A 57,671-nucleotide genomic window follows, 5' to 3' on the forward strand; every position below is an offset into this window, starting at 1 on the left:
CTATTTTCTTTTTGCTAATTAAAGCTTTAGGCGATTGGCAGGTACACTCCAAGTAATGGTCCAACATCCCATAGCCTTAATCGGTGCAATAATTGCTCTACTTTTAACTGGGGAGTGTTTTCTATTCCAGCACTTGTATAGTTTATTTCCTTGGCGTCGGTATTTACTTCCCGCAATGGGAATTATGATGATTTCTCATTATCAACATTTAGTTAAAGAAAGAAGGAGAAAGTTTTAGCGAAAAAATGATTATTCGTGGCTCATAGAAGGCTTGTTCCTGTTTTAATGACTGCCTTAACCGCCACTTTGTCTCTAATTCCACTGGCCTTAGCCGCAAATCAGCCAGGCAAAGAAATCACTCCAACCTTAGCTGCTAGTTGTTTTAGACGGGATTTTAACCTCTACATTGCTTGATCAAATAGTTACTCAGCCTGTGTTTTATAAGTTTGGTAAGCCTATTGTGAAAAAGCCTTACGAAAAATAATTCTCTCTTTTAGTAGGCTAGTTTTTAGGCTAGCCTATTTTCATGTTACTATGTAGCATTATTAGTTAAACCAAAATATTTTTAGTTGTCCAAGCATTTTACTAGATTAAATTTTCTAGCTATGTATTATTACTACTTCATCTTTCTTTCCCAAATAATTAAGACTTAGGAAGTTAAAAATAATGAAATCAACAGAGTGGTCGTGTTCCAAATAAGTTGTTTATAAAAAAAAGGAGTGATAAAATACAAAAAAGAAAAAACAAAAATCAGGAAAAAGAAAATGGCAACAATACAAGTAAAATGTCCAAGCTGTAATGAAACTCAAGTAATCAAATATGGAGTAAATAAGCAAGGCAAACAAAGATATTGCTGTACAAATGAAGAATGTAAAAAAGTAACATTTATATTAGATTATAGTAATCTAGGAATTTTGGAAACAACAAAAAAACAAGTAATAGAAATGGCAATAAATGGTAGTGGAATAAGAGATACAGCAAGAGTCTTAAAATAAGCCCAACGACTGTATTAAATGAGTTAAAAAAAAACATTCAGAAATTAAGCAAGTAAACACTGCGTTATAGAATCTTTTAATGGACAAGCTATTAGTGTTGAAATACATAAAATTCAAGATAAACAAAATTATACAGTAGAAATAGATGAAATGTGGAGCTTTATAGGCAAAAAAGAAGAACAAAGATGGTTATGGTATGCTATAGAAAAAGACAGTAAAAAAATATTAGCATATGTTTTAGGTAAAAGGGATGATGACGCATTTCTTGAGTTAAAAAATTATTAGAACCATTCTCTATAAGTACATTTTTATACTGATAATTGGGGAGCTATGACCGAAATTTACCTGCTGAACATCACACTATTGGTAAAGAAAATACTCAACAAATTGAAAGAAAAAATCTTGATTTTCGCACTCGTATTAAACGTTTAGTTAGAAAACTATTTGCTTTTCTAAAACTATTTTTTTTCATGATTTAGTTATTGGCTTATTTATCAATCGTCTTGAATTTTCTTTTTGATTTTTTGCTCTTCCAACTCTTTTGGAACACGACCGAAAGATTGGTCAGGTGTTAGGGAGATGTCAAATAAATTAATTGAAGGATTAAAAGCTGACCCTGCAAAAGTTTCTCGTGGTTTTATTTATAACTTAATGGCACTTCATCGACAGTACATTGAGCCAGATTTTGAAAATGAACAAAAAGCTAAAGTTAATCTTTTGCTAATCCCTAAATTTCTTTACTCGCTTGTACGCAATGTTTCAGATAAAAAATTGTGTTGTGATTTACAAACAATGATTAAAGACCAACAAGCCTATTTATCAGTAATCGCTGGTTATACAGCACTTAGAACCCGTGAAAGAAATCAAGAAAATTTGGAAGGAGTAAACTAAATGAGCTATCAACAAAATAGACCTCCACAAGGTCAAAGATATGGCGACAATCAACCCCCTCGTGTCAACGAAGCATTAAAAAATTCCGGGACACTATTTCAACAAAGCATTTTACACATGACATTCTTGGCCTAAATGAAGAGTTAGGAAAGTCTTTTGCTGGACGTGATGACACCATAACGCAAGTCAACAAGTTTTATAACTTGGTTAGAGTTGCAGAAAGCCAATCAGCACAAAATGAAGAATTGGCAAAAATACAAGTAAAACTTCATGTCTTGAAGGCACAAATTGCTTATGCAACTGCACGGGAAACACTAAGCAAAGATTTTAAGGAATTTTTTGATATCTCAATTACTAAGATATTGAAAAGTAACAATTTAACAGAAATGAAAGAATCCTTAAAAGCCTTCACTACTTTTTTTGAATCTGTTTACGCTTATTTCTACTATCACACAAAAGCTAACAAGGAGGATATTAATCAATGAATCAACTAATTGCTACAGTTACCTTAAATGGAAAAATTAAATGTGTTTCAGGCTTGCATATTGGCTCAACCGGCGGTGGTTATGAAATAGGCGGAATGGATAACCCAGTAATTAGAGATCCTTATGATGGATTTCCTTACATCCCAGGTTCGTCATTAAAAGGAAAAATGCGTTCTTTGCTTGAATGGGCTGAAGGCAAAGTAACAGACGGCAAGCCTTATTTTAGTAAAGATATTAATGATGCAATTTCACGAATTTTTGGCGCACCTGCTGAAGCTGACCGTGCAACGGGCCAACACGCTACTTTGTAAGAGATGCTTTTCCTGATGAAAAAACTAAGAAAAGAATGAAGGATTTGGAAGAAAGACAAGGTTTACCAAAGGTTGAAATTAAAACCGAAGTTAACATCAACCGCATTACTTCTAAACCATTGTCAGGCCCGCGAAAAATGGAACGTGTGCCGGTTGGCTCATACTTTGATTTTGAAATGACTTATTTTCTTTTTAATGTGGAAAGTTTGGCTACAAAAGATGTTGATTTGCTAGACAAAGTTTTTCTAGCTCTACGCTTGCTTGAAGATTCTGCGCTTGGTGGGAGTGGTTCGCGGGGTTCTGGTCAAATTCGTTTTTACTAGATGACCCAATTATTTACAAATTAGCTGATTATCAAAGTGGTGTAAGACAGGCTCGCAATATAAAAGCTGTTAGTGAGCTAAAAGATTTGAGTAGCTATCAAGAAACAATCAATAAATTAAAACAGGAGCTAGGCAAATGATTATTTATTTGCAACCTAAAACACCGTTTTCTAAAGCGGTGCCGCGTTCAGATACGCTTTTTGGTGCGATTTGCTGGTCAATTCGCCTGCTTTATGGTGAGCAAGAATTAATCGATTTGCTAAATGGTTTTCAAGAAAATGCTGCCCCTTTTGTTTTAAGCTCTGTTTTTCCTTTTGTTCAAAATATAAAAGGGCAAAAATTCTTGTTTTTTCCACGTCCTATGTTGCCACCAAAAATAAGTGAGTTAACAAGCGAAGAAAAATATCAGGAAGAAAAGAAAGCTAAAAAAGCAAAATTTGTTTCCCAAACAGCTTTTGCTGCAATGTTGGATGGTAGCTTTAAACAAGATAATTTTATTGCTCATGCAGGTGTGTTGATGACTCAAGCAGAAAAAGACCAGTTAAAACTGCTAACTAAGCTTTTGGTAGAAACTGAAGTAGCACGTAACACCATTAATCGGTTGACTAATGCAACTGTCAACCTTTTCCATGAACCCTGTTGTAGCTATTCGTCAAACATAAAAAGTTGCCAAACTAACAGGGGGAAATATCAGAAAAATTAACGAGCGGTTTTTATTTTCTGGTTAAGATTGATAGCCAATTTGATCAAAAACTTCGCCCAATGTTAAAGGCTGCAATTAGCTTTCTACAAGAAAAAGGTTTTGGTGGAAATACAAGTGTAGGCTTTGGTCAATGTGCTGTTGAAATTAGCGACTCGTTAACTGTTGCAAACAAAGCAATTTTTCCAGAAATTGCAGATGCAAAACAACTTGTTACATTATCACTAATGTTTCCAAATAATGCAGACACACAGAATTTAACCACAAATCAAGAACATTGTTACGGGCAACTAGAACGCCGCAAAGGTTTTCTGGAAAGTGCTTATGTTAGAGGTGAAATTAAACAAATCTGGAAGCCTACTTTGTTTATGTTTTCTGAAGGTGCTGTATTTCCTAAAGATAACAACCGCCAATTTATGGAAAATTGTTTGAAGAAGAACAACGTGTAGGGCTTTCATTTAGGGTAAAAATCAATGGTCTAGCCTACACTGTAGCAATGAAAGGAGATTTAGCCGATGAGTAAGCAACCAACTGAGCAACGTCGCTATGAAAATTACAATTACAAGTTAACAGCAATGGCACCTGTTCACATTGGAACTGGCGAAGAAATGTTGCCAATGGAATATCACATAGATGTTCAAGGTCAGCCTGACAAACAAACAAAAAGAATTATTGTTCCTGATTTAGAAGGTCTATTTTTTGCTGACCCAACGTTAGCACCAGATTTTGTTAAAAATCTTTCTACAAACCCTGATGATTTAGGAAGAACTTTTGGCAAATTAACTGGGAATCATAAAATAATGCTTGGCTCAAATACTTGGAATTATGCTACTTGTCCAACTAATAAAAAGGATATATCTTCAATCTTTTCAACATTTGGAGCAAGAGCTAAAAAATAAAAATGGTAAAATTCGCCTTGCTACCAAAACTAGTGATTATGAAGTTTATATTCCTGGTTCATCAATTAAAGGTGCTTTGCGGACAGCCTGGCTTTATCAGCAATGCTTAAATGATGAAAACCTACTTCAAAAAATTGCACGTGAAGAAAAAGACAAGTTTGCTGATAGAGTGCTAAATGAAAATACATTGCAAGCTAGCACCAACCCTAAAGAACGCCAAGATAAAGCCTTTGATTTATTTAGAGTTTTACAAGTTGGTGATAGCCAGTCTCAAGTTGCAGAAAAGGTTTTAGGGCTAGTTGCAGAAAAAATTCTAAATGCTCGTGTTTTGCTAAAAGATAAAGGAAAAACCGTTACTGCTGAATTTAAGCCTAGTTGGACTTTTTATGAAGCTATAAGAAATGACTCTGAATTTAGTGGTAAATTAACCCTGGATGTTGGACTTTTAACTAACAGTCGAGCCGTTGACAAAATGGGTTGGAACAAGCAGCAAAGAAACTTTTCTTTAGCTTCACTTTGTCAGGCTGTTAATCAATTTGCTAAAGATATTGTTGAATGGGAGATTGATTATTTTAGTCACATAGAACAAAAAGCAGAACATTGTGAAGTAGATAAATTGATAGCTTTTTATCAGGAATTGCAGAAGAAATAAGCCAATCTCCTGCCAACACTATTTATTTATCTATAGGTCATAGTTCTGGCTGGCATAAATTAACAGTTGGAACATTGCTAGCAAAAAATTATCTACACAAGAATTTACTAATCTGCGTAGGAATTTTAAGTTAGACAAAGATCACCTAGATTTTCAATATCCAAAAACTCGTAAACTACCAATGGTTGAAAAATATCGTGCTACGCGCCCCTTTGGTTGGGTGAAAATCGAGTTTGAGAAAGTTTAATAATGATTAAAGCGGGCACCTTGCCCGCTTTTTATTAACAACATTGAAGATGCGAACTAGAAGTTCGCGCTCCCAGGAGACAAAATGTTTACACCTAATAAATTATTAAAAAAATCACTTGCCTTGGTTTTTATTTTTGTAATTTTTAGCTCTGCTTTTGCTGCAAATTTCTTACAAGAAAAATCCCGCATTATTACCGCTTCTGCTGTAAGAGTGAGAAGCGACCCACAAACTACTGCTAAAGAAATCACAAAACTTGCTGTAGGAACGGTTGTAAAAGAAATTGGAAAAACTGAAAAAAAAGAAAAAATCGGCCAAGATCAAGACTTTTGGTATCAAGTCCTTTTGTCTGATGGCAAGCAAGGTTGGGTCTTTGGTGGTTTTACAGAAAGCTTTGATGAAAGTAAAAAAGAGCAAATTTATATCAATTTAGTTAATGCTCGCTTGAAGGAAAAAACTTCATTTAATGATCAAATGGATTTAGTTAATTTTTAGAAAAACTATCAAGGGAAGTAAAAACGCCTGCTACTTTGGCTGAGCTAGAATTAGGTCAACTCCTAGCCATTCGTCAATCTGTTGACTCTATTCCTGTTGAAAAAGCGATAGCCGGACAATATAAATCTTGGCTAAAAAAACAAGATGCTAAAATTTATTATGATGAAATCCAAGGTTCTTGGAAAATTAGATATGATGTATTTTGGGATTTGCAGGAAAAATATAAAGCTTTGCCTGTAGGCGATAAAATTGCTTGGGAAGCGGCTAATAACCCTCTTGGTGGTGAATGTGAAGGCTTTGTTTCCTGCTATATTGGAGCAATTAATTCGACTAATGCAAGATATCTATCACTTTATCCTAATGGTAAAAATGCAGAAGAAGCCTTAAAAAAGTAGTTTTTTAGAGGAACTTAACACTTATGTAGAAGCAATAGACAAGAATGAATCAGGTTATAGATTCCCTGAAGATGCAGAAACCCGCAAAGACTTAGCCGAACAACTCAGCGAACTACGTAAGCGACTATCCAAAGTGGAAACAGCAAAAACAGCCGCAATATTTAAGCAAATTGAAAAGTTAGAAACAAAATTCCGCTAAAAATAAAATTTTTATCTAGGAACAACCACAATGTACACAAATTTAATTATTTCTGTTGGTGGCACAGAAGCCCCAATTGTTAAATCCATTGGTCAGCATAAACCGCAATATATTTGCTTTTTATGCTCTCAAAAAACTGTTGAACTAATTCCTAACATTAGAAAAATGCTTGTTGAACAGTTTGGAGACGACTTACTAAGCTTTAGGATCATAAAGTAATTCTTGATGATGAAAATGACTTGATACATTGCTATCAAAAAGCTCGTGAATGTATTGCACAACTAGAAGTTTGGGGTGTAGCCGCAGCAGACACCGTTGTTGATTATACAGGTGGCACAAAACAAATGTCTGTTGCTTTAGGGCTTGCTACAGTACAAGAAGGTTATGAATTTTCTTATATTGGCGGAGAGCGTCGATCTAAAGCAGGTGTGGGAATTGTTCTTGATGGCTCAGAAGTTGTTAAGCCAGGCATAAATCCTTGGTCACTTTATGCGGTGGATGATAAAAAATTAATCGCCAAATACTTTAACCGTTATCAATTTCTAGCTGCAAAAGAAATTTGTGACACGCTAGCCGCTAAACAGGTCTTAGACGATACGCTAAAAGGCTTTTTTAAGATTATTAGCCAGCTTTGTACAATCTATGACCTTTAGGATAAATTCCAACACCTAGAAGCACTTAGACAACATAAAACAGCACTTGAGCAAATAAAAAATTACTTTGCTTTAATCGGCAAGTTAAATATCAACAATTTGTTTCTGATGTAGAAGCTAATTTTGAACGCTTAAAACAACTTAGTGCTGATACAAATCAATTTAAGAAAGCTAGCCGAAGGGGAGCAATACCCGTTTATGACTAATTGATAAGCCAAAGTTTAGCGGAAGTAAAGATTGAAAAATAAAGGGATAACTGTTTACCTAAGAAAAAACTAGCAAAGAGGGTATAAGAAAAATGGTAACAGTGATAAACTTAAGAGAAATTCAGCAAGCAAAGATAGAAGAAAAATGGAAACAAGCAGGATACAAGGCGGTAGATGAAATGGTAAAAAATTTGAAAGAAAAAATAGGAGAGAAACAAGATTTTCAAGCAATAAGTGAAATAGTAAAAAAAGAAGGACAAAAAGTAAACAGAGCAATAATGCAAGAAGTAATAAATGAGCAAGGAGCTAAAGAACAAGCAAAAGAGAAATATGTGTGTCAAGAATGTGGAAAAATGCTTACAAAACAACCACAAATGAGAAGTAGAATAGTAGAAAGCTTAAATGGAGAAATAGAAATAGAAAGGCCATATTTTTATTGTAAAAAGTGCCAAAAAGGATATCAACCATATGACGAAGAAATGAAAATAGCACCACAGAAAAAACAATATGATTTGCAAAGGGCAGCAGCCGAACTATTTAGCGAAGTACCATACAATAGAGCAAGCCAAATATTTGAGCGACTAACAGGGATAAAAATCTCTGACCACTGTATGCAAGAAATAGCTAGTGAAATGGGACAAGCAGCAGACAACATAAGAGTATTGCCAAGCCAACATAAAGTAGAAGAAATAATAGAGCAAGCAGCAAAAGGCAGAGTATGGAAGCCAGTGCTAGTAGTAGCAGCAGATGGAGCGCATATGCCAACTAGACCTCAAGCTAGTTCACGTTCAGAAAAGCGAGGAAAAGGAGAGTGGAAAGAAGCAAAGGGATTTAGAATATATTTAGTGTGCCAGGACAGAATAGAACAAATAATGAGTTGGCATAAAATTGCAAATGAAGAGGAATTTGGGCAAGCACTAAACTTTGCATCAACACTCATACCAACGGAAAAAGTTAGAGTAGCATTACTAGGAGATGGAGCAAAATGGCTCTGGACACACTTAAAAACATCATTTCCAACTGGCACAGAAATATTAGATTACTACCATTGTTCTGAGCATATTCATAAAATGGCTAAACTACTTTATACAGAGCAAAATGAGCAGGCTTTGTTTATTGAATCTACTATGGCTAAACTCAATTTTGGTGAAGTAGAAAGTGTTGTTGCTAGCTTGCAAAGAATCAAAGCCTCTAGTTCTGAAGTTGAAGATGAAATTCGCAAACTGATTTCTTACCTCAAATCCAATAGTCACCGCATTGATTATCAAGCTTTCAAACATAGTCAATTTCCTAGAGGCTCAGGGGCTATTGAATCTGCTAACAAGTTTATTTGCCATGTTCGCATGAAGCGTTCTGGGGCTTGGTGGTATCAAATCAATGGTAACAAAATGTTACTTTTGCGTTGTGCTTTTTACAATGATACTTTTGATCAGCTTTTTGCCCGTTATAAACTTATCAATAAATAGTCATAAACGGGTATTGCTCCCAGCCGAAGTCTTATAACAGACCTAATTGCTAATGCAGCACGTCGTGCAACAGAAGGTAAGTATGATGATGCAGTAGCCCGGCTTTATCGCTCGCTAGAAATGGTTGCCCAAGTTGCTATTACTGAACCACCTCTAAATGTTACTAGTGCAAGTGATTTTCCTAAAGATAAACTTCCTGATAGCTTAAAAGAAGAATATATCCAACATTATGAGCGAGATGGCAAAATCAAAATAGGCTCAGAAGCCCTTTTTAGAGTGCTAAAAGCAATTGAGCCACCTCATCCACACGCGCAAACTTTTTTTGCTTATTTTAATGAACTTCGTAATGTGCAAAATGCTCGTAATCAATCAATATTGGCACATGGGTTAACACCAATAAAGGTTGAAGATTATGAAAGACTCCACACAATTCTTTGCAAGCGTATGAATCTAGGCAATTTAGTAGACTTTGCCAAACTTCCAGAAGAATAAACAACAGCGTAAATTGAGTTTTCTGATATTTTAATCTTAAGCCCCAACGGGGCGACAGATACGTAGCGTAGGATTTCAACCCTACGTATGACTAATTGAAAATAGAGTAGTTAAATTCTTAAGCCCTGAAAGGGCGAAAGATATGTAGCCCAGAGCGTAAGCTCTGGGTTTAAGTAATATGTCGTATAAAGCCCCAACGGGGCGTAAGAGTTTTTTAACAACAAGAAAAGACTCTTTCGCCCTTTCAGGGCTTGAAAGGACTTAATTATTATTTCCTAGGGCATAAGTCCTAGGCTACATATCTTACGCTCCTTCGGAGCTAAGAGTTTAGTAACTTATTCATTGTGCATAACTTATTGCTTAGGTACGCACTTATGAGGCTCGCGCCCTAGGCTACAGTTATGTCGCCCCGTTGAGGCTTAAGATTAAAAATATAATTTTACTTTGTTTACATTGTAATAAACCATTTAGGAGCAAAATATTTATGACCACAATGATTGCACTTGTTGGTGAACAACCAATGCCCATTTTATTGCCAGCACTTTATCTAAAACCTGCTGAGACTATTTTGGTTGCTACAACGAAAACTGAAACCGTAGCCCAACGGCTAACTAAACTAATTAAAGCTAGTCGTTGCATTAATGTCCATCCTTATGAAATTACTAGCACGGTGCAAACTTTAGATAAAGAATTAGCAGGTAAAAAAGACATTATTGTCAACTTAACAGGCGGCACTAAAACAATGGCTATTGCTGCTTTTGCTTTGGTTGCAAGAACCAAAACAGAATTTGTTTACTTTCAAACTGAAAAAGAAACTGTGTTAAAACGCTATCAATTTACCGAACAAGGCTTGAGTTCAAAGGCTAGAGAAAGAAACCTGCCAGATTTAATTTCAGCCGCAGACTACCTAAATGCTCACCTTCCAGGCTTTCGCCAAGAAGGTTTTAGCAAGGATGAAACCGGCCAACTTAGTTTTGGTGGAAAATTTGAAAAGTGTGTTTATGACGCTCTTAAAAAAGCGGCTTTGAAGTTTTGGCAGGCGTTAGACCGGAGGGAGTTGGCGATCAAATAGAAATTGACATGGTAATTAGATTAGGTAATCGTGTAGGTATTGCAGAAGTAAAAATGGGTGACAAAGAGGGAAAACGTCCTAAAAGTGGCATTGACCAACTTTCTACCGCAGGAAGTAATCTTGGCACTTACACCAATAAATTTTTAATTTTAGCTAATCGCTTACCTAAGAGCTTACATAAATTAGCTGAAGAAAAAAAAGTTACAGTTATTGACACTCTAAATTATTTAGATGGTCAACCGCTTTCAACCTTAGACGCAGGACGACTAGCAAATATAATTAAGGGAAAATTAACTCAGTAACTAGACGTAAATAAAGGAGTTATTGCTATGCCAACACTTTATTTAACCGAACAAGGCGCGACTCTTAGCAAAGATCATAACCGCCTAGTGGTTGAAATGGGAAGCACTGTTATTACTGAAATTCATGAATTTAAGGTTGAAAGAGTAGTTATTTTTGGACATATCCAGCTAACTACACAAGTTATAGCTTATTTGCTTAATCGAGGTATTGACACAGCGTTTTTAACTATGCAAGGAAAATTAAAGGGACGGCTTGCACCTATTGCTACAAAAAACGTGCCTTTAAGAGTACGCCAATATGATTTTGCTCGTGACTCAAGTTTTCCTCTTACAATTGCTAAGGCAATGGTGATTGGAAAACTTGCTAACTCGGCTTCTGTGCTAGCTAGATTCCAGCGTAACCATCCAGAATATAATTTTCTGATCCTATTTCTAACCTAGTTGCTCTACGATCAGATGCTTATAGAAAGCAAACTATGGATAGTCTGCGGGGTGTAGAAGGTCATGGAGCAGCCCTTTATTTTCAATGCTTTAGCAAAATGTTACTTGGAGAATTGCAATTTAATAAACGTACTCGTCAGCCGCCTACAGATCCAGTTAATGCAATGCTAAGTTTTGGCTATACATTGCTTTATAATGAAGCAATTAGCGCGTTAGTCTCCATAGGCTTTGATCCATACATAGGCTTTTATCATGGGATAAATTACGGTCGTTGTTCACTTGCACTAGATCTTATAGAGGAATTTCGTCATTTAGTAATTGACCGTCTGATAATTAATTTAGTGAATAACAAAGTATTAGTTGCCAATGATTTTACGGCTATGCCTGATGGAGCAGTTTACCTAGAAGGGGAAGCCCGAAAGAAATTCTTAAAAGAATATGAAAAGTATGTTACTACAGAGTTTACTCATCTTCGTACAGCAGAAAAAACATCTTTTCGTCGAGCCTTACACGATCAAGCCCTAGAACTACAACGGACTTTGATGCGAAGTCAACCTTATACGCCTTTTGAAGGGTGGCATTAAATTATGTTAGTGCTAATAAGTTATGATATTGCTGATGAAAAACGTCTACGTAAAGTAGCCATTTTGATGGAAGATTATGGAACTAGGGTACAGCGTAGCGTTTTTGAATGCCTAATTGAAGAACGTCAAGTTCTTCAACTCATTGATAAACTTATGAAGGTTATTGAACCTAGCGAAGATAGCACTAGGATTTATCGCTTCTGTGGAGCTTGTCAAGAACGAGTACAAATACTAGGCAAAGGTGCAGTTACAAACGATCCTGATGTTTATATTTTCTAGGGCTTTTTTAAAAAGAATGGTGTGTCTACAGATGTTGTAGATAAAGGGGTTAAGCCATATTTTATGGAGGTGCAACATCTTGTTAGGAAAATCGAGGTTAGCCAAAATTGATAAGTCGTTTATTTTCGTTGACAAGCAGGAAATCATATGTTTTAATCTTAGCGTTTTCACGTCGTACAATTCCTAATTCAGCATAAAGTTAGCCAAAACTGGGGTTTTAAGCCTGTATTCATCGGCAGTTGAACCCCCAGGAGTAGGAATAATTGACGTGGCATGCTGCGGGTTAAGACGTTTTACAGTTTCGGGGAGTTAAGGAGAGTTTATGTTTGTAGGAATAATTGACGTGGCATGCTGCGGGTTAAGACTTATTTCTACATTATCATTAAAAAACTTTTTCAACCTTTTAATGTAGGAATAATTGACGTGGCATGCTGCGGGTTAAGACCTAAATATCTAGCAAAGATGAATTGAAAACAAGGAGAACCTATAGGAAAAGTAGGAATAATTGACGTGGCATGCTGCGGGTTAAGACTTATAAGTGTCTGTTCAAAGTTAAATAAAGACTACACCCAGTAGGAATAATTGACGGAGCATTTGCGGTTAAGACCTTAAAAACTCCTAAATTAAATTATTGATGCCTAACTTGTAGGAATAATTGACGTGGCATGCTGCGGGTTAAGACAGATTAGATAAGATGGCACTTACACAACGCAAGCAAAAGTAGGAATAATTGACGTGGCATGCTGCGGGTTAAGACAGCGCGCCCGGCGTAGCTAAGCTTGAACCTACAAGGAAAAGCGTAGGAATAATTGACGTGGCATGCTGCGGGTTAAGACTAAACCATTTCCTTTATGCCGTTTATCTGGATGACATTTTGGTAGGAATAATTGACGTGGCATGCTGCGGGTTAAGACATTATTTAGTAAACAGAATTTTACCAGATGCAATCCGCGTAGGAATAATTGACGTGGCATGCTGCGGGTTAAGACTGATTCATTTTCCGTTTACCTCGAAATAGGGCCAACTCGTAGTATGTAGGAATAATTGACGTGGCATGCTGCGGGTTAAGACAAATTACCCCTACATATCAGAGAGCAAATTGTAATCGAATTGTAGGAATAATTGACGTGGCATGCTGCGGGTTAAGACTTTAATAATTCACTTTCTACATAAAAACTACTCAAGTAGGAATAATTGACGTGGCATGCTGCGGGTTAAGACATCTATTGTATGTGCAATTAGAATTAATCAGAAGTGAGTTTGTAGGAATAATTGACGTGGCAGAGGGTATTCAGCAAAAAAAGCTGAATAGTTGAGAATAAAGAAGATAGGTATGTACGGAAAGATTTATCCTAAAAAATGCGTAAGATTAATAGGATAAATTGATAAAATCAGAGAGAAAAGCCAACCAAAAAATCAAAAATGCAAAGACAAAAAGCTAGCAAGTAAAAAGACAAGAAAAAAAGGCAAAGCTACGCAACCAAGCCAAAAAAGCTAGAAAAAGTAAAATTAAAAACTAAAAAACTTAAGCAGCTAAAAAAGAAGCAATAAGTTTTAAGGTATCAGAACCAACAGTTTTTTTACGATCGGCCAACCAAGCCTTGGAATGTTCAAGAATAGCAACAAGATAGAGACGAACAAAAAATGAGAAGCAGAACGACAAGGGCGGTTAGCAAGTTTATGAACAACTTTTTTGGTAGAGTTGGAACGCTCACAACCAGTGCGAAGATTCATAAGGAGTTTATACTCAGGAGAATGACGGGAAATATCAGGATAAAGACGTAAGTCATCAGAGGAACGAATATAAACAACCGGCCCCATTTGGGAGTCAGGCTGACAAAGAGAACCTTGAGGACACTCTTGAGAGTGAGTCTTAAAAACAGCTTTTCTATCAATATAAACAGGACGCTTAATGGGACAATGGTAATAAATTCTACCATCACCACGCTTACCATTATAACGCATTTCTAAGCCAGCAGGACAAAGAGGAATGCCTTTTTCATTAACAAGTTTAGCAGTGCCAGTAGGCTTAGGGAACGTACCAGAACGGGGATTAAGGGCAATAACAGGTTTAATATGGTTAGCTTTAAGATACTGATAAATGCCTAAGCCATCGTGACCAGAATCATAGCTCATAGAGTAAATGTTCACGGGTAAAGTATGTGAAGAAAACATCTTAGGCATAGAATCCAGACTTTTCATAGACAGAGTAAAATCACTCTCGGAAGCAGGCCCCATAGTTATATGTAAGGGTAAATCATGACCAGAAACAGAAACTGTATGTTGATAAAAAGTGTGACCAAAGTAGTATGTTTGACGATAAGAATCATATCCCCAATCTGCTGTTTGGTCTAAATAAATACGGTCGCATTTACATTTATAGATTCCTTTTGAACGACAGTCGCAAGTTGGCTTTCCATCGCAGTTTGCACCTGTTTCTAGTGCTGAACCATCTCCTAGTTCTAACAGGGATTGAAATTCTTGTTTATACAAAAATAAGTGCCAACTTAAGCTAAATTTTGCAAGCTTAAGTTGGCACTTATTATATTTAAACCTAACGAAAATAAGTAATTTATAGTTATTTCTAAGGTTTGTTAGGAAAATTTTTTAATTTTAATCGTGCTGCCATCTTATCGCTCATATCAATCATTGAAGCAGCGTTGATTGCAGCAGCAATACAAATGGTTTCGCTGATTTCCTCTTTTGTTGCCCCTAATGCCATAGCCTTTTTCATATGTCCATCTAAACAACCATCACATTTTGCTACAAGTGAAGCAGCAATAGAAATTAACTCTTGAACCTTTGGGTCTAATATTCGGCGTTCTGGCGTATAGTAAAGCTCCTTATAATAAGCTCCGTAAACGCGCTTCATTCTTGGCTCTAACATTGAGTAAGAGTCCGCCGACTCATCTTCCATAGGAATTAATTGATCTGTTTCACCATTAGCATTTGATTTAGGTTTTGGGTCATCCATTTAGATTTCTCCTAGGTTGTTTAACTTTATTAATTAACAGTAAGTTTATCTGTGAAAGTACGATCTCCATAATGTAGACCAATATTTACATCTGATCCGCTAGCTGTAAGGTCTATTTTTAGAGATTTTAACATTGGCGCACCTTTATCAAAACGAATTGCTCGACTAGTAACAACTTGAATGTCTTCAGGTGTTTCTGTGAAAACGTCACCATTAACTAAGAAAGTTTTCTTATCTGCCGGAAGTTTAACAGAAGCTAAAGAAATGGACATTTGAGGATTTTTTTCATTCTTAGGAGTAATATATAAAATATAGTCTCCTGGTGTAATGGATTTACCTTGGTAATTAGCCGCAGTATTTACTTTTATATGTGCAAAAGGCCAAGTGCGGTTGCTATAGTAATCATTTCCACCATCTTCTATAAAGCTAAAGGTTTGCTGACCCCAAGGCATATTTAAGTAAAATAGTTCAACAGCTTTTTTCTTTGCGCCAACATTTACGGCAAGAGTTTGGATTCTGGTTAATGATCGAGGATCAGCAGGTTTAGATGACATAGTGTTACCTGATTTTTTACGTCGTCTTTTTTGTTGACCAAAGGCATCATCAACAAGTGTAAAACTGCTTAAGAATAAACATACTGTGACACTAAGAGTTACTACTAGAGAATAAAATTTTTTGTTTTGCATAAAGCTCCTAATATTTGATTTGATTTTAAGTAAAAATTTTTTGAATTTTATCTTTTCTAATTGCTCAAATAAAACCTAGCTTGCTAGTTTTTGTCTAATGTAGCTAGGAAATCTGTCAAAGTTTTTATATAAACCGCTCGTTCGGTTTCATATGCTCTACCATGACTTGCACCGCTAACTAAATATTTGCTCTTTTTTGTGTTAATTGCAGCATTGTAAAGTGGTTCTAGTACGGTTTCCGTTGGCATACGTCTATCTTCTGTGCCACCAATAAAAAGAATTGGATAAGGAATTTTTCTTAAAGCAGCTAACAGATCAAAATGGCTTGGATTAAAATTCATTCGCCAAGCAGTCAAATATGTTAAAACAGGGGCAAAGGGCAAGACAGGTATTTTGGCTAATTTACAGTGATGATAAACCGTATGCTCAAAAGATAGAAAGCTACTTTCGGCAATAACAGCAATAATTTTTTCTGCTTGTGGACTATCTGCTAATTCTGCACTTGCCATCAATGTTGCTGCTGCACCCATTGAAACACCCATCAAGACAATTTTGTTTTCCGGTGCTTGCGCTACAGCGTAATTTAGCGCGGCTATGACATCATGACGTTCATAAAAACCTAGGCTAGAAAACTCTGCTTTACTTTTTCCATGACGACGCAGATCATAAAGTAAAACTCCGTAGCCTTGTTTCCAAAGGTCTATGCTACGATCCATCATTTCATAGCGAGATCTAAACATCCCATGTGTCATTACAAAAGTAATTTGTTGTGTGCTAGATGGTAAATACCAACCTACTAACTTGTTGCCATCAATAGACTTAAATTCTACCTCTTTATATTCAGCATTATATTTACTGGGAGTGTCGGTTCTTAATCGTTCGTCTGGGCGGCTTTGAGCTTTGGTTATAAGAAAACTTACTATCCAAGGCAAGACTAAAACAATAGTTAATATAATTGTTGCAGCGGCAGTAATTACACGCTTTAGCCAAATATTTCTCTTGATATAAACTGTTTTTCCTTCTAAATCTATGCCTTGAATGCTCAGCCAAGCCCCAACAGTTAAAACGCTACAGACTAAACATACTCCAGCTAGCCCAAATGAATTATAAATTTGCCCACAAATAGCAACCGTCAAAGCAATACCTATTTGTGAGGATGTATTACGTAAGGCTATATAGCTAGGTCGTTCATCGGCACTAACTATTTCTGTAACAAGTGCTTGAAGGGGAGCTATTCTTAAAGCTGCTAAAATGGAAACTATTGACATTAAAACAAATAGCGTGATGCTCCAATTAAATGTTGGCAGTACTAGCAAAAATAACGCCATAGCTTTACTGCTATAAACAATCATTTTTTGCTTACCTATTTTGTCAGAAAATATTCCTCCTAATGCTCCACCTGCTACGGCTGTAAACCCTACTAAAGCATAAACTAAGCCGATTTGATTGGTTTGTAAGAAAAATGCGTCTGATAGCCAAATGCCTAAATAAGTAACAAAGCCAACTAAGCCACCAGAAACAAAAAATGCTGCTAAAATCCCTCGTGTATTTGATTTAGAACGTGTTGCGAGCTTCCAAAGAGATTGCGAGGTAGGTTTTGTTTCTTCTATGTTTTCAGCAGATTTATTGATGTCTTTGTTAGGTAGTGGATAACGATAAACCAACACAGCAGCAACTAGAGTTGATATAAATGAGAATAAAAATAAGGTTCGCCAACCAAAAGCACCTGCTAAAAATGTTCCTAAAGGTACGCCAAGCACAGGTGCAAGAAAGTAGCAGACAGCTACACCACTCATTTGACGGCCACGTTTGGCATATTCGGCTGCATTGGCAATACCAGCAATTGTTAAAGCTGAAATCAGCCCACCAGCAAAACCATTAATTGTGCGACCAAGAAAAAATATTGTTGGGTGTGGAGCAAGCGCAGTAATAACGCTTGATGTTAGAAAGATCCCGCTTGCTACTAACAACCAGCGGTCTATCAAAATTTTGCTAGAGTATTTTGCTAGAACAATTGCAATAGTTGCAGCAGCCACAGCATAAGCTGAAACCGTGAAAGCAATAAAGGTTTTACTAGTGTTTAGGCCAAGTGCAATTTGTGGTGCAATAGCTGGCACTACGTGAGAATCACTTAATGCAGTTAGTAAAAGTAAACAAGCAGCAACAATTGCAGGAGTATAGTTTTTTTGTGTATTAGCTAAAGCCATAAAGCTATATTTGGGAATGTTGGAAATTTATTTTCAGTATTAATAGAAAAATTACCAACGTTCCCAAATCAAAAATAGTTTTAGTTGGACTTCATGAATTTGACTACTTCATCAACAAATTCCGAAGTTTTTTCAAAAATTGGCATATGTCCACAATCCTTAAAAACAACTAACTTAGAATTAGGGATAGCCTTATTAAATGCTTCACCATAAGCCAATGGAACAAGTTTGTCATACTCACCCCAAAGTATTAAAGTTGGGACATTGATGCGGTATAACCTATTGTGTAATTTAGGGTTATGTAAATAAGGATTCCATGCAAGTCTAGCTGTAGTTTCTAAAGCTTTTAGAACTAAAAACAAAAAATCTTCTGGCGGTTCATCTTGAACTAAAGCATGTGCAATATCTGAATTAGGGTCAAAGAAAACAAGTTCGCGTAATTCTGTTGGTTCTAGCCCAAACATTTCTGCCATTGGGGTATCTTTAAGCCAAATTCCAACAGCATCAACCAACACAATTTTCTTAAATCTCTCAGGCCATCGAACAGCTAATTCCATTGCTAACCAACCACCAAGCGATGTCCCCACAATATTAACTTTATCTAATTTAAGAGCGTCTAGAAATTCTAAATAATAAAATGTAAGGTCTTCAATATCATTAATTTGCTCAATTCCTGTAGATTCATGAAAACCTGGATGTGCTGGAGCAATCAAAGAAAAGTGTTTGGCTAATTCTTCATGAAAAGGTAGCGGAAAAGTTTCTCCACCTGCGCTATGTAAATAAAGTAGGGTTTCGCCTTCGCCACCTCTAATAACTTGGATCTTTTTGCCTCGCACATCTACAAAATCAATTGTTATATCAACTGGGTTTGTCATCAAAGAAAACTCCTCTTTAATTTTCTTGTGGAAAAGCTTGACGAAGTTTAGGCATTACTTCTGTAGCAAATAAGTTCATATTACGCATTGCTTTTTCATGTGGCATATCGCCAAATTGCATAATACTAAGTAAGTTGCCAAACCCTACATCATTTCCATATTTGATTAGCTTTTCGCATACAGTTTCAGGACTACCAACAATGGCATAGCCCCCAGCCAGAATTTCTTCCCAAGTTTCCACTTTTTCTAAGAAATTCTTTTGAGCATCGCCCCAAATCTTAGCCATAGATTTAGCTGAAGTATAACCAGGAGGAATAATAGTTAATCCTTTAAGTAATTTTTTGATGAAATACCAAAGATGCGGCTCAAATTCTTTGCGGGCTTGATCGTCAGTTTCTGCAACATAAATTGGCACTAACCAACCTAGCTGACTTGGTTTAGCTGTATAGCCATTTTTTTCTGTTGCTTCTCTAAAATAATTAAAATTTTTGCGAAATACATCAATATGAAAATAGGGGATACCCATAAAGGCATAACGCTTTTTAGCTACCCAATCCATTGTTTCTAAGCTTCCCGCGCCAGGTATCCAAATAGGCGGATGAGGTTGTTGCAAGGGTTTAGGCCAAGAATTTACATATTTCAACTTAAAATGCTTACCATAATGGCTAAATGGCCCATCTTCTGTACAAATCCGCATTATTAGCTCATGTGCTTCATAGAAGCGTTCACGAGCAAAACTTGGGTTAATTCCAAAAGAATAATATTCCGGGCCACCACCTACAACTTGACCAGAAATAATACGACCATTAGTAATTACATCTAGCATTGCTATTTCTTCTGCTACACGTTGTGGAGGGTCATAAAGTGGGAGAGCATTACCAATTATTGCAATTTTGATTTTTTCTGTCCTACGTGCTAGAGCAGCAGCAATAATATTTGGTGATGGCATATGTCCATAAGCCGTTTGATGATGCTCATTTACACAAACACCGTCAAATCCAAGCTTTTCTGCTGCTTCTAGTTGGTCTAGGTAGTCATTATAAACTTGATGACCTTTTTTTGGATCATAGAAACTATTTGAACACCAAATCCAAGAAGTTTTATGATGCTGCTCAAAATCTGCTGGCAAGTGGGGCCAAGGCATTAAATGAAAAAGAAAAAATTTCATAGAGCTTATCGTAATCTCCTTAACTATTAAAAGCTACATGGTAATCATTAATATCTACTTTGCTAGTTTTATAATTGTATACAAATGTTAAACCCGGCCAGTTGTTAGTATTTTTACCTGAAGCAGTTTTATACCAACTGGTACAACCAGCATTCCAAATTGATTGATTAAGTTGTGATTGTATTTCTTTGTTATAACTGCTTTGACGTTCTCTTTTTAGCTCTAAATAAGCAAGATTTTTTTCCTGTAGAAGTGCCATATAAGACATAATATATTGTGCTTGAGATTCCAACATATAAATAATTGAGTTATGACCAAGATTTGTGTTTGGGCCATACATAATAAATAAATTAGGAAATCCTGAAACCGTCATTCCTAAATAAGCTTCTGCTCCATCATGCCAGACTTGATTAAGATCTAGTCCACCGCGTCCAGTAATTTTCATTGGAGCTAAAAAGTCTGTACTCTGAAAACCTGTTCCATAAATAATTGTATCAACTGGGTAAAGATCTCCCTTGTCTGAAAGCACGCCTTCCGCCTTTATTTCCACTACATCATCTGTTAAAACAGCGACATTCTCTTTTGCTAGTGCTGGAAAATAATCATTAGAAATTAGTACACGTTTACAACCTATTGGATAATCTGGAGTTAAAATAGCTCTTAATTTAGGGTCTTTAATAGCTGTTTCCAAATTATGATGTGCAAGGTATTGCATAAGGCTATTAAATGGGTTGCCTTTTTGAAAACCAAAGTAATGTATTTCATGGGTAAGATAAATTTGTAGACGGTGTAGAGTTTGGAGTAAAGGAAAATCCTTAAAAAGTGTTTTTTCAAATGATGTATATGCACGGTCATATTTAGCCATTACCCAAGGTGGAGTGCGCTGGAATAAAATTACATGTTCGGCTTGTTTAACTACTTCTGGGACAAATTGAATGGCACTTGCTCCTGTACCAATAACAGCAACTTTTTTTCCTCTTAAATCATAGTCATGATTCCAGCGGGCAGAATGAAATTGCATTCCAGCAAAAGACTCTCTACCTTCAATTTTAGGGTAAGCAGGGCGGTTTAATTGTCCACAGGCTGACACTAAAATTTTAGTTGTAAATTCTTCTTCATTTGTAGTCTTAAAATGCCAAAGAGCCGTTTTTTCATCAAAAGTAATTTCTTGAATTTCTGTATTAAATCGAATATGTGGAGCAAGTCTATATTTATCAACACAATGCTGTAAATAGTCAAAAATTTCTGATTGCTGAGAATATTTTCTTGTCCAATCATATTTTGGTTCAAAAGAAAAGGAGTAAAGATGAGAAGGAACATCACAAGCCGCGCCAGGATAAGTATTATCTCGCCATGTTCCACCAACTTTATCTGCTTTTTCAAAAATCATAAAAGAGTTAATACCAGCTTTTTTAAGCTGTATAGCCATACATAAGCCACCAAACCCCGTGCCTATTATTGCTACTGTTAATGGTGCATAACCTTCTGAGTTTGTCATAAATTTATAAACTCTCCATCGTTTAAGATTTTTTTCTCCAGCTAAGACGCTAATATCAACTCTATTCAATATGTTTTGTTTGGCTTATTATATATCTATATCTTAGGTAAGTGTCATCTACCATTTACTATAAATAAAAGCTAATTGGCAGAAATTATTATATATTGCTAGACGTATATAAAAATCGAGAATAGAATAAGCATATGCTTAAGCATATATTAATTCTAAAAGTAAAATTTTAGGGTAAAGATTTATGAGCAAAGAAAAGAAAAAGTTTGATTTAGAGTTATTTTTTCGTGCTTTAGCAGATCGCACTAGATTAAGGTTACTTAATTTAATGCGTCAAGATGAGATATGTGTATGTTTTTTTGTTGATGTAATAGGGACAAATCAGCCAAAAATTTCACGTCATCTTGCTTATTTACGTCGTGCAGGAATTGTTACTGCTCGGCGGGATGGAAAATGGATGCACTATAAAATAGTGAAACCTGCAAATGAATGTGCAGCAAATATTTTAGAAAATCTTTTGGACGCTTTTGCTAAAGATAAAGAAATGCAGGCAGAACGGGAAGAATTAATAAATGCTTGTTGTACGGCGTTAGCACCTGTTCAATTGCAGGTAGCAAAAAAGGCTGAAGCCATTTATTTAATTGATTAACATATATGTCTACAGATATAGAAATTAAAGAAGAAAAACTTGATGCTATTTTTTTAGAACTGCCTATAGCAGGCATGACTTGTGCTGCTTGTGCGCAGTTGATAGAGAGACGACTTTCTAAAACCGCAGGTGTAAAAAAGGCTGGAGTAAATTTTGCTACACAACAAGCACAAGTGGAATTTATTCCCACTCTAACCAATAGGCAAGCCTTAAGCCAAGTGGTTGAAAAACTTGGCTATCAGGTTTTGGTAAATAAACCATCAGATGAGCCACAAGATTTACTTGCCATAGAACAAGCAAAAGAATACAGCACATTAAAAAGAAAATTTTTAATCGCGCTAGTTTTTACTCTACCTGTGTTTATTATTGCTATGTCACATGGAGAAATTGCTTGGTTAAATTTTGAAGGTGTGAACTATTTGCAGTTATTTCTTGTTACACCAGTAATATTTTATAGTGGTGAGCAATTTTTTCGTGGTGCGCTATCAGCATTAAAAAACTTTTCTGCTGATATGAATACTTTAATTACTGTGGGTACATCGTCGGCTTATTTTTATTCTTTAGCCGTGACACTTTTTCCTAAGTGGTTAGTTTCTACTCACCACATAAATAACCATCATAATCAACCAGTTTATTTTGAAGCTGCTAGTGTAATTATTACGTTAATTTTATTAGGTAGAATACTAGAATTAAGGGCTAAAACCCGTACAGGTGATGCTATTCGCTCATTAATTGGTTTGCAGCCAAAAACAGCCCGACTATTAAGAGCAGACCAGGAGATAGAAATCCTCGTGTCAGAAGTGCTAACAGGGGATTTACTAGTAGTTAGACCAGGAGAAAAAATTCCTGTGGATGGTAAAATTTGGCAAGGTAGCACTACGATTGATGAATCAATGTTAACTGGGGAAAGCTTACCTGTAGAAAAGAATGTGTCGGATAATGTTTTTGCTGGGACGATTAATAAAACAGGATTTTTTAAGTTTTATGCTACAAAAGTTGGTAAAGATACTGCTCTACAGCAAATTGTTAAACTAGTACAAACTGCACAAGGGTCAAAAGCTCCCATAGCGCGTTTAGCCGACAAAGTAAGTGGAATTTTTACGCCAGTAGTAATTTTAATAGCTTTAATAACTTTTGTAGTTTGGTTTATTTTATCGCCTGAAGAAACTCGCCTTGCATCAGCATTAAATAATTTTGTTGCAGTATTAATAATTGCTTGTCCTTGTGCTTTAGGTTTAGCAACACCTACAGCAATTATTGTTGGTACTGGAAAAGGAGCAAAAGCGGGAATTTTAATTAAAAATGGAGAGGTTTTAGAACAAGTCTGCAAAATTCAAACCATAGTTTTTGACAAAACTGGGACATTAACAACTGGAAAATTAGAACTAACAGACATTATTGCTGCTGATTGGATTAGCCAAACAGAGCTTTTAAGTCTGGCTGCAAGTGCTGAACAGGGAAGCGAACATCCTATTGGCAAAGCAATTGTTTTAGCTGCTCAAAATAAAAATTTATCTCTTTCTGAACCAAAGAATTTTAGTATTACTGCTGGACAAGGTGTTATTGCTAAAGTATCAAACCAAGAAATTTTGGTTGGTAATCAAAAATTTATGGAAAGCCAACAGGTAGACTTACTAGAGTTTAATAATTATGTTAAAGATTTAGCTAAACTTGGCAAAACGGCTATGTATATTGCTATTGATAAGCGTTTAGCAGGAGTTTTAGCACTAGCAGATCAGATCAAAGAAAATGCCTTATCAACAATCAAAGAACTAGAAAAACTTGGTTTAGAAATAGTGATGATGACAGGTGATAACCGTCAAACAGCTAAAATAGTTGGTGAAAAATTAGGTATTAAAACTATATTTAGTGAAGTGTTACCATCTGATAAGGCTAGTAAAATTAATGAGTTACAGCAGAAAAATAAAATTATTGCTATGGTAGGAGATGGCATTAATGATGCTCCTGCTTTGGCTCAAGCTAATGTTGGAATCGCTCTAGCAACAGGCTCAGACATTGCACTAGAAGCTTCAGATTTAACTTTAATTAAAGGTGATTTGCCTTCTGTAATAAAAGCCTTTAAACTTTCTCAAGCTACTGTGAAAGTAATAAAACAAAATCTATTTTGGGCATTTATTTATAATATTATTGGTATTCCCATTGCTGCTGGAGTGCTTTATCCATTAACAGGTTGGTTACTTTCTCCTATGATAGCTAGCCTAGCAATGTCACTTTCTAGTGTTTCTGTTGTTAGCAATAGTTTACGATTGAAAAATATTTCGCTTTTATAAAAGTTAGTTGTTAGAGTAAAAAATATAAGTATTTTATTTGCTAGTAGATAATAGTTTGGCTGCTCTCTTACTTGATAATCTAAGTAGCTTGGGTTATATTGCCAAATAACCCCTAAAACACAACTAAAATACCTATATATTAAGAATTTTATATTATAAAAATTTGCTTAGTATTAATTGTATTAAATGAGAGGCATAAAAGCATAATGTTACGGGCAATAATTTCTTTGATCTTTCTACTAGTTTTTGTTGGGCAAATACAAGCACAAACTAGAGAAAAAGCTTCTTTTACTTATAATTTGACACAAGGTTTTAACCTAGATCAAACTAAACCGCTAGCTTCAGAAGAGCCTTTTATTTTACCTCAAAGCTCTTTAGCTAAATTAAAAAGACAAATAATATTTCAACTTCTTCCATCAGATTTTTTTCCTTCAATAGAAAAAGAGACAGATAAATTTAAGCGTAAAGCCTTACGTTATGCTGTTGGATACTTTAGGGATTGTGAAATTCCCGGGTTAACAGGTTTTTATGATGTAATTTTAGGAATGCGCTTAGATACACGTGACGGGAAATTAGAGCTTAAATATTTTCGCACTGCAATAGTACTTAACCCGAGAGTAGTACAATTTCCTGAAGATCGTAGAGCTTTTGGTCTCTTAAAAGATTCAGATGGCACAGCAATGCTTTTTCTTTTTGAGAATAATCAACAGGAAGTAATTACTTATGAAGGATTATTTACAGATGATCCTCATACTAGTAATTTTATAGGTGCTGATGATGTAATTGGAGTTAGTACTGATAATAGTAGAGGGAAATTTGCTCTCTTTGTGCGTGGAGGTGTCAACCGAAGTAGTATATTTTTACTGCTAACGGATGGAAACCTAAAAGATTTTCAGTCTGTTGAATTAGTAAAAGACATAAAATCTTTTGACCAAGCCTTAATTTTTGAAATCCTACCATCACTTTTACCAAAAACCACAAATTAGTAGTTATAAGAGGTTGCACAAATGAGACAATGGAAATTATTAGTAGTAATTACATTTCTAGCTATTTTTAGTCTTCTAAATTTAAGTAAAACAAGTGCTAATACAGGTCAGCCTCCTTTAGCTAATACAGGCGCGCCAGGAGAACAACGCTGTCTTAGTTGTCATAATTCCTTTGCCATTGATAGTGGTAAAGGGCAAGTAGCAATTACAGGACTACCACGAGAATATGTTGCAGGTATGAAATATGACTTAACAGTCTTTTTAGCAGATACAGAGTCTTCTCGTTGGGGGTTTGAGCTAGTTATTTTAGATAGCAAAGGGGTTAGTGTTGGAACACTTGTTTCTGCTGATGAAACTTTTGCTACAGTAAGAAATCAAGCTGTTGGATCACATACTCGTAGCTATTTAGTACCTACGATTGCTGGTAATTTTACTGGGCGTATAGATGTAGCAATGTGGAACTTTTTCCTGGACAGCCCCACAACAAGATGTTGGAAATATAACTTTCCATCTAATTGGTGTAGCTGCTGATAGTGATGGAACTCCTCGCGGGGATGATGTCTATACTAATATTTATAACTTAAAATTATTTGTTCCAAAACCACCAGAACTAAACTTTATTAACCCTCCACGTGGCCCATCTACAGGTCAAACTAAAGTAACAATAGGAGGTCTAAACTTTAGACCTGGAGTAAAAGTATTTTTTGATGATCTTGAAACACCAGCAGACTTACTTAATGAAAGCACTATTGTTGTAAATACTCCACCCCATGATATTGGATTAGTGCCAATTAGAATTACTAATTCTGATGGAATGACAAATGTATTTCCTAATGCTTTTGAATATATTACACCACCTCCACAAGCCCCAACTATAAACTTTACTTCTCCTAGTAGCGGCCCAACTTCTGGAGGAACTGTAGTAAGAATTAGTGGAAGTAATTTTCAAAGAGGTTCTAGGGTTATTTGGAACAATCGAGAATTGACAGCTAATTTTATTGATACTAATTTTTTAATGATTTCTACTCCATTAAATAATCCGGGCCCGATACCAGTTGTAATAATTAATCCTGATGGACAAACAGCAGAATTAAATCCAGGCTTTATTTATGAAGGAATAGAACCACCACCAATTGTAAAATTAGCAGTACCAGAAAACATTATTAGTGCAGGTGGCGCACCAACAACTATTAGATGGACTATAGATAGTAATGGAACGCCTTTCCAAAGATTACTGCTTTCTACTGACGGGGGAAATAGTTTTCCAATCGTGCTAGCAAATAATTTAACAGCAAACATTAGCCACTTTAATTGGTTAGTACCAGAAGAGTTAGTAACAGAGCGAGCAAGGATTAGGTTAGAAGTTGTTCAACCAAATATAACTGTTTCAGATGAAATCAGACAAGACTTTAGAATAGTTGCCGCACCTAAAATAACTTTAATGACACCAGCTACAGCTAAAGCAGATAAGACAAAACTTACAGCAGAACTACGCGGAGAAGGCTTTCTTCAAGGTGCAGTTGTAGAAATGGATGGGGTAAAACTAAAAGTAGCCTCTATTACACCAACTGTAATTAAGTTGAAAAAAGTTCCTCATACCATTCCGGGCTATCATTTTGTCCGAGTTAAGAATCCAAATGGAGGGATTTCTAGAACATTTATATTTACTGTTGCACAATAATTTCTCTTATTGTTTTTGCAAAAACAGGAAACTTTGTAATATATTTCTTTGCCCAAGATTTAAGTTATTTAAGGAGATGGTGATGATTAAAAAACTCCTAACAGTTGTTTTTCTCGCAATGTTAACTTTAACTACAGTAGTGCCAGATGATGCTTTGGCAAAAGGTAAACGTAGAGCAGTGGCTAGTAAAAAAGCTAAGTCCAGAGGTGGGAAAAAAGCTGTTGCTCGTGGCAAGTCTAAAAAGTCTAGTAGTCGGGTAGCTAGAAATAGTCGTGGTAAAAAATCTAGACGTAGTAGAGGAGAATTTATTGCACGAGGGCCATCTGTATCCATTCCACCAGAAAGAGTTAGAGAAATACAAATAGCTCTAAAACGCGAAGGCTATTTTGCAGATGAACCTTCAGGACAATATGATAAAACTACCGTAGAAGCAATGACTAAATATCAACAAGATCATAATTTCCGAAAAACTGGTTACCCTACAGCAGAATCACTACAAAAACTTGGTTTAACCAGGCAAAGACGAGTAACAACAGGTGAACCAACTAATGAAAATAAAAGTAGTGTTGAGCTAGATAATAATTCTAATCCACCACAACAACCTATATCTAAATAACTAGTTTACTTGGTAGTTATGGAAAGTTTTTCGGTTACACAATTAGAAAATATTTTAGAAAAACGTACTAAGGGACTAATTGCAGATTGGGAATTAAAACCTGCTGCTGTATTAGTCCCAATGTTTTAAAGATGGTGAGTATCATTTGTTGTTTACTCGTCGGACAGATCATTTACGTAACCATCCTGGGCAAATTTCCTTTCCTGGAGGTCGTCAAGATCCTACAGATAGCTCCTTATTTGATACTGCCCTACGTGAATCAGAAGAAGAAATTGGGCTAAAACGTGAACATATTAGATTTCTAGGTGAGTTAGACGACATGATGACAAGCACTCAGTACCGAATTAGCCCTTTTGTTTGTATGATTCCTTATCCTTATGAATTTGTTATAAATAAAGAAGAAATTGCTTATCTAGTCGAAGTTCCATTAGCAAAATTTCTTGATCCTAAAATCTGTGAAATAAAACAATTTACTGTTTATAAAAACTACTTAGTGGATGTCTATTATTACCATATAGGTGAAGAACCAATTTGGGGAGCAACTGCTAGAATAGTTAAACATTTACTAGAATTAATCCAATCAACTTTAACTACAAAAAATAAAAGTCAGTAAAGTGTAAAAATCAAAGCTTATTGAAAGTAATTAGTTATGCTTAAAAAAGCTGCAAACATAAAAGATAATTTTGACTTTACCGAAAATGATATAAAAATCAAAATTGCTCAATTAGGAGGACTATTGATACTTTCCAATGGTTCTAGAGTTAAGGTTATTGACGCTAAAGAAATCCCTTATATAAAAGAAAAATTTGGTATAGAAAAATTCCTTAAAGTTCAACAATCACAACTGCAAGAATTATGGTCTGCTTATTCTTAATAATGGTTTATCAAGTTAAGGACTTAAATAAAGTGAGTTTGAGATAAGGAAAAGTAGAAGTCCTTTGTTAAAAAATAGATAATAAGAAGAAGAAACCGCAATCAATAAAGGAAATTATGGGGTGTATTGGTTTAGGAGAAATAAAGAATCAGCCAAAGCTAAGGCTAAACCGGTTGCTAAAGGCACTCCAGCCGCAGCATTAGCTAAAAAAGAAGCCCTAGCTACTGCTGAAAAATAATAGAAATTAAAAATTTCAACACAACATTTAATCTTGGCTATTAGATGTTGTGTTGGTTTTGGAAAATTTTAAGGTATCTCTTTCTAAAGAATTTTCACTTGTATCAAAATCTTCTTGATTAGTGCTTATTTCGCTAGTTATCCTATCAGTAACACCTAGTTTTATCATTTCAGAATTTAATAACTCTTCTATTTTTTCTAACAACTCTTCAGATGTAAAACGTAGATCAGGATTTTTTTCTAACATTCTTAAAACAAGCTTTTCTACTTCAATAGGAATTTTAGGATTTATTTCTCTAGGGTTTTGGGGCTGTTTTTCTAACTGTAAAGATATGGTTTCAAGTACACTGCTTGATGCAAAGGGTGAAACACCTGTTAGCATTTTATAAAAAACAACTCCTAAGCTATAAATATCAGCACGACCATCATAATTTTTATTTTGTATTCTCTCAGGTGCTAAATAATTAGGTGTCCCAAGTACCAAATTACCTACTGTCAAATTTTGCAATTCAGTATTTGTTTCATCACCAAAGATTTTAGCTACTCCAAAATCAAGAACTTTCACTACTTCGCCTTCTTTACCTTTATGCAAAAAAATATTATCTGGTTTTATATCTCTATGGATAATGCCTAAGCGATGGGCTGTTGCTAATACACTACAAACAGGAAGAAGTATTTCTAAAGAGCGAAGAACAGCGAGAGAAGCATTTTTAGTGATTTCTTTGCGAAGTGTACAGCCTTCTAAAAGTTCCATTGCTAGATAAGCAATATTTGTTGAAGAAATCCCAAAGTCTATTATGGAAAGGCTGTTGGGATGGTTTATTTTAGAAGCCGAAATACCTTCTAAACGAAAGCGTTCTAAAGCTTCAACGCTACTGTTAGTTTTAGAAGGATGAAAGACTTTTATTGCAATTAGGCGGTTTAGATTAAGTTGTGTTGCTTTATAAACAGCACCAAACCCGCCAGAGCCTATTTTTTCATCTAGTCTATATTTTCCATCCAATATTGTACCAGGCAAAACTTCAGTCAAAGCAGAAAAAACCATATCTGTACGCTTTTGAGCAAGTAGTAAAGCTTCTTTTTCTTTAGCTAGTTGTTCATTTCGTTTTTCAAGTTCTTTACGAAGTCTTGAAATAGTTAATTGATTTTCAATTCTGGCAATAACTTCTTCTGTTTGAAAAGGTTTGGTTATGTAATCAACTCCACCTACCTTAAATGCTTTAACTTTATCTAAAACATCATCTAAAGCACTAAGAAAAATTATAGGGATGGTGGAAGTTTTTGGGCTGGCTTTTAATTGCCCACACACTTGATAACCATCTAGGTCTGGCATATTAACATCTAAAATAATTAATTCTGGTAAAGCATTATTGATAGCAGATAAAGCTCTTTTGCCATTTGTTGCCATGCGGACTTTATAATTATTTTCTCTTAAGATCTTTTCCAGTAAATGTAAGTTATTGGCATTATCATCAACAATAAAAATATCCCCATTTATCATGCGAGAGTTCCTTCAAGTATTTCTAGTAGCTCGTCAAATTGGAAGTTTTTAACCATTTTAGCTATTTCATCTGCAAATTCTTTATCTAGTTTAGCAATTTTTCTAATTGTAACCTCAGCCGCTTGATTATCCCCAACATTAAGCGCGTCAGTTAATTCTTGTAAAAGTTCTATTGGCAAAAGCTTAAAACGTGTAAGGGTTAAAGTAGGTTTAAGATTTTCTAATCCTTTTAAGCTGTATAAATCTTCATCATATAGAAACTTTACTCCTAAATGTTGGGCTAACTTATCAAATATTGAAGACTCATAAAAAGGTTTAGCTATAAAATCATCACAACCAGCTTCAATAATGGCTTTTTGGTCATGTTCAAAGACGCTAGCTGTTAAAGCAATTATGATGGTTTTCTGGAGCTTTTCCAATTCTTCTTCTTTTCTAATATGTTTAATTGCTAAATAACCATCCATAACAGGCATATGAATATCCATCCAAATTAGATTTGGTTGGTAGCTTGACCACATTTTAATAGCTTCTTTACCGTCTTTAGCTTCATTTACTTCAAATCCAAAAGGTGTAAGCATTTTTACTAGTAATTTACGGTTTTCTACCTCATCATCTACAACAAGGATTTTATATTTAGGTTGTCCAGCCAATAAACTTATAACTTTACGCCTTTCAATAAGATTTTTGGCTTCTTTAGATAGAGGTAATTTTACATAAAAGCTAAAAATTGTTCCTTTACCAATTTGGCTTTTAACGCTTATTTCTCCATCCATTAGGTTTATAAAGTTTTTACTTAGCACTAAACCAAGCCCAGTACCTTCTTTAGATTTATGTCCGCTTTGAGTTTGAGCAAAAGCTTGAAATAAATTTCCTATTTCATTCTCACTAATTCCTTGTCCAGTGTCTTCAACCTCAAAACTAGCTATATCATCTTGCCAACTAACTCTAAGTTTTACTGTGCCTTTATCAGTAAATTTAATAGCATTTCCTAGTAGATTAATTAATATTTGACGTAGTTTTCCTTCATCTCCTAAAACATTTTCTGGCAAGCTTTTATCTAGTTCAAAAACTAGTTCTAAAGCTTTAGAATCCGCCTTAATTTTGATCATTTCTTCAATATTTTTTAAGAGTTGATAAAGATTAAAAGGCTGTTTATTAAGTGTAAGTTTACCTGCTTCAATTTTAGCTAGAGATAATACATCATTGATTAATGCTAATAAATGCTCTCCGCTTTTAAGTATAATTTTTAGATTTTCTATTTGCTTGTTATTAAAGGTTTTGTCTCGCTCCATTAGTTGAGCAAAGCCAAGTATTGCATTAAGAGGAGTTCTTAGTTCATGACTCATATTAGAGAAAAAGATTGTTTTAGCTCTATTTGCTTGCAACGCCTTTTTTTCTGATTCTATTGCAGCACTTTTAGCATCTAGGGCTGAAGCCTCAGAGATTTGCAAGAGTTTGACAAGACTTTTAAGTTCATCAACTTTTTCTGCTAACTCATCATTTTTATTGTTAAGTTCACGAGTTCTAATTTCAACTTTTTCTGTTAAAAGCCTATTACGACGTTTTAAGGTTTTAACACTTACTAAAAAAATAGCATATATCATTGCTCCACTAGCAGTTATGTAAAAAATATATGCCACCCGAGTTTGTGAAAAAGGGGTTTTTATACGAAAACTATAACTTGCTCCAACTTCATTCCAAATACCATCATTATTACAAGCAATAACTCTAAAGCAATAATCCCCTGGAGCAAGATTAGTATAATTTATTGTTCGCTCAGTTCTTTCTTTCCAATCTTGGTCATATCCTTCTAATTTACACTTAAAACGTACTTTTTTAGGAGCAATAAAACTTAAGGCGTTATAGTAGAAAATAAAATCCTTTTTGTCAGAATCCAATAGAGTTTCCTCTAAGTTGATGTTTTTACCATTAACTACTATTTTTTCTAATGTGATAGGAGGAGGGAGTTTGTTAACTTTGCTATGCAAAGGGTCAATCATTGTTATGCCTTTTATAGTTGCAAACCAAAGTCTTCCTTGAGTGTCTTTCCAAGCAGCAGGCTGAGTTCCTCCATTACATTGATTAGCGGGCATTCCATCAAATTTATTATAAGAGACACTATTAACAGATTTAACTAATTTTTTTTCATAATTTATAAGTTCTTTTTTTCCTACTTTATAAATACCTTTATTACAACTTATCCAAAAATTTTCATCGTCACTTTCTAGAATTTGAAACACTACATCATCAAATAAACCTTCTTTGGCTGTACAAGCATATAGTTTGTCGTTTTTAAGCCAAAGTAACCCTTTATTTGTTCCTATCCAAAGCCTATTTTCTTTGTCTTCATAAAAGCCAAATACAGTAAAATCTGTTGATCCATCTATAGGATGGTTATGATAACTAGAAATTTTACCTTGTTGCAAAAGGTTAAAGCCCGAACGGGTGCCTATCCAAACATTATTTTGTTTATCAATATGAATAGATCTAACAAAATCATCATTTAACCCATCTTTAGTTGTAAAAGAAGTAACAATATTATTTTTGATTAAGTAAACACCTTGACTATAAGTGCCAATCCAAATATTATCCTCTTGATCTACAACAATTACATTAACAATAGTTATTGGTAATTTATCCTTGAAATAAGGCTTGATTTTACCATCTTTAAGAAGATTTACTCCTCCATAAGTACCAAGCCATAAATTTCCTTTACTATCTTGGCAAATTGCTCTAATAGAATTATTAGATAACCCATCTTTAGTTGTATAAGTTCTTACTTTTCCATCTTTTAGAAAATTTAGACCTTCGCCGTCTGTTCCTATCCAAAAACCTCCAGATGAGTTTTCATAAATAGTACGGGTATTATTACTTGATAAGCCTTCTTTTGAAGTGTAATTAGTGAAAATACTATCTTTTAAATCTATTTAATCCAGAATTTGTGCCAACCCATAAATTTCCTTCAATATCTTCATATATTGAGCGAACACCATTTTGTGATAAACCTTCTTTACTAGAAAAGTTACTAAATTCATTATTCTTAATTCGCCAAAGTCCTTCGCTTATTGTTCCAAACCAAATACTACCGTCTTTATCCTCCATTATGCTGTCAACTTGTTTTCCAAAAGAAAGATTTCCAAAATAATAGTGACTAAAATGGCCTTCTTTAAGGTAATCTAGTCCATTAGTTGTACCAACCCAAATATTATTAAGTTTGTCTTGATAAAAAGTTGTGATTATGTCAGCACTTAACCCATCTTTGGTAGTGTAGAGGGTGATTTTATCGTTTTTTGCATAAATTAGCCCAATTCCAGTTGCAAACCAAAAATCACCAGATTTGTCTTGGTGTATTGTATTAACTCTAGTTTTAGATATAAAACTTGTTATAGGAGTATCAATAAACTTGCCATTTTTTAAGCAACTAATACCTGCTTCTGTTCCAACCCAAATATTTCCGCTTTTGTCTTCAAGAATGCTTCTAACAAGATTATTAACTAGGCCATTTTTAATATCATACCTAGTAAATTTACCATCCTTAAAAAACAGGATACCTTCTTGAGTTCCTATCCATAGATCACCATTATGATCTGTATATAAGGAAAATATATTATTACTTTTTATTTCTTCAGTATTGTTTTTATTAAAAGTGTAAAAGCTAACTCCATCAAAACGCACTAAGCCTTCATAGGTGGCAAGCCATATATAACCGTCTTTTGTTTGAGTAATGGAATGAATAGTATTTTGAGGTAACTCATCTTGCCAAACTTCATGCACATATTGAGTTAAAGCTTTATTTGGGTCTAAAGCAAAAGCAAAGCTACTAAAGCCTAATGTTATCAACAAATAACCAATTGTAAAAAATAAAATTTTCAATTTGGCTTGTAGCTTCATTTTTTAACACCTTAAAAATAAAAACCTGGGGCGAGCATTTCGGTCATTCGTTCAATATTGCGGATTTTTTGACTTTTCATCCAATTATTAGCAGTTTCAATTAATTCTGCTCCCTTTTTACTTTCAAGTAAGCTTCCCAAACGATATTGCACGGCTGCTTTATAAAGTAACATATTAAGTTCTTCAAAATGTTTTTCTGCTTGTGTTAATAAATTAATTGCTTGCTCTTTTTGATTGCGATTAAAGGCTACAGCAGCTAAAAGCAGTTTGGCAAAGGCTGTAGCTGTGCCAACTTTTTCTTTTAATAATTTATGGGCATCTTTTTCAATACTTGCTAAAACTGCTTTTGAATTATTAGAGGTTTTTAATGTTGCTAAAGCAGCACGGGCCCTTAGTTGAAGCATTTCTACTAAAGAATTTTGCACTTCTAAAAGTAACCCTTTAACCATTGGCGACCATTGGGCATTGATAATTTTAAGTGCAGTATTACCTTGACCAGAATAAATTTCTACTTGAACCTGTCCAAGTAAGGCCCAGTAATGTTGCAGGTGAAAACCTTCGTGTGACCATTTTTCTATAGCTTCCCACATATTTTTTCTTGCTTGATCTGGGTTATCTTCAATTATACAAGGCATATAGGAAAGAGCAGTTCCTAAACTAGTAATTGCATAAATATCGCCACGTTCATGAGCTTGCTTAACAATAGCTGGAAGACGTTCACAAAGCTTATTTAACTCACCTAAATAAAGTAAAGAGCGCAAGGAAAATAATTGGGAGTTATCTATTTCCCAATTTACCCCAGTACAATTTTGGCTGAAAATGCTTGTAGCTTGTTCTAAATGTTTATAGGCGTTTAGCCATTCACCAGCTAAAAAGGCAGCAATACCTGCCATCAAGGAAAATAAACCTTGAGCATGAGGAATATTTATTTTGTCAACTAGCTCTTTTGCTGTTTTCAAAAGCATTTCAGTTTGGGTTTTACCCCGGCTGCCAGTAGTTGAAGAAAAACCAGCTTCTAAAGTAAGAGCGCGAGCAACTCGGTAAGGTTCGCCAGCCGCTAAAGCTAATAACATATGTCTAGCTTGAAAATCTGCACCTCGAATAGTGTCAACTATTGCTAAACCTAGGGCTGCTGACCAGCAGGCATCTATTTTAAGTAACTGGCTAGCTGCAATTTCTGTTTCTGTTTTAGACTTGAAAATTAATCCTCTTAAACGAATTTGCAAACGTCTAAATAGTAAAGAAAGTAATGCTCGTTTTGGTGTTGGAGGAACTTTGATTCCCATAGAACCCATTACGGTTTCTAAAACTTTTAACCCTTCATCAATATGTCCACCTAAAAGAAATTGTTCAGCAGTTTTCGTCTTAACTCAAGAGCTTGTTCAGCTTTTGCACTATTTGCTGCTGCTGTAAGTAAATTCTTGCAGCCTCACCACTACGGCCTGTGTTAACTAAAGCATTGCCTAATTTTGCTTGCAAAGAAACTAGCTCACTTGAGGATTTTTTTGCTAACGTTAATGCTTGCTTATAAAGATGTACAGCATGATCAAAAGCTAAAGCTTGAGAAGCTTGATCTGCGGCCTTTAATGTATATTCTGCTGCTTTTTCTTTATTTCCTGCGCCTTGAAAATGTGTTGCTAAACTTTCTGGATCATCATAACTTGACTCTTCAAGTGCTAGAGCAAGTTGATGATGAATGTTTTTGCATTTTTCTCTAGCTAAATTATCAACTAAAGTTTCTCTGATTCTATCGTGATAAACTTCTATTTCTTCTTTTTTGTCTTTTTCTCTTGTGCGTATTAAATGATTAGCTCGTAAAAATGCTAGCGCAGTTTGTTCTTCATTTTCTAATTTAGCAGCTTGTTTGGCTACACTTCGCTTTAATGGCTGACCTGCAATTGCTAAAACTTCTAATAAATTCTGCGCACTAGCAGGTAATTGCCCAACTCGTGCAAGAATTACTTGTTCTAAGGTTATTGTGCTTGGCTTTTCTATAATATTGCTAGGGTCAATTTGTGTGTAACGTACTAACTCATCAATAAAAAATGGACTTCCTCCAGATTCACGTAATATCATTTCTACTTGTTCAGATGGAATATTTTGTTCTGCGTCGGATAAAGCAGTGATAAGCTCGTTAGTTTCGCTAGTTGATAGCTGTTCAACAGAAATTTCTTCTATATCAGCTATTTTTTTTTCCCAGGAAAGAATTGTTGTCAAAATAGGGCTAGTTTCTCTTTCTTCACTTCGGTAAGTAGCAATTAAAAATAGTGGTGGGGCCTCGGGTGGACAAATTAATTCTTGAATTAGTGCAATACTATCAAGATCTCCCCATTGCAAATCATCAATAAATAAAACTACAGCCCTTTCCTTACTTAACTGTATAAACAACTCCCGCAACGCACTAAAAGCCCGCCTGCGTAGCTCTTGAAAATCTGGTATATCAATAGCTCTATATTCTACATTAGTAATTTCTATTACTTGTTTTAATACAGGAAATAATTTAACAATAGCTAATATGTCTTTTGGTAGTAGAGAGTTAATATCCAAACAGGTCAGACTTTTAAGATACTGGCTTAAATCATCTATTATGCCGTCAAAAGCTTTATAAGGAACTGATTCTTGTTCATAACATCGACCAGTAAAAATTAATATTTTTGGATTTTTTTGTCTAACTATATCTAAAAAGCGGCGTACCAAAACAGTTTTACCCATTCCAGAATAACCACTTATATATCTAATTACTGTTTTTCCATTTTGACTAGTTTGTAGAGCCACATTTAATTTATCTAAGTGTTTTTGTCGTCCTACAAGTCGGCTAGCTTGTGTACCAAGCGTAATTACTTTGTGATCCTGGGTTTTAGTCTTTATTCCTAAAAATTGTAATACTTCTTTACCTGTAGGACGTTCTAAGCTATCTCTTTTAAGTAAATTTTGGCAAAGCGTATCTAAATCCTTAGGCAAACCTTCTATTAATTCACCAGGTGGAGTAGCATCATAACGTAATTTTTCTTTGATAACATCGCCAAATGAGCTATCGAAAGGTAGTTGTCCAGTTAAAGCTTCATAAAGCATTACTCCAACACTATACCAATCACTAGCTTCAGTAAGCACTTTTCCTGCTCCATGTTCAGGAGACATATAATCTGGTGTTCCATGTTCGTTTGTGTTGTTGCTAGTTAGTTCTGTAATTAATCCAAAATCTAGGATTACTAAACGACCTTCATCAGTCACCAAAACATTAGAAGGTTTTAAGTCACAATGTAGTTTGCCAAAACGATGGAGTGCATAAACACCTTCAGCTAATTGCTTTAATGCTATTCTAAGGCGATCTAAATTAAGTGGTTCTGACAGTATTTGCCTTAGCTGAGTGGGTCGAGTTTCTGAATTAAAGTCTTCTTGGTCTTTTGTTTGACGTTGTTCTATCCTGCGGGAAAATGTGCTATGTCCAACTCTTTCAGTTCTGGGATTATCAAAATTAGCACTAAGACCCCGAACATACTCTAAGAAGCTTACTCCTGGAACAAGTGCCATGGTAAAAAACCAATAATCTTTTTCAGAAAGTAGCTCATATAAAGTAACTAAGTTAGGATGTGTGATATCACTTAAGGCACGAAACTCTTGCTTAAATTGATAAAGTGCAGTTGCTTCGCTTTTATGAAGTAATTTTAATGCTACTTCTGATTGACGTTCCTGATCATAAGCATGGTAAACAACACCAAAGCCGCCAGAACCTAAGCGACGACGTAAAAGAAAACGTTTTGTTCCAGTAAACTCTGTAGTTGTTGCGCTTTGCATTATTATTTTATTTAGGGGGTTATTGAAGAATATTGTCGCAGCTTTTTAAAAATATAGTAAGCAAAATTTTTTTGGTAGGAAAACTTTCTAGCTAAGATTTAGCACTTTAAAAGTTCGCTAGTTTAAGATTTGACTTAAATTAGCGAACTTTAGAACCAATATTCCGCCTTTTCCCTAGCTACAACAGCAGTTGGAAAGACTTCTCGTGCTTCAGTTTCTACCTTTTCCATATAATTATCATCGTGTGTAGGTTCGTGATGGGAGATAATCAAATTTTTTACACCACCTGCTTGAGCCAATTTAATGCCTTGTTCCCAAGTGCTATGTCCCCAGCCCTGTTTAGTTACATACTCAGCTTCATTAAAAGCTGAATCATAAATCATAGCATCAACACCTTTTACAAACTCAACTAGTGGCTCGTCTTCGCGGTCAAAGTGTTCATAATCAGTAATATAAGCTATTGAACTCCCCTGATACTCAACTTTATAACCCATTGCATCAAATGGATGATTAAGACGATGAGTTTTAATGGTGACATCCCCAGATTTAACACTTTTACCAACTTTTAGAGTATGAAAAACTAGTTTTGCTCGCATTGCTTCAAGTGTGACAGGAAAATAGGGAAAAACCATCTGTCCAGCTAAAATTTGACGTGGCGATCGGCGACGCTTACTTTCTCCATAAATATGAAATTCATTGCTAGGAATATATGCAGGTACAAAAAAGGGAAATCCTAAAATGTGATCCCAGTGATAATGAGTAAAAAAGATTTTTGCTTTTAGAGGCATAGATTTTAATAGGTCTAAACCTAATTCTCTAATTCCACTCCCAGCATCAAAAATAAATAGCTCATCACCACAGCGCATTTCAATACAGGAAGTATTGCCACCAAAAATTTTTGTCTGATTGCCAGGAGCAGGTAAACTTCCACGTACTCCCCAAAGTTTTAAACGAATATTTTTTTTATCTGATGAATTTGTCATTAATTGATTATTATTATTGTAAAAAGAATGTTTTAGGTATTACCAATGGCTCAAACATTATCAAGGAAAATTATTTTCTAGTAAATGACTTTTCCCCTGAGTAATTGTTGATAAGTAAAGTAACTATTTTTCTAATCGGTAATAGTGCTTAATTAAACCTGTGTTTTCATTTTCAACTGATGTAAATTTTAATATTGGTAAAGAGTCCTTAATTGCTTGATAAGTATCAGGAGTAATTAGGGTTTCTTCTGCTTTAGCTATATCTTCACCAAGCTTAAAAGCATAATTTACTTCTTTACCAAAACAATCTTCATCAGCAATTTTGATTACTTTGCCATAGCCAATGCCAACGCAAATTTTGATCTGAAAATCTTGAACTTTATCTTTATTATAAAAATAAGTTGAATCGTGCATTGCTATAGAACAACGAAGGGCTTGGACTGGATCACGAAAGATTGCAAAAAGATTGTCAGCCTCTGTTTTTAGTAAAAATCCATTATGTGAAAGAATAATTGGGGTAAGAAGTTTTTGCATTTCATGAATTAAAGTCAAAAAATGAACAATTCCAAATTCATCTGTTCTTTGAGTAAAACCTGACATATCAGAACAAAGTATTGCCCAATCTTCGCCAAACATCGCCCAAATTTTTTCATCAATAGCTTGAATGTTTGCTCCTGGCACAAGACGTTGTTCTATTAATTCTATTAAAGTTTCTCGGGCTTTTTTCATAAATTCTCCTTAGTTAATTTCAGCTAAAGCTAAAATTAATAATAATGTGCGTTTTAAGCTAATTGTTCGATCAGTTTCTTCATACCACTCTGATAATGTGTGAAATGCTCCACAACTTCCACCTGTGCCTAAAGTAACTGCTTCTAAACCTAAAGAAATAGGAATATTTGCATCTGTTGAAGAGCAATCTAAACAAGGGGTAATTCCAAATAGCTTAGTTGCTGCTAAAGCAGTTTGAACTAATTTGCTTGAAGTAGAGAGTGTTCCAGATGGCCGATCTCCAATCAAATCTATTTTCATAGTTAGTTGGTTATCTGTGAATTTAGAAGCTTGATTTTCTTCTACTAAAGCTTCTTCTAAAGATCTAAATAAATGTCTTTCTAGCTTTTCAAGTTCTGAAGCAGCCGTAGAACGTAAATCCACCTGCATTTGTGCTTGTTCGGCAATAGTATTAACACTACTACCACCTTCAATTACTCCAACATTATAAGCTGTAGCAGGTAGACGAGGCACTTTATAGCTAGCCATTTTAGCAACTGCCCGTCCTAAAGCATGAACAGGATTAGCTATCCCAAAGTCAGCCCAGGAATGCCCGCCTGAACCCAAAAAAGTAATTTTATAGCGTTTTGAACCTAAAGCTTGATGGGTGATTCTTGTTAAACCAGCACCATCAAAGGAAATAAAAAAGCGAATAGAGTTTTTATATTCACTTTCCTTAAATAAATACTTAACTCCCATTAAATCCCCAATTCCTTCTTCCCCAACTGTTGCAACAAAGAGTATTGAAATATTTGGGATTATGTTTATTGTTGTAAGTATTTTGGCTAGTGTAAGAAGTTCTGCTAAACCAGCAGCATTATCTGCAATACCTGGCGCAAAATAACGCTCATTTACTTTTTTTACCTGACAATTTGTATTAATAGGAAAAACTGTATCTAAATGAGCAGAAATACAAATATAGCTATCTGATACTCTAGGCCAACATGCAGTAACATTTCCAACTTTATCTATTTTTGTATCTTTTAGCCCTAACTCACAAAATCTTTGATAAAAATATTGGGCCCGTTCTGTTTCTGCAAAAGTGGGTGCAGGAATTTCACAAATCCTAATATGTTCTAGCATTATTTCTTTAGACAACCTATCTAATTCTTGAAAAGCTATATTTAACCAAGGCTTTTTTAAGACTGTATTAATACTAGTTTCAGGTGAAGAGCTAAACATAAACATTAAGATTTAATATCCTTGCCGTTGTACTAGAAAATATTGATATTAAGCTTTTTTGATTGCATCATCGCTTGATGTATTAGCTTGGTTTTCTTCTTCTAGATTATCAGTATTAGTTTTTGGCTTATCTAAAGATTCAGGAATGATAAAATCTACTTTTTTTAAACTAGAATTGCTTGCACTAGATTCAGGGTTAGTAAAATCTATTTTTCTTAAACTAGAATTGCAGGTCTCTAGTTTTACTTCTGTGGCGAGAATCTCTTTATTTTTAAGTGTTTCTGGTTCTAATCGTGAATAAACATCTTGTAATTTGCCAAGTAAATCCCTAGAACGTACTAGGGAATCCTCTAGAGAATTTATTACTAAAGTAAGAGAATTTCCTTCTGCTTCTATTGAAGCTCTTAAAGAACGATCCTGAATTATTTGATCCGTTAAATTACGTCTTAGATCTTGAATACATTGTTGTAGCTGGAAAGTTAAACTGTTAAGCTGTTGAATTAATGGGTTTTGATGTTCTTTTACTGCTAAATGTCGCCCTGTTTGTAGAGTATGTAACATACGGGCGGTTTCCATACGTAAGCGAGCTTGTTCAGAAAAATAAAGCTCTTGGAATTTGTTATGAACTGCAATGTTCATACGAATTATTTCTTCTAGCACTGCGGGAACATAAAACATATCTCCAAGGCTAATTTTATAGTCTCGTAATTGGGAGATTAATTTTCCTTCTATTAAAGTATTAAAACTTCGTGCCTCAATAATCAACCGACAAAGTTGGCGAAGTTTAGCTACAACAGCAGTTTGCACAATTTCAAGTGTTGGGCCAACACTGCTACATAAATCATTAAGAATTTCGCTAATGTTACTTTTTAATTGTCGCTGCTTAATATTATTAGCAGAAGTTACTGCAACAGAGCAAAAGCGAGTAATTAAAAGGTCTATTTTGTCTCTGTCGCTTTCATCTTTTACAGGTTTATTAAAATAATATTGGATAATATGCTTTAGTGAAGTTGCTTCATTATCATTAGTTTTTTCAAAAAAGCGGCGCATCACAGAAACAGAAATTCTTGCATCTGTAAGGATAATTTGAGCATGAGCGTCTTCTAATTCTTCTTTAACTTTCTTGAGTACAGTTTCTTGTGCAGAAGCCTCTAAAGGCATTTCCTCTAGCTGTTTTCTTAGCCCTGATAGTTCCAAATCTGGGCAAGATTCTTTTTCTAACATTATATTTTGTAATGAGGTAAAAAACTGAGTAGTTGCCCAAAATACAGCTAGTTGGGCTAAAAGGGCTTCTTTAGTAGGCTTCTGCACTTGTTCTACCATAGATTTTTAATCTCTATCCTAGAGTTAAATTAGAGCCATAATTTCTTTATCAGATAATATTGTGGCAGATTGTTTGGCTGTTTTGAAAATTGTTTCTACACGTTCTTCTGTTACGGGGATACCGCGTCTTTCTAACCAAAAGATAACATTAGACTTACCACTCATTGGCCAACTTCAATAATTTGTTCTAACCCAAATTCATGTGCAGGCACGCCGGAGTATACCATATTTGCTAAGTATTCATCATTTTTTCGGAAAGCTTTTATTACTGCTGATGCATGTACTCCGGTAGCTGTACGGAAAGCATCTCGGCCAAATACTGGATAGTTAGGTGGAATTGCTACTGTAGTAGCTATAGATGATTTTTGGCAGTATTCACCTAATTTTTTTAAGTCTCTTTTGATATATCCCATTAGCTGACAGTTAACTAGGAGTTGATCCATAGGCGTATTACCTACACGCTCACCTACACCTAAAGCCGAGCCATGAACACGGTTTGCACCTGCTTCATAAGCAGCTAAGGAATTAATTACACCTAAACCACGATCTTGATGTCCATGCCAATCAATTTTTACATCCATACCGGTTTCTTTAATGATTTCTTTAACAAATTTAACAAGGGCTGCTGCTCCAATAGGGGTTGCATGCCCTACAGTATCAGAAATACATACACGTTTTGCACCGCATTCAATAGCAGTTTTATAGAGTTTTCTTAAAGTATCTGGATGAGCGCGGGTTGTATCTTCTGTAACATACATAACAGGCAAGTTATTTTCACTAGCAAATCTTACAGCATCTTCTGTTGCATGTAGCATTTTGTCTAATGTCCAGTCTTCAGCATATTGACGAATTGGACTAGAACCAATAAAAGTACAAGCTTCTATAGCAATACCAATTTCTTGAGAAACATCAATAATTGGCTGAATATCTGCTCTAAGGGTTCGTGCAGCACAATTTGGGCGAATTTTTAGATGGTTATTAGCTATTTCTGCTGCTAGTTGTAAAACATCGGCACGCGCTCTTGGCCCAGCACCGGGTAAGCCAATATCAGCCGTATCAATACCTAATTCATCCATCAAATGCAATAATTCAATTTTTTTCTCAATGCTAGGATCAATAACTGATGGGGATTGAAGTCCATCGCGCAAGGTTTCATCGTCAAACTCAATTGGATGAGTAGGTAAGTTGCTGCGGCCAATATCGTTCCAGTCATAAATCAATTCGTTGACAGACATTTTTCACCTCTAGTGATTAATAAAAACAATTTATTTTTTGCTTGATTTGTAAAATATATAAATTTACCCTAGATTGATAATCTGCGCTAGACTCCATAGCTATGAAACAAAATATCCTAAATTTAATAGGAAACAAACTTTATGCAAAACTTAAATTTATATGCTTTGTGGCTTTTCATAAGTGGCTTTGTTTTGCCTGTTATAGTGATGATTTTGGCGCGGTTTTTTGATAAGGAAAAAGAAATTGATACTTTAGCTACTGTTTTAGGCTTGATTTGTGAAATTCTAGCGGTAATCTTTGCAATCTTTAGCTGGAAAGAAAAAATAAGTAAATTTATAGTAGTTAGTGTAACGTTAGTTATTATCCTACTTTTTGTTATTTTATTATTTCCATCAAGAGGCGGTTTCTAAGATTAGAAATTAAAAGTTAAAATTAAATTTTTCTTGCCAAAAAAGTTATCCAAAAGTAGCTATTTGATGACATAATTACAAAAAATTTTTCTGGAGGGTCGGGTGTCAACTGCACAAAAACATATTGAACAAGCAAAAGCTTTTTTAGCTGCAAATCGCTTTAGTGAAGCAGAAAATGAACTTCGCCAAGCAATAAAATTAGATCGTAAAGAAGTTTCAGCGCGGGTAGAGCTAGCTAGGTTGCTTGGAATGAATGGAAATTTAGAAGAATGTGAAGCAATGGTGGATGAAGCTTTACAAATTTCTCCTAGTGATTCTGATGCACTCACGCTTAAAGGTATGAATTTAATTATGCGTGAACAATTTGAATCAGCTATTGATGTGTTGCGCCAAGCTTTAGAAAAAAATCCTCGTCAATTAATGGCCCAAGTTCATTTAGGTTTAGCACTACGAGAAACAGACCATATTGAAGAAGCCGAAGTAGTTCTTCGTAAAGCTGTTACTACTAATCCTCGTTCGGCCCAAGCCCTTTTTGAACTTGCTCACACCCTAGCTGTTAAACAACGTGATGAAGAAGCTTTAAGAATGCTAATGCAGCTAGTAAAAGCCCACCCAACCTTTACACGTGGCTATATTGCAATTGCTGGGCTTTACCGTAATGCAAACCGATTAGAAGATGCTATAAAAATTTGTCACCAATGTTTAAGTGTAACTCCTGCCGCTTTTGATGTAGCTAGCCTTTTAAAAGATTTATATTGGCAAAATGGAGATGTTAAGTCTTCTTTACACGTTATGGGAATGATTTGCGAACATCGCGGACTACCAGATGATTTTATTGAGTTAGGAGAATTAGCCGCTGCTGCGGATCGTCCTGAAGTTGCAGAACGCTCTTACAAAAAAGCAATAGAAAAAGCTCCTAATGATTGGCTAGCCCATTGTTCACTAGGAGAATTTTACACAAGCCTTGGTGAAACAGAAAAAGCTATTGCAGCTTTTGAAGCGGCCATTGCAGAAAATGCTAATGCTTATCGTCCTTATAATAGTTTGGGAATGCTTTTAGTAAAAGAAGGTGAAACCCAATCGGCAGTTGAACAATTTCGTAAAGCTTGTTTTTTAGCACCAGGCGAATCAACTCCGCGCTATAACTTAGGTCTAGCTCTAGCAAAATTAGATTTATTAGAAGATGCCCAAGAAGAGCTAAAAATAGCTCTTGACCAAACTCAGCCAGGTGAATTTCGTAATCAAATTTCTAAAGTCTTAGAGGCTGTAGAAAGAGAACTAAGATAATTGCCTAGAAAATTTCTATTAATGTTTATCAGGGATTAATAAAACCCTGATAAACGTTGCTTCCCTTTTCTCTAAATAAATCCTAGAAATTGTTTATAAAAACTAAGTCAAATAAACAACCTTTTGGGCTTTAAGCCCGATAATGCTTGAGGTCGTCTTTTTTCTGTTTGAATAATCTCGCTAAAATAATGAGGATACATGTCAATTAAAAATATCTCGACAACAAATATTAATGCTCCTGAAATAACCAATCAAAATCAACCAAAACAACAAGTAGAAAAGCAACAAGTAGAGAATAGTGCTTTTCAAACCTCAGATCCTAATATTAGCCAAAGATTAAGCCAGCAATTTGCTCGCTCACGTAAAAGTATTGGTAGCCTAAAGCAGCAACAACAAATTGCTAATCTTTTAGAAGTTAAACCAAAAGCTTCTCCAGAACACCTACAAAAACAACTAAAAACTATTTCATCTGCTGCTCTATATACAGATTCTGTTAGACAACAACAAACAGAACAATCTGTTGCAAAAAGTAATAAAACTATTTTAGGTGGCGTAGATAAAGAAATTAATGCTATTAGCAGGTCAATTAATAAGGCTGCTGATGCTTTGTCAGGTAAAGACCAAACTGAGTTAGGACTAATTAATAAAACTTTAGATGTTTTTAATCAAGTAACAGAACTCTTACAACAAGTTATTCAAATTGTAAAAAGCCAAATTTCTCCAACACCTTCAACCCCTTCTGCACCAAGTAGAACTGTAGAAACTGACCCAGCACAAGCAAGAACAAGATTGTCAGAAATGGGACTAGCAGGCAGTACCCTACGACAAATTACAGATAGTGCTGCACTTCGTTTAGCTGCTCTGGATGATAAGTTATTGCAAAATCTAGGACAACAAAATGCAGATAATGAACGCGCTTTTGCCCGTAAAATAGATGGTTTACCTCAAGATACTTTTGATAAGCTAAAAAGCTTAGGTGGTAGCGAACAAAGTCGAATTACCAAATTAAGTAGCCAACAAATTATTAATGAAATTAAAAAGCTACCAACACCAGAGCCGGTTCCAACCCCAACCCCTGAACCAGTACCAACTCCAACACCAGAGCCAGTACCAACCCCAACGCCAGAACCAGTGCCAACACCAGGCCCAACTCCAGATCCAGCATTAGCAAGAACAAGATTGTCAGAAATGGGACTAGCAGGTAGTACCCTACGACAAATTACAGATAGTGCTGCACTTCGTTTAGCTGGGCTTGATGACGATTTGTTAAAAAATCTAGGTAGACAAAATGCAGATAATGAGCGAACTTTTGCCCGTAAAATAGATGGTTTACCACAAGATACTTTTGATAAGCTAACAAGCTTAGGTGGTAGCGAACAGCAACGAATTACCAAATTAAGTAGTCAACAAATCATTGATGAAATTAATAAACTAACTCCTCCAGCACCAACGCCAACCCCAGAGCCAACCCCAACGCCAACCCCAACGCCAACCCCAACGCCAACACCGACCCCAACCCCAGAGCCAACCCCAGGGCCAACGCCTAATCCAAATCCTTCAGGGAATGTAAATATTTTCTTAGGTAATCCAAGTAATGCTGTTACAGATGTAAATAACCCAGGTAATTACTTAATGGAGAAACAACAATTCACAATTTCTTATAACCGAGATAAAGGTATTCCAAACTGGGTAAGCTGGCATTTAGATAGTACAAATTTAGGAAATTCTGGTAGAGCAGGTTCTTTTGCTGCTGATACTAGTTTACCTCCAGGTTGGTATCAAGTTACACCAAAAGATTATTCCGGTAGCGGTTATACACGTGGTCATATGATTCCATCTAGTGATAGAACTGTAAATAAAACTGCTAATTCAGAAGTGTTTTTAATGACCAACATGATTCCACAAACAGCCGCTAATAATTCTGGCCCTTGGAATGGTTTTGAGAATTATTGCAGAGGTTTAGTTAATTCAGGAAATGAGCTTTATATTATTTCTGGTGGCTATGGCTCAAAAGGTACAATAGCAAATGGCAAAGTTGATATTCCAGAAAGAACTTGGAAAATTGCTGTAATACTGCCTAAAGGAGATAATGATCTTGCTCGAATTGATGCTAACACTAGAGTAATTGCTATAGATATGCCAAATGAGAATAGTTTAGATTCTAAAGATTGGCAAAGCTATAGAACTAGTGTTGATAGAATAGAAAATGCTACTGGTTATGATTTTCTTTCCAATGTATCTAGTGTAATTCAAACGGCTGTTGAAGCTAGAGTTGATAACTTATAACTTCTGTTATTACTCCAATTTAACTTCATTATTTTGGAAGGAAACAAAAAAAAATTTTCTCATTTTTTTGTTTCCTTCCCCTTAAAATACTCACTTATTAGCCTACCTCACAATAATATTTTTATAATTGCAGGAAAACCTTTTTTCATTTGTACTAATGCAAGCGTATATTTTTGCTACAGTTTTTGCTTTATGTAGACAGATTTTTTGTTTAAGAACCACAAGAATTTTATGGATGACAATATTACTAATAATGATATAAAAGACCCAATAATTGGACGAACATTGGGAGATTTTTTAATCAAAGAAAAATTAGGAGAAGGTGGTTTTGGTACTGTTTACAAAACTAGGCAAATAACTTTAGCACGTGATGCAGTAATAAAAATTCTTCATACTAGACATAGAACAGATCCACAAATAATTGAAAGATTTAAGCGAGAAGCCCAATTAGCATCAAGACTAGAGCATCCATATTGCGCTCATATCTACTCATTTGGCGCAGAATCAGATGGACTACTTTGGATTGCTATGGAACTGGTTGCAGGAACACCTTTAGATGAAGTGCTTAGCTTGCAAGGAGCGTTTCCACTAGAACGATTTATTCCGCTTCTAGATAAAATCTGTGAAGTCGTTCAAACCGCACATGACACAGGCATTATTCATCGTGACTTAAAACCAGCTAATATTATGATTATTTCTCGTGCTGGTCGTTTACTCCCCAAACTTCTAGATTTTGGTATTGCTAAAGACTTGTCTTTGCAAAATAGCTCCTTACAAACCAATAACTTAAGTAAAACATTTAATATTGAGAGTGAGATAAACACTTTAATAACTAGAAAAGTTGCTTTTCATTCAGATGATTCTGATTACATACCAAACACAGCTATTGAAGTAGTAAAAAATAGAATTACTACTAAAGAAGAAAAAACCTTATTGCAAAATGAGTTAGAAAAAGAAATCTCTAGCCAAATCCCCACTTTAATTGGAATGGACAATGATACTAATGAAAACCGTTATTTTGTCCGTACAGAAGGCATGATGGGATCTCCTAGGTATATGGCCCCAGAGCTATGGGAAAATGCAGTTAAAGCAGATACTTATAGCGATATTTATTCTTTAGGTGTTATTGCATATGAATTACTTACTGCTCGACCTCCTTTTAGTGAAGTTGGATATGATTTAGCACTTGCACATAAAAGTAAGCCTGTACCGCCTTTAGGCAAAACTTTTTCGCCAGTTTTAGATAGTATAATTGCTAAAGCTATGGCTAAAAACCCAGAAAAGCGGTATCAATCAGCTTTAGAATTTGCAAAGGATTTTCGAGAAGCCGCCGGATTTAGTGAACAACAAATAAATTTACCTCAACTAAATGAACTATTAAAAGAAGATCTTCTAACAAATGCGCCTAAACCCATAGCAGACACGGTTGCTAGCCTTTTAGCTGCACGAAACGTTTATCAATTTCGGGATAGGATCTTACTAGTTTTTAGTGTTTTAGTTAGATATGTAAGTATTTTAACTTTAGCAAGCTATTCTCGTATTAATAACAATCAAGAAAATAATGAATTAATAAATAAAGCTCTAGCAGATTTACGAAAACAAAGCTTAAGCAATTTACAATGGGCAGAATTATCTAGAGAGTTATGCCGTCCTTTTGCTAAAAAGAGAGATGTTTATCCTATTCCAGAACTTGTAAACCTATTTTTTGCTTCAGATAGTGAAAATCTTAGCTCTTTTACAGGAGTCTTTGCTGACTTATTACAACTACAACATGAAATAGACTCTAGTGCCTCTTTAGCTGAAGAAGAGCTAATTAATTTATTAAATGAGTTTTTAAGTAAATTAAATGTTTTGTTAAAAGAAACAAATTGGTTAAGTAGTTATTATTTAGTGCTTCCTGAAAGCCAACAAGCAACAAAATGGATGGGTAGCTTAAAAGAAACTGGTACAATAGCAATAAAAAACAATAATTTAGATGGTGCCAAAGTTATTTTGGTAGACTCACAAGGTTATTTTGTATTATCACTTTGGCCGCTAGTACAAATTACTAGGCCAACACCAGGTGCAATTCCAGAGGTATTTTTACTAGAAGGTAAAGGACGAACCGGAACAAAATTAGTTTCCTTCCCAAATGGCTTTGAAATAGAAGAAGAATCTCCTTGGTTGTGGTTTAAAGAACATTTTCTAACAGAAGAAGAAAAAAAACAAACAGGAATGTTGATAGAAAAATCTCCTTATTTGGGACTAACAACATTTTCTTCAATGGATTCTGCGCTATTTTTTGGACGAGAAAAAGAAACAATAGATTTTCTTAATCGCTTACGTATTCAACCGCTTTTAGCAGTGGTTGGGCCGTCTGGAGCAGGGAAAAGCTCATTTATTCAAGCTGGGGTTATTGCTTCACTTGCTGAAAATTGGCAAGTTTTAACCGTCCGCCCTGGGCTATCTCCTTTGGTTACACTTGCTGCAAAGCTCTTAAAGCTTGGAGTTGAACTAACAGACTTAAGAGCAGAGCTACAAAAAGATAGAAAATACTTAGCTAAAATCTTAAGACAATTTGCTAGCAAACAAAAATCTATGCTATTGCTGGTAGTAGACCAATTTGAGGAAATAATTACACTATGTTTAGATAAAGAAGAACAACGTCTTTATGTAGAAGCAATAGCCCTAGCAGCAAGCTCTGAAGAAGACCCAATTAGAGTAGTTCTGACAATGCGGGATGATTTTCTTGTCCGAGTTAAAGAATTGAAAGGTCTAAAAGACCATTTAGCTCAAGCTTTAGAAATACTTACTACTCCTGATACTACAGAATTACTTAGAATACTTACAGAACCGGCCAAACGAGCAGGCTACGAATTTGATGATCAAGAACTTCCTGTTGAAATAGTAGATGCTGTTGCTGGTCAAACAAGTGCTTTGCCTTTAATAGCCTTTACAGCCTCAAAGCTTTGGGAGCAGCGAGACAAAGAATTTAAGCAACTACGCCGAAGAAGTTATGAATTAATGGGAGGTGTTGCAGGTGCTTTAGCTCGGCATGCCGAAGAAATATTGATGCAAATGTCTCAAACAGAACAACTTCTTGTAAGAGAGGCTTTCCACCATTTAATTACAAGTGAAGGTACAAAAGCAGTTCTAACACGTCCTGAAATTTTGCAACTACTTGGAAAAACTAATGATAGCGAAATGGTGCTAGAGAAATTAATTTCAGCAAGGCTTTTAGTTGCTACTGAAGGAGAAAAAGAAGTAGACAAAATTGAGATAGTCCATGAAGCCTTAATTTCTGTTTGGCCTCGGCTTGTTAAATGGAGACAAGAGACGGCAGAAGGTGCAAGACTTCGTGATCAACTTCGTGCTGCTGCGCGTCAATGGCAAGAGCGAAAGCGTCCAAAGGGGTTGCTATGGCGGGACGAAGCACTAACAGAATATCAACTTTGGCGCAGTCATTACAAAGGAAAATTAACAGAACTAGAAGAAGAATTTATTGGCTTAAGTTTGTCAGATGCAAGCCGTAACCAGCAGATAAAAAAAGCTTTAGTTATAGCCGCAATTTTAATATTAACATTTGGCTCAACATTGCTTTTCTACCAACAGCAAAAAACAAAACAGCAATTACTAAAAACTTTAGAGCTTTATGAGGAACAAGGACGGCAAGAAATTCTAAAAGGGAATTTAGATAATGCAGCAGTTTATCTTAGTGAAGCTTATGCACAAGGGGCCAGCAGTCTGCCTTTAAGATATATGCTTTCAATAGCTTTAGCAAAAGTAGAAAATCGCCCTCCTATTGTTCTAAGCAACCATACTGCGGCAGTGATGACAGCGGTTTTTAGCCCAGATGATCAGTTAATAGTAAGTGTTAGTGCTGATAAAACTGCTAAAATTTGGCAAGTTGTAGATGGAAAAGAGCTTTTTACCCTCAAAGGACATACAGAAACAGTTCTAACAGCACAATTTAGCCCTGACGGAAAATTTATTGTTACGGCTAGCTTAGACAACACTGCAAAGATCTGGAAAACTCAAGACGCAAGTTTGATAACAACGCTTGCAGGCCATAGTGACGGTTTAAGAACAGCTATTTTTAGCCTGGATGGAAAGCAAATATTAACAACAAGTTATGACCACACGGCTAAAATTTGGGATTCCACAACAGGTAAATTATTAAACACGTTAACGGGTCATAAAGGTGCTATTTATGCTGCAAGTTATAGTAATGACGGTAAGTTAATAGCTACTGCTTCAGCAGATAAAACCATCAAAATTTGGGATAGCAACAATGCAAGCTTAAAAGCTTCATTAAATGCTCATCAAGCAAGTGTGAATAGTGTTATGTTTAGCCCTGATGACAAACTACTAGTTACAGCAAGTGCTGATAAAACTGCAAAAATTTGGCAAATATTTGAAAATAAACTACTTCACACATTAGTTGGACATAAAAATGGTGTGACTAGTGCTAAATTTAGCCTAGATGGAAAAACTATATTAACCACTAGCAAAGATAAAACTTCCTGTCTTTGGGACAGCAAAACAGGTAATTTAATTAGTACATTGCTAGGGCATGAGCAAGATATAGCAACAGGAGAATTTAGCTCAGATGGAGAGTTAATAATTACAAGTTCTTATGACAATACGGCTAGAATTTGGGAAAAATCAACAGGAAAGTTTTTAGTAACACTTTCAGCACATGAAGCAGGTTTGGTTAATGCAAAATTTTCTAATGATGGAAAAAAAGTAATAACTGCTAGTTTAGATAAAACTATAAGAATATGGAATGTAGTTGCAGAAAATAGACCTCCAGAGGAAATAGTCTTAATTGTAAAAGAAAAAGTTCCTATAGACTTAAAAGAAGGAAGACTTGTATTAAGAGAACAAAAAATAGATGTTAAAGAAGTAGAAAATAAAGTAGAAAATATACAAATATACAATAAAGCAAATGAGAATATACCTATAGAAATACCAGATAATGGCGTAACAATCGAAATCGTGAAAATAGAAGCACGTACATTTGAAATGGGATCTCCTTTAAATGAAGAAGGACGTAATGCAGACGAAAAGTTACACACGGTTACAGTTTCCCCCTTTTACATCGGAAAATATGAAGTCACACAAGCGCAATGGAATGCAGTAGCAAATTTACCAATGATAAACACTTTTTTACTTGCAGATCCTTCTGATTTTAAGGGGGCAAATTTGCCAGTAGAAAAAATAACTTGGGGTGAGGCTGTAGAATTTTGTGCAAGGCTTTCAAAATTTACAGGAAAAACTTATCGACTCCCAACAGAAGCAGAATGGGAATATGCTGCGCGTGCAGGCACTAAAGACAAACATGCAGGAGATTTAGATAAAATGGCTTGGTATGGCAAAAACTCTAAAGCACAAACACATATAGTTGGACAAAAACAACCTAATGCTTGGGGATTATATGATACACATGGAAATGTTTGGGAATGGTGTCAAGATTGGTATGGTGACTATTCAAGTGTGGCAGAAATAGATCCAAAAGGGGCAAGTTCTGGAACATCTCATATTGCCCGTGGAGGTAGCTGGCTTCATACGGCTACCCATTCCCGGTTAGCAAATCGTGCCACTCTTACGCCTGATGTTAGGGTTAATGGTGTAGGGTTTCGCCTAGTGAGAAGTTTTAAGTAGCTTGTTTTTCGCTTAAGTGTTGAATTTCTTCCAAAGAATAGCCTAACTCTTTTAGTATTTGCTCAGTATGTTCACCTAACGACGGCGGAGCAGAATGATAGCTAACAGGGGTTTCACTCATTTTTATAGGTGATCCTGTTGTTGGAATCTCTACGCCAAAGCTATTAGTTAGCCTGACAATCATTTCTCTAGCTTGTGTTTGTGGGTCTTGAAAAGCTTTAGCTACAGAATTTATTGCACCTGCTGGAATTTCTAAACTATTACAAAGAGAAATAATTTCCGCTTGCGTCATTTGAGAGAAAATTTCTTGTAATAGTTGGACGCATTCAACTCGATGTTCTACCCGTAAAGCATTGGTTGAAAAACGTTTAGCTATATCTTCTTTTCCAAGTTTTTTACAAAGTAGCTCAAATTGACGGTCATTTCCTACAGCTAAAGCAAAAAAGCCATCTTTGCTGTTAAATGTTTGATAAGGTACTAGGTTAGGGTGAGCATTTCCATAACGTTTAGCGTCATTGCCTGAGATAAACCAATTACTTGCAACATTGGCTAACATTGCAAGTTGAGAATCAAATAAGGCTAAATCTATGTGTTGGCCTCTGTTAGTTGTATGGCGGGCTTGAAGTGCTGCTAAAATCGCTACACTAGCCCAAAGACCTGTAAAAAGATCTGTCACCGCAACACCTACTTTTAAGCCTCCTTCAATCTCGTTTGGTTGACCAGTAATGGACATAAGCCCACCCATTGCTTGAATTAAAAAATCATATCCTGCTTCATCTTTTCTTGGGCCATTTTGCCCAAATCCTGTGATTGAACAATAAATTAAACGAGGATTAATTGATGATAACGTCTGATAATCAAGACCTAATTTAGCTAGTTCTCCGGTTTTATAGTTTTCAATCAAAATATCACTTTGTTTTACTAATTTAAGGATAATTTCTTGTCCTAGCTTGGATTTAAGATTAACAGTTATTGAACGTTTATTTCGGTTGGTACAGGTAAAATAAGCTGCCGTCCCGTCAGGGGTGAAGGGTGGCCCCCAATATCTAGTGTCATCACCTACGTTTGGACGCTCAATTTTAACTACATCTGCACCCAGATCAGCTAAAATCTGAGTGCAAAAGGGCCCGGCTAACACCCTAGATAAATCTAAAACTTTAATTCCTGTTAATGCACCAAGTTTATTAGTCATAATTTATTTTGCTGGTAATTTATGCAGAGCATTTTGTCCTTGGCGTGAAAAGTCTATGGACTCGGCTAAAATTCTTGCTGCTTCTTGTGGAGAATTTTCAGCCTCAACAAAATCTAATCTAAATTGTGCTTTACGTTGAAAATCCCGTGCAATGGCTAGCTCTTCTACAGTTCTGCCAAGGCTTTGAGCCATCTTTATATCATTAATTAAATCTACAAGAGCATCCATAGCAATATTACGCATTTTATAAGTACGCTCTTGAATTAGCTCTACACGCTCTTTTAACTCTGCTTCGGGCCATTTATGGCAAGTTTGACAAGAGGTATTAATATTAAGAAGTGGGCTACGAACGTGATGATCAGTAATTTTCATTGCACCTTCGCGTTTATAGGGCATATGGCAATCAGCACAAGAAACGCCAGCACGGGCATGAATGCCTTGATTCCACAATTCAAACTCTGGATGTTGAGCTTTTAATGTTTCTGCTCCAGATTCAGCATGTGTCCAATCCTTAAATTTGATTTCATCATAATAAGCCATTATGTCTTCAACTTTTAAGCCCTTTGACCAAGGATAAGTTAAGCGTTTTTCTGGCCCTTTGAAATGATACTCAACATGACATTGACCACAAACAAATGAGCGCATTTCTTGACGAGAAGCCATTTTATTAACATCATAGTCAGCAATTCCTTGAGAAAGCTTTAAGGCTCGCATTCCTTCAATAAAAGCAGGGCGAGTTACTCTTAACTGCATTGTGCTGCTGTCATGACAATCTATACAGGCAACAGGATGTTTTACCAGTTTACGGCCTTCTACAAAAGACATTTGGTTAAGCTGCTCAAAACCTTTAGTAATATCACCGCTACCTAATTTTTTATAAAGTGCGTAAGTCGAAGAATGACAGTTTAAGCAAGTACCAGGTTGTTTAACAACTGCTTGTCTTTCTGTATAGGTTTGGTCTTCTAGCATATAAGCGTGTCCGCGTTCTTCTCGAAAATCCACAGAAAAGGCATAACCAGCCCAGATAGTTTTTAAGCGGGGATCTTCTTCTAGGCGAGATTGTGCCACAATAGAGCGAGGATCTACTTTTGTTGGTGTACGATGTAGGGCTTCACTACCTCCAAACCGAGTACGTACTTGATCCACTGTTCTAATATAGCCATCATATTGCAGAGGGAAATTTTTTCCCCAAATAGCAGGATCGTCTATATCATCATTAAGCTCTGTGACAAGCTGGAAAGGTTTTTTAGCTTCTTGTTTATGTTCTAAAATGTTTATAAGTAATGCTGTGCTACCAATAGCTACAACAGCCGCAACTATGGCTAAAATATATAGCTTACGTCTTTTAGTAAGAAAAGTAGATGAGCTTTCAGACATTTATCTATTGCCTCCAAAAATTTAGTGCATATGCCCAACAGAAGAATGACAGCGCAAACAGGAAAGACGGTCTTTTTCTGAACTACCTAAAATGGTTTCTACCATTTCTTTATGGCATTTTTGACAAGCTCTTTCTGTAATGTCTCGGTTATAAGCTTTAATTTGTATAGGTTCATGAAAAACACCTGTAGTAAAAGCAAATGAATGCCAAAAACCATTAGAAGCTTTTGAAACATATTTACCTAAAAAACTATCAGGAGTATGGCAATCATTACAAGTTGCTACTGAATGATGACTAGATTTAAGCCAACCATCATATTGCTCATTCATAATATGACAATTAGCACAAGCTGCTGGGTCATTAAGCAAATATGATGCACCTTTGGCATAAACAAAGGTATAAAGGCTAACACCTATAGCGATGCCAATAAATATACTAGCAATAATTGCAATAATTCGAGACTTCATCTTTTGTTGGAATATCCTAATTTTTTATGATTATCTTGCTAATAAACCATATTAGCAATAATTATGCCAGTAGATTATTATAGGTTTAGTGGGGAAAATTTACCACTAATGTAAAACACTGTTAGTAAAGAGTGAGGAAAATTTTTTAATAGTATTATTTGTTAATCCGCATAGCGGATTCTGATAATAGCCAAGTCCTTTAGGGCTTGGCGGGGTTATTTTGGCTAGCAGATTCTTGTTCTAGTTTAACAGCAACACGAAAATCTGACACCTTAGATTTATAATTTAAAGGGACTCTTTTTGGTGAGAGAGGGATAACTTTCCAAGTGTAAAGTTCACCTGTTTCTAGGCGTTCTATCTCTTCATAAGAAAGTGTGTAAAAGGAATTGTTAGTAAAACGTTCAACAATAGGTTTACCATCTTTTTCTACTACTAAAAGAAAGCCTAGATTTTCCATATCTACATCCCATTGAAACTCAGGTTGTTCTTTAAAAAGTACTCCTTGATCATTTGGCTGTAAGATTTTTACAGCTAAAGCGGTTTGTTTATGTGCGATTGGGAAAGAGACTAAAGTAATAACCATTATGCCAATAAGAATAATTATATCTCTAGTCTTAAGATGGTTTGATAGGTTTGAAACGCTTTCTATACTTTTTGCTTTAATTCTATTAACTCGGCTTAATGGTCTAGTACAGCGTTGGCATTTAACTTGTTTTATATCATTAAGTTGTTTACAAGCAGGACAAGCAACTTTATTAGTAGATAAATTATCATCGGGACTACTTAAAATCACTTCTGAATCATCTTTAACTTTAGCTTTAGTGGGCAAAGATTTTATGTCACCAGAAGAATTAACAGGTTTATTAGATGTACTTAATGTAGGTTTGGGTTTGGGTTTGGGTTGCAGTTCTGCTAGTTTGGCAGTAATTTCTGAATTATCAGCGACTTTATCCAGGGCTTGTTTGAGTAACTCAATTGCTTCAGATTTTGAGTTTTCAGCTAGAATATTAGCTAACTTTAAGTAATAGACATAGTTTTCAGGAAAATTTTTTATAGCTTCATTAAGAGCATCAATAGCACTAATGCGATCACCTCGTTCTAAAGATTCTTCAGCTTCAATAAAGCTCATTTCTGCTAAGGTTTCTTTAAGTCTACCTGTTTGGGATTTTAAGTTTTTTCTTCTTTCAGAAAAGGAAAGTTTTGGTTGTGTTTCTGATTCTTCTAAATTATTTGTTTTAATTTGAGTTGGCACTAGTTGAGGGGTGTTTATAGGCTTAGGTTTTTCAGGAAATTTTATAAGTTTTTTTGCTGGCTCTTGAGGAAAGTCAAGCATTGTTTCATTTAAGTTATAGTTAAAATCAAGCTGTGTTTCATTAAAATCAGGATAAGAATCTTCTAATTGCTTTAACTTATTATTAAGTAACTGATCATCAGGGAAAAATCTTAGCGCGGTATTAAGAATATTAATTGCATCTGTTTTAGAAGTTTCAG

At 35.3% G+C, this 57,671-nt stretch carries 50 protein-coding genes, 4 pseudogenes and 1 CRISPR repeat array (1 of these 55 running past the window's edge); of the genes and pseudogenes, 32 read left to right on the forward strand and 22 right to left on the reverse strand.

What is annotated here, in order from left to right; genetic code table 11:
* Positions 1–764 precede the first annotated feature (764 nt).
* The 20 genes and pseudogenes from IPK14_25680 (at position 765) to cas2 (ending at position 12,087) form a co-directional block, all read left to right on the forward strand.
* Positions 765–1,515 (forward strand): annotated as a pseudogene (locus tag IPK14_25680) (IS1 family transposase).
* A 59-nt stretch (positions 1,516–1,574) separates the two neighbouring features.
* Positions 1,575–1,886: a hypothetical protein gene (locus tag IPK14_25685; protein ID MBK7996636.1), complete on the forward strand. Its 312-nt coding sequence runs from the start codon at positions 1,575–1,577 to the stop codon at positions 1,884–1,886.
* A gap of 38 nt (positions 1,887–1,924) precedes the next feature.
* Positions 1,925–2,371 carry a type III-A CRISPR-associated protein Csm2 gene (gene csm2 / locus IPK14_25690; protein ID MBK7996637.1) on the forward strand — a complete coding sequence of 149 codons (447 nt, stop codon included), beginning with the start codon at positions 1,925–1,927 and terminating at the stop codon, positions 2,369–2,371.
* Positions 2,368–2,682 carry a type III-A CRISPR-associated RAMP protein Csm3 gene (gene csm3 / locus IPK14_25695; GenBank protein ID MBK7996638.1) on the forward strand — a complete coding sequence of 105 codons (315 nt, stop codon included), beginning with the start codon at positions 2,368–2,370 and terminating at the stop codon, positions 2,680–2,682. Before csm2 ends, csm3 (IPK14_25695) begins: the two co-directional genes overlap by 4 nt.
* Positions 2,658–3,005, forward strand: a pseudogene (gene csm3, locus IPK14_25700) (type III-A CRISPR-associated RAMP protein Csm3). The gene csm3 (IPK14_25695) and the pseudogene csm3 (IPK14_25700) overlap by 25 nt, the downstream one beginning before the upstream one ends.
* A gap of 136 nt (positions 3,006–3,141) precedes the next feature.
* Positions 3,142–3,708: a hypothetical protein gene (locus IPK14_25705; GenBank protein MBK7996639.1), complete on the forward strand. Its 567-nt coding sequence runs from the start codon at positions 3,142–3,144 to the stop codon at positions 3,706–3,708.
* 59 nt (positions 3,709–3,767) lie between these two features.
* Entirely contained in the window at positions 3,768–4,154 is a 387-nt protein-coding gene (locus IPK14_25710; protein MBK7996640.1) for a hypothetical protein, read from the forward strand.
* A gap of 66 nt (positions 4,155–4,220) precedes the next feature.
* A complete protein-coding gene (locus IPK14_25715) occupies positions 4,221–4,604 on the forward strand; it encodes a hypothetical protein (GenBank protein ID MBK7996641.1) in 384 nt (127 codons plus the stop codon).
* The gene (gene csm5 / locus IPK14_25720) at positions 4,531–5,256 is read left to right on the forward strand and encodes a type III-A CRISPR-associated RAMP protein Csm5 (GenBank protein MBK7996642.1); all 726 of its coding nucleotides are present in this window, start codon (positions 4,531–4,533) and stop codon (positions 5,254–5,256) included. Before IPK14_25715 ends, csm5 begins: the two co-directional genes overlap by 74 nt.
* Positions 5,257–5,587: 331 nt before the next feature.
* The gene (locus tag IPK14_25725; protein ID MBK7996643.1) at positions 5,588–5,998 is read left to right on the forward strand and encodes an SH3 domain-containing protein; all 411 of its coding nucleotides are present in this window, start codon (positions 5,588–5,590) and stop codon (positions 5,996–5,998) included.
* 35 nt (positions 5,999–6,033) lie between these two features.
* Complete coding sequence (locus IPK14_25730) at positions 6,034–6,393, forward strand: hypothetical protein (protein ID MBK7996644.1); 360 nt, start codon at positions 6,034–6,036, stop codon at positions 6,391–6,393.
* 229 nt (positions 6,394–6,622) lie between these two features.
* Positions 6,623–6,811 carry a hypothetical protein gene (locus tag IPK14_25735; GenBank protein MBK7996645.1) on the forward strand — a complete coding sequence of 63 codons (189 nt, stop codon included), beginning with the start codon at positions 6,623–6,625 and terminating at the stop codon, positions 6,809–6,811.
* Positions 6,812–6,831: 20 nt separating this feature from the next.
* Positions 6,832–7,245 carry a hypothetical protein gene (locus IPK14_25740; protein MBK7996646.1) on the forward strand — a complete coding sequence of 138 codons (414 nt, stop codon included), beginning with the start codon at positions 6,832–6,834 and terminating at the stop codon, positions 7,243–7,245.
* A gap of 298 nt (positions 7,246–7,543) precedes the next feature.
* Positions 7,544–8,917 carry an ISKra4 family transposase gene (locus tag IPK14_25745; protein ID MBK7996647.1) on the forward strand — a complete coding sequence of 458 codons (1,374 nt, stop codon included), beginning with the start codon at positions 7,544–7,546 and terminating at the stop codon, positions 8,915–8,917.
* A gap of 12 nt (positions 8,918–8,929) precedes the next feature.
* The gene (locus tag IPK14_25750) at positions 8,930–9,409 is read left to right on the forward strand and encodes a TIGR02710 family CRISPR-associated protein (protein MBK7996648.1); all 480 of its coding nucleotides are present in this window, start codon (positions 8,930–8,932) and stop codon (positions 9,407–9,409) included.
* Positions 9,410–9,893: 484 nt separating this feature from the next.
* Positions 9,894–10,481, forward strand: coding sequence for a DUF1887 family protein (locus IPK14_25755; protein MBK7996649.1), 588 nt, complete (start codon positions 9,894–9,896; stop codon positions 10,479–10,481).
* 8 nt (positions 10,482–10,489) lie between these two features.
* On the forward strand, positions 10,490–10,783 hold the full coding sequence (locus IPK14_25760) for a hypothetical protein (protein ID MBK7996650.1): 294 nt from the start codon (positions 10,490–10,492) through the stop codon (positions 10,781–10,783).
* A 27-nt stretch (positions 10,784–10,810) separates the two neighbouring features.
* Positions 10,811–11,224, forward strand: coding sequence for a CRISPR-associated endonuclease Cas1 (gene cas1, locus IPK14_25765; protein ID MBK7996651.1), 414 nt, complete (start codon positions 10,811–10,813; stop codon positions 11,222–11,224).
* Between the two features lie 35 nt (positions 11,225–11,259).
* The gene (gene cas1 / locus IPK14_25770; GenBank protein MBK7996652.1) at positions 11,260–11,808 is read left to right on the forward strand and encodes a CRISPR-associated endonuclease Cas1; all 549 of its coding nucleotides are present in this window, start codon (positions 11,260–11,262) and stop codon (positions 11,806–11,808) included.
* A 3-nt stretch (positions 11,809–11,811) separates the two neighbouring features.
* Entirely contained in the window at positions 11,812–12,087 is a 276-nt protein-coding gene (gene cas2, locus IPK14_25775; GenBank protein ID MBK7996653.1) for a CRISPR-associated endonuclease Cas2, read from the forward strand.
* A gap of 253 nt (positions 12,088–12,340) precedes the next feature.
* Positions 12,341–13,386: direct repeats of the CRISPR family, unit length 37 nt; unit sequence GTAGGAATAATTGACGTGGCATGCTGCGGGTTAAGAC.
* Between the two features lie 255 nt (positions 13,387–13,641).
* Here cas2 and IPK14_25780 read toward each other — a convergent pair.
* The 7 genes from IPK14_25780 to IPK14_25810 all read right to left on the reverse strand — a co-directional run bounded on the left by IPK14_25780 (position 13,642) and on the right by IPK14_25810 (position 21,495).
* Positions 13,642–14,580: a hypothetical protein gene (locus tag IPK14_25780; protein ID MBK7996654.1), complete on the reverse strand. Its 939-nt coding sequence runs from the start codon at positions 14,578–14,580 to the stop codon at positions 13,642–13,644.
* A gap of 91 nt (positions 14,581–14,671) precedes the next feature.
* On the reverse strand, positions 14,672–15,061 hold the full coding sequence (locus IPK14_25785; protein ID MBK7996655.1) for a carboxymuconolactone decarboxylase family protein: 390 nt from the start codon (positions 15,059–15,061) through the stop codon (positions 14,672–14,674).
* Between the two features lie 29 nt (positions 15,062–15,090).
* Entirely contained in the window at positions 15,091–15,747 is a 657-nt protein-coding gene (locus tag IPK14_25790; GenBank protein MBK7996656.1) for a hypothetical protein, read from the reverse strand.
* An 83-nt stretch (positions 15,748–15,830) separates the two neighbouring features.
* Positions 15,831–17,954, reverse strand: coding sequence for an MFS transporter (locus tag IPK14_25795; GenBank protein MBK7996657.1), 2,124 nt, complete (start codon positions 17,952–17,954; stop codon positions 15,831–15,833).
* A gap of 80 nt (positions 17,955–18,034) precedes the next feature.
* Positions 18,035–18,829 (reverse strand): alpha/beta hydrolase, encoded by a 795-nt coding sequence (locus IPK14_25800; protein ID MBK7996658.1) that lies wholly within the window; start codon positions 18,827–18,829, stop codon positions 18,035–18,037.
* 16 nt (positions 18,830–18,845) lie between these two features.
* Positions 18,846–19,997, reverse strand: coding sequence for an LLM class flavin-dependent oxidoreductase (locus IPK14_25805; GenBank protein MBK7996659.1), 1,152 nt, complete (start codon positions 19,995–19,997; stop codon positions 18,846–18,848).
* A gap of 19 nt (positions 19,998–20,016) precedes the next feature.
* Entirely contained in the window at positions 20,017–21,495 is a 1,479-nt protein-coding gene (locus tag IPK14_25810; GenBank protein ID MBK7996660.1) for an NAD(P)/FAD-dependent oxidoreductase, read from the reverse strand.
* A gap of 253 nt (positions 21,496–21,748) precedes the next feature.
* On the opposite strand from IPK14_25810, the gene IPK14_25815 reads away from it, so the two are divergent.
* The 8 genes from IPK14_25815 to IPK14_25850 all read left to right on the forward strand — a co-directional run bounded on the left by IPK14_25815 (position 21,749) and on the right by IPK14_25850 (position 28,601).
* Positions 21,749–22,153, forward strand: coding sequence for a metalloregulator ArsR/SmtB family transcription factor (locus IPK14_25815; GenBank protein MBK7996661.1), 405 nt, complete (start codon positions 21,749–21,751; stop codon positions 22,151–22,153).
* A 5-nt stretch (positions 22,154–22,158) separates the two neighbouring features.
* Positions 22,159–24,444 (forward strand): copper-translocating P-type ATPase, encoded by a 2,286-nt coding sequence (locus tag IPK14_25820; protein MBK7996662.1) that lies wholly within the window; start codon positions 22,159–22,161, stop codon positions 24,442–24,444.
* A gap of 206 nt (positions 24,445–24,650) precedes the next feature.
* The gene (locus tag IPK14_25825) at positions 24,651–25,430 is read left to right on the forward strand and encodes a hypothetical protein (GenBank protein MBK7996663.1); all 780 of its coding nucleotides are present in this window, start codon (positions 24,651–24,653) and stop codon (positions 25,428–25,430) included.
* Positions 25,431–25,451: 21 nt separating this feature from the next.
* The gene (locus IPK14_25830) at positions 25,452–25,961 is read left to right on the forward strand and encodes a hypothetical protein (protein ID MBK7996664.1); all 510 of its coding nucleotides are present in this window, start codon (positions 25,452–25,454) and stop codon (positions 25,959–25,961) included.
* 253 nt (positions 25,962–26,214) lie between these two features.
* The gene (locus IPK14_25835) at positions 26,215–27,111 is read left to right on the forward strand and encodes an IPT/TIG domain-containing protein (protein ID MBK7996665.1); all 897 of its coding nucleotides are present in this window, start codon (positions 26,215–26,217) and stop codon (positions 27,109–27,111) included.
* Between the two features lie 82 nt (positions 27,112–27,193).
* Positions 27,194–27,727 carry a peptidoglycan-binding protein gene (locus tag IPK14_25840; protein ID MBK7996666.1) on the forward strand — a complete coding sequence of 178 codons (534 nt, stop codon included), beginning with the start codon at positions 27,194–27,196 and terminating at the stop codon, positions 27,725–27,727.
* 145 nt (positions 27,728–27,872) lie between these two features.
* Positions 27,873–28,340 carry a CoA pyrophosphatase gene (locus IPK14_25845; GenBank protein ID MBK7996667.1) on the forward strand — a complete coding sequence of 156 codons (468 nt, stop codon included), beginning with the start codon at positions 27,873–27,875 and terminating at the stop codon, positions 28,338–28,340.
* Positions 28,341–28,376: 36 nt separating this feature from the next.
* Positions 28,377–28,601, forward strand: coding sequence for a hypothetical protein (locus IPK14_25850; GenBank protein MBK7996668.1), 225 nt, complete (start codon positions 28,377–28,379; stop codon positions 28,599–28,601).
* Positions 28,602–28,866: 265 nt separating this feature from the next.
* Here IPK14_25850 and IPK14_25855 read toward each other — a convergent pair whose 3' ends face one another.
* The 11 genes and pseudogenes from IPK14_25855 to IPK14_25905 all read right to left on the reverse strand — a co-directional run bounded on the left by IPK14_25855 (position 28,867) and on the right by IPK14_25905 (position 43,516).
* Positions 28,867–30,339 (reverse strand): protein kinase, encoded by a 1,473-nt coding sequence (locus IPK14_25855; GenBank protein MBK7996669.1) that lies wholly within the window; start codon positions 30,337–30,339, stop codon positions 28,867–28,869.
* Positions 30,336–32,765 carry a response regulator gene (locus IPK14_25860; protein MBK7996670.1) on the reverse strand — a complete coding sequence of 810 codons (2,430 nt, stop codon included), beginning with the start codon at positions 32,763–32,765 and terminating at the stop codon, positions 30,336–30,338. Before IPK14_25860 ends, IPK14_25855 begins: the two co-directional genes overlap by 4 nt.
* Before the next feature lie 15 nt (positions 32,766–32,780).
* Positions 32,781–33,077: pseudogene (locus tag IPK14_25865) on the reverse strand (hypothetical protein).
* A gap of 172 nt (positions 33,078–33,249) precedes the next feature.
* Entirely contained in the window at positions 33,250–34,230 is a 981-nt protein-coding gene (locus IPK14_25870; GenBank protein ID MBK7996671.1) for a hypothetical protein, read from the reverse strand.
* Between the two features lie 11 nt (positions 34,231–34,241).
* Complete coding sequence (locus IPK14_25875; GenBank protein MBK7996672.1) at positions 34,242–35,516, reverse strand: hypothetical protein; 1,275 nt, start codon at positions 35,514–35,516, stop codon at positions 34,242–34,244.
* 79 nt (positions 35,517–35,595) lie between these two features.
* Positions 35,596–38,025, reverse strand: a complete 2,430-nt coding sequence (locus IPK14_25880; protein MBK7996673.1) for a protein kinase — start codon at positions 38,023–38,025, stop codon at positions 35,596–35,598.
* 149 nt (positions 38,026–38,174) lie between these two features.
* A complete protein-coding gene (locus IPK14_25885) occupies positions 38,175–39,008 on the reverse strand; it encodes an MBL fold metallo-hydrolase (GenBank protein MBK7996674.1) in 834 nt (277 codons plus the stop codon).
* 123 nt (positions 39,009–39,131) lie between these two features.
* Entirely contained in the window at positions 39,132–39,737 is a 606-nt protein-coding gene (locus tag IPK14_25890; GenBank protein ID MBK7996675.1) for an adenylate/guanylate cyclase domain-containing protein, read from the reverse strand.
* Between the two features lie 9 nt (positions 39,738–39,746).
* Positions 39,747–40,964 carry a M20/M25/M40 family metallo-hydrolase gene (locus IPK14_25895; GenBank protein ID MBK7996676.1) on the reverse strand — a complete coding sequence of 406 codons (1,218 nt, stop codon included), beginning with the start codon at positions 40,962–40,964 and terminating at the stop codon, positions 39,747–39,749.
* A gap of 42 nt (positions 40,965–41,006) precedes the next feature.
* Positions 41,007–42,281 (reverse strand): hypothetical protein, encoded by a 1,275-nt coding sequence (locus IPK14_25900; protein MBK7996677.1) that lies wholly within the window; start codon positions 42,279–42,281, stop codon positions 41,007–41,009.
* Between the two features lie 24 nt (positions 42,282–42,305).
* Positions 42,306–43,516, reverse strand: a pseudogene (locus IPK14_25905) (2-isopropylmalate synthase).
* 141 nt (positions 43,517–43,657) lie between these two features.
* On the opposite strand from IPK14_25905, the gene IPK14_25910 reads away from it, so the two are divergent.
* From IPK14_25910 to IPK14_25925, 4 genes are all read left to right on the forward strand, one after another.
* Positions 43,658–43,927 (forward strand): hypothetical protein, encoded by a 270-nt coding sequence (locus IPK14_25910; GenBank protein ID MBK7996678.1) that lies wholly within the window; start codon positions 43,658–43,660, stop codon positions 43,925–43,927.
* Between the two features lie 102 nt (positions 43,928–44,029).
* Positions 44,030–45,214 carry a tetratricopeptide repeat protein gene (locus IPK14_25915; GenBank protein ID MBK7996679.1) on the forward strand — a complete coding sequence of 395 codons (1,185 nt, stop codon included), beginning with the start codon at positions 44,030–44,032 and terminating at the stop codon, positions 45,212–45,214.
* A gap of 198 nt (positions 45,215–45,412) precedes the next feature.
* Positions 45,413–47,500: a DNA/RNA non-specific endonuclease gene (locus IPK14_25920; GenBank protein ID MBK7996680.1), complete on the forward strand. Its 2,088-nt coding sequence runs from the start codon at positions 45,413–45,415 to the stop codon at positions 47,498–47,500.
* 231 nt (positions 47,501–47,731) lie between these two features.
* Entirely contained in the window at positions 47,732–53,143 is a 5,412-nt protein-coding gene (locus IPK14_25925; GenBank protein ID MBK7996681.1) for an SUMF1/EgtB/PvdO family nonheme iron enzyme, read from the forward strand.
* On the opposite strand, the gene IPK14_25930 is transcribed toward IPK14_25925, so the two are convergent.
* The 4 genes from IPK14_25930 to IPK14_25945 all read right to left on the reverse strand — a co-directional run.
* Positions 53,136–54,335, reverse strand: a complete 1,200-nt coding sequence (locus IPK14_25930; protein MBK7996682.1) for a CoA transferase — start codon at positions 54,333–54,335, stop codon at positions 53,136–53,138. The genes IPK14_25925 and IPK14_25930 overlap by 8 nt on opposite strands.
* Positions 54,336–54,338: 3 nt before the next feature.
* Positions 54,339–55,712: an ammonia-forming cytochrome c nitrite reductase subunit c552 gene (locus IPK14_25935; protein ID MBK7996683.1), complete on the reverse strand. Its 1,374-nt coding sequence runs from the start codon at positions 55,710–55,712 to the stop codon at positions 54,339–54,341.
* 21 nt (positions 55,713–55,733) lie between these two features.
* The gene (gene nrfH, locus IPK14_25940) at positions 55,734–56,180 is read right to left on the reverse strand and encodes a cytochrome c nitrite reductase small subunit (protein ID MBK7996684.1); all 447 of its coding nucleotides are present in this window, start codon (positions 56,178–56,180) and stop codon (positions 55,734–55,736) included.
* 199 nt (positions 56,181–56,379) lie between these two features.
* A protein-coding gene (locus IPK14_25945) for a tetratricopeptide repeat protein (protein MBK7996685.1) crosses the window boundary here: on the reverse strand, positions 56,380–57,671 show its 3' portion. Its footprint extends 205 nt past the window's final position; 1,292 of the gene's 1,497 nt are visible here — the last part of the coding sequence; its start codon lies off the right edge, out of view — the gene reads right to left on this strand; it ends in the stop codon at positions 56,380–56,382.

It is taken from the genome of Blastocatellia bacterium (genome assembly GCA_016713405.1).
In the GTDB taxonomy this organism is placed as follows: domain Bacteria; phylum Acidobacteriota; class Blastocatellia; order Chloracidobacteriales; family JADJPF01; genus JADJPF01.

Coding starts and splice junctions, on each gene's coding strand:
- IPK14_25685 (MBK7996636.1), top strand. CDS start 1,575: ATGTCAAATAAATTAATTGAAGGATTAAAAGCTGACCCTGCAAAAGTT.
- csm3 (MBK7996638.1), top strand. CDS start 2,368: ATGAATCAACTAATTGCTACAGTTACCTTAAATGGAAAAATTAAATGT.
- IPK14_25705 (MBK7996639.1), top strand. CDS start 3,142: ATGATTATTTATTTGCAACCTAAAACACCGTTTTCTAAAGCGGTGCCG.
- IPK14_25710 (MBK7996640.1), top strand. CDS start 3,768: ATGTTAAAGGCTGCAATTAGCTTTCTACAAGAAAAAGGTTTTGGTGGA.
- IPK14_25715 (MBK7996641.1), top strand. CDS start 4,221: ATGAGTAAGCAACCAACTGAGCAACGTCGCTATGAAAATTACAATTAC.
- csm5 (MBK7996642.1), top strand. CDS start 4,531: ATGCTACTTGTCCAACTAATAAAAAGGATATATCTTCAATCTTTTCAA.
- IPK14_25725 (MBK7996643.1), top strand. CDS start 5,588: ATGTTTACACCTAATAAATTATTAAAAAAATCACTTGCCTTGGTTTTT.
- IPK14_25735 (MBK7996645.1), top strand. CDS start 6,623: ATGTACACAAATTTAATTATTTCTGTTGGTGGCACAGAAGCCCCAATT.
- IPK14_25745 (MBK7996647.1), top strand. CDS start 7,544: ATGGTAACAGTGATAAACTTAAGAGAAATTCAGCAAGCAAAGATAGAA.
- IPK14_25755 (MBK7996649.1), top strand. CDS start 9,894: ATGACCACAATGATTGCACTTGTTGGTGAACAACCAATGCCCATTTTA.
- IPK14_25760 (MBK7996650.1), top strand. CDS start 10,490: ATGGTAATTAGATTAGGTAATCGTGTAGGTATTGCAGAAGTAAAAATG.
- cas1 (MBK7996651.1), top strand. CDS start 10,811: ATGCCAACACTTTATTTAACCGAACAAGGCGCGACTCTTAGCAAAGAT.
- cas1 (MBK7996652.1), top strand. CDS start 11,260: ATGGATAGTCTGCGGGGTGTAGAAGGTCATGGAGCAGCCCTTTATTTT.
- cas2 (MBK7996653.1), top strand. CDS start 11,812: ATGTTAGTGCTAATAAGTTATGATATTGCTGATGAAAAACGTCTACGT.
- IPK14_25785 (MBK7996655.1), bottom strand. CDS start 15,061: ATGGATGACCCAAAACCTAAATCAAATGCTAATGGTGAAACAGATCAA.
- IPK14_25790 (MBK7996656.1), bottom strand. CDS start 15,747: ATGCAAAACAAAAAATTTTATTCTCTAGTAGTAACTCTTAGTGTCACA.
- IPK14_25795 (MBK7996657.1), bottom strand. CDS start 17,954: ATGGCTTTAGCTAATACACAAAAAAACTATACTCCTGCAATTGTTGCT.
- IPK14_25800 (MBK7996658.1), bottom strand. CDS start 18,829: ATGACAAACCCAGTTGATATAACAATTGATTTTGTAGATGTGCGAGGC.
- IPK14_25805 (MBK7996659.1), bottom strand. CDS start 19,997: ATGAAATTTTTTCTTTTTCATTTAATGCCTTGGCCCCACTTGCCAGCA.
- IPK14_25810 (MBK7996660.1), bottom strand. CDS start 21,495: ATGACAAACTCAGAAGGTTATGCACCATTAACAGTAGCAATAATAGGC.
- IPK14_25815 (MBK7996661.1), top strand. CDS start 21,749: ATGAGCAAAGAAAAGAAAAAGTTTGATTTAGAGTTATTTTTTCGTGCT.
- IPK14_25820 (MBK7996662.1), top strand. CDS start 22,159: ATGTCTACAGATATAGAAATTAAAGAAGAAAAACTTGATGCTATTTTT.
- IPK14_25825 (MBK7996663.1), top strand. CDS start 24,651: ATGTTACGGGCAATAATTTCTTTGATCTTTCTACTAGTTTTTGTTGGG.
- IPK14_25830 (MBK7996664.1), top strand. CDS start 25,452: ATGAGACAATGGAAATTATTAGTAGTAATTACATTTCTAGCTATTTTT.
- IPK14_25840 (MBK7996666.1), top strand. CDS start 27,194: ATGATTAAAAAACTCCTAACAGTTGTTTTTCTCGCAATGTTAACTTTA.
- IPK14_25850 (MBK7996668.1), top strand. CDS start 28,377: ATGCTTAAAAAAGCTGCAAACATAAAAGATAATTTTGACTTTACCGAA.
- IPK14_25855 (MBK7996669.1), bottom strand. CDS start 30,339: ATGATAAATGGGGATATTTTTATTGTTGATGATAATGCCAATAACTTA.
- IPK14_25870 (MBK7996671.1), bottom strand. CDS start 34,230: ATGAAGCTACAAGCCAAATTGAAAATTTTATTTTTTACAATTGGTTAT.
- IPK14_25875 (MBK7996672.1), bottom strand. CDS start 35,516: ATGGGAATCAAAGTTCCTCCAACACCAAAACGAGCATTACTTTCTTTA.
- IPK14_25880 (MBK7996673.1), bottom strand. CDS start 38,025: ATGCAAAGCGCAACAACTACAGAGTTTACTGGAACAAAACGTTTTCTT.
- IPK14_25885 (MBK7996674.1), bottom strand. CDS start 39,008: ATGACAAATTCATCAGATAAAAAAAATATTCGTTTAAAACTTTGGGGA.
- IPK14_25890 (MBK7996675.1), bottom strand. CDS start 39,737: ATGAAAAAAGCCCGAGAAACTTTAATAGAATTAATAGAACAACGTCTT.
- IPK14_25895 (MBK7996676.1), bottom strand. CDS start 40,964: ATGTTTATGTTTAGCTCTTCACCTGAAACTAGTATTAATACAGTCTTA.
- IPK14_25900 (MBK7996677.1), bottom strand. CDS start 42,281: ATGGTAGAACAAGTGCAGAAGCCTACTAAAGAAGCCCTTTTAGCCCAA.
- IPK14_25910 (MBK7996678.1), top strand. CDS start 43,658: ATGCAAAACTTAAATTTATATGCTTTGTGGCTTTTCATAAGTGGCTTT.
- IPK14_25920 (MBK7996680.1), top strand. CDS start 45,413: ATGTCAATTAAAAATATCTCGACAACAAATATTAATGCTCCTGAAATA.
- IPK14_25925 (MBK7996681.1), top strand. CDS start 47,732: ATGGATGACAATATTACTAATAATGATATAAAAGACCCAATAATTGGA.
- IPK14_25930 (MBK7996682.1), bottom strand. CDS start 54,335: ATGACTAATAAACTTGGTGCATTAACAGGAATTAAAGTTTTAGATTTA.
- IPK14_25935 (MBK7996683.1), bottom strand. CDS start 55,712: ATGTCTGAAAGCTCATCTACTTTTCTTACTAAAAGACGTAAGCTATAT.
- nrfH (MBK7996684.1), bottom strand. CDS start 56,180: ATGAAGTCTCGAATTATTGCAATTATTGCTAGTATATTTATTGGCATC.